Origin of the sequence: Buttiauxella brennerae ATCC 51605, assembly GCF_001654925.1 — a bacterium.
Lineage (GTDB): Bacteria > Pseudomonadota > Gammaproteobacteria > Enterobacterales > Enterobacteriaceae > Buttiauxella > Buttiauxella brennerae.
The window spans coordinates 57,672-115,342 of the sequence record NZ_LXER01000022.1 but is presented as its reverse complement, the minus strand read 5'-3'; the positions used below and the strand labels follow the sequence as shown (position 1 = coordinate 115,342).

General features: G+C 51.4%; 50 protein-coding genes (2 of these 50 cut by a window edge). 26 read left to right on the top strand and 24 right to left on the bottom strand.

Features of this window, described 5'->3' with window-relative positions; genetic code table 11:
- Positions 1–627: the 5' portion of an ethanolamine ammonia-lyase subunit EutC gene (gene eutC / locus M975_RS13695; RefSeq protein ID WP_064560276.1), read on the bottom strand. The gene continues 147 nt to the left of window position 1, outside the view; only the first 627 of its 774 coding nucleotides appear in the window; its start codon is at positions 625–627; its stop codon lies off the left edge, out of view.
- Complete coding sequence (locus M975_RS13690) at positions 624–2,012, bottom strand: ethanolamine ammonia-lyase subunit EutB (RefSeq protein WP_064560274.1); 1,389 nt, start codon at positions 2,010–2,012, stop codon at positions 624–626. Before M975_RS13690 ends, eutC begins: the two co-directional genes overlap by 4 nt.
- Before the next feature lie 130 nt (positions 2,013–2,142).
- Here M975_RS13690 and M975_RS13685 point away from each other — a divergent pair, with 130 nt between their 5' ends.
- The gene (locus tag M975_RS13685) at positions 2,143–2,364 is read left to right on the top strand and encodes a zinc ribbon domain-containing protein (protein WP_064560272.1); all 222 of its coding nucleotides are present in this window, start codon (positions 2,143–2,145) and stop codon (positions 2,362–2,364) included.
- Between the two features lie 3 nt (positions 2,365–2,367).
- Here M975_RS13685 and xseA read toward each other — a convergent pair whose 3' ends face one another.
- Positions 2,368–3,750 (bottom strand): exodeoxyribonuclease VII large subunit, encoded by a 1,383-nt coding sequence (xseA, locus tag M975_RS13680; protein ID WP_064560270.1) that lies wholly within the window; start codon positions 3,748–3,750, stop codon positions 2,368–2,370.
- Between the two features lie 169 nt (positions 3,751–3,919).
- Between xseA and guaB the strand changes: the two genes are divergently transcribed.
- Both guaB and guaA read left to right on the top strand, forming a co-directional pair.
- Positions 3,920–5,386 carry an IMP dehydrogenase gene (gene guaB, locus M975_RS13675; RefSeq protein WP_064560269.1) on the top strand — a complete coding sequence of 489 codons (1,467 nt, stop codon included), beginning with the start codon at positions 3,920–3,922 and terminating at the stop codon, positions 5,384–5,386.
- 176 nt (positions 5,387–5,562) lie between these two features.
- Positions 5,563–7,140, top strand: coding sequence for a glutamine-hydrolyzing GMP synthase (gene guaA, locus M975_RS13670; RefSeq protein ID WP_064513022.1), 1,578 nt, complete (start codon positions 5,563–5,565; stop codon positions 7,138–7,140).
- A gap of 83 nt (positions 7,141–7,223) precedes the next feature.
- Here guaA and M975_RS13665 read toward each other — a convergent pair whose 3' ends face one another.
- The 3 genes from M975_RS13665 to M975_RS13655 form a co-directional block, all read right to left on the bottom strand.
- A complete protein-coding gene (locus M975_RS13665; protein ID WP_064560267.1) occupies positions 7,224–8,114 on the bottom strand; it encodes a DHHA2 domain-containing protein in 891 nt (296 codons plus the stop codon).
- A gap of 81 nt (positions 8,115–8,195) precedes the next feature.
- Entirely contained in the window at positions 8,196–8,765 is a 570-nt protein-coding gene (locus M975_RS13660; protein ID WP_064560265.1) for a DsbA family protein, read from the bottom strand.
- Between the two features lie 104 nt (positions 8,766–8,869).
- On the bottom strand, positions 8,870–9,979 hold the full coding sequence (locus M975_RS13655) for an alkene reductase (RefSeq protein WP_064560263.1): 1,110 nt from the start codon (positions 9,977–9,979) through the stop codon (positions 8,870–8,872).
- A 101-nt stretch (positions 9,980–10,080) separates the two neighbouring features.
- Between M975_RS13655 and M975_RS13650 the strand changes: the two genes are divergently transcribed.
- Positions 10,081–10,992, top strand: a complete 912-nt coding sequence (locus tag M975_RS13650; protein ID WP_064560260.1) for a LysR family transcriptional regulator — start codon at positions 10,081–10,083, stop codon at positions 10,990–10,992.
- Positions 10,993–11,068: 76 nt separating this feature from the next.
- On the opposite strand, the gene M975_RS22440 is transcribed toward M975_RS13650, so the two are convergent.
- Complete coding sequence (locus M975_RS22440; protein WP_074388373.1) at positions 11,069–11,257, bottom strand: YfgG family protein; 189 nt, start codon at positions 11,255–11,257, stop codon at positions 11,069–11,071.
- Positions 11,258–11,605: 348 nt separating this feature from the next.
- Between M975_RS22440 and M975_RS13645 the strand changes: the two genes are divergently transcribed.
- The gene (locus M975_RS13645; protein ID WP_064560258.1) at positions 11,606–13,846 is read left to right on the top strand and encodes a sensor domain-containing phosphodiesterase; all 2,241 of its coding nucleotides are present in this window, start codon (positions 11,606–11,608) and stop codon (positions 13,844–13,846) included.
- Positions 13,847–13,887: 41 nt separating this feature from the next.
- On the opposite strand, the gene ppx is transcribed toward M975_RS13645, so the two are convergent.
- The 4 genes from ppx to purM form a co-directional block, all read right to left on the bottom strand.
- Positions 13,888–15,429, bottom strand: coding sequence for an exopolyphosphatase (ppx, locus tag M975_RS13640; RefSeq protein WP_064560256.1), 1,542 nt, complete (start codon positions 15,427–15,429; stop codon positions 13,888–13,890).
- 40 nt (positions 15,430–15,469) lie between these two features.
- Entirely contained in the window at positions 15,470–17,530 is a 2,061-nt protein-coding gene (gene ppk1 / locus M975_RS13635; RefSeq protein ID WP_064560254.1) for a polyphosphate kinase 1, read from the bottom strand.
- Positions 17,531–17,700: 170 nt separating this feature from the next.
- Positions 17,701–18,342 carry a phosphoribosylglycinamide formyltransferase gene (gene purN / locus M975_RS13630; RefSeq protein WP_064560252.1) on the bottom strand — a complete coding sequence of 214 codons (642 nt, stop codon included), beginning with the start codon at positions 18,340–18,342 and terminating at the stop codon, positions 17,701–17,703.
- A complete protein-coding gene (gene purM / locus M975_RS13625; RefSeq protein ID WP_064560250.1) occupies positions 18,342–19,379 on the bottom strand; it encodes a phosphoribosylformylglycinamidine cyclo-ligase in 1,038 nt (345 codons plus the stop codon). The genes purN and purM overlap by 1 nt, the downstream gene beginning before the upstream one ends.
- A 214-nt stretch (positions 19,380–19,593) precedes the next feature.
- On the opposite strand from purM, the gene upp reads away from it, so the two are divergent.
- The 3 genes from upp to M975_RS13610 all read left to right on the top strand — a co-directional run bounded on the left by upp (position 19,594) and on the right by M975_RS13610 (position 22,507).
- The gene (gene upp / locus M975_RS13620; protein WP_034459132.1) at positions 19,594–20,220 is read left to right on the top strand and encodes a uracil phosphoribosyltransferase; all 627 of its coding nucleotides are present in this window, start codon (positions 19,594–19,596) and stop codon (positions 20,218–20,220) included.
- 199 nt (positions 20,221–20,419) lie between these two features.
- Positions 20,420–21,706: a uracil permease gene (gene uraA / locus M975_RS13615; protein ID WP_064560248.1), complete on the top strand. Its 1,287-nt coding sequence runs from the start codon at positions 20,420–20,422 to the stop codon at positions 21,704–21,706.
- 99 nt (positions 21,707–21,805) lie between these two features.
- Complete coding sequence (locus M975_RS13610; RefSeq protein WP_245164438.1) at positions 21,806–22,507, top strand: DnaA inactivator Hda; 702 nt, start codon at positions 21,806–21,808, stop codon at positions 22,505–22,507.
- A gap of 104 nt (positions 22,508–22,611) precedes the next feature.
- Here M975_RS13610 and arsC read toward each other — a convergent pair whose 3' ends face one another.
- Both arsC and bepA read right to left on the bottom strand, forming a co-directional pair.
- Positions 22,612–22,968 (bottom strand): arsenate reductase (glutaredoxin), encoded by a 357-nt coding sequence (gene arsC / locus M975_RS13605; RefSeq protein ID WP_064560244.1) that lies wholly within the window; start codon positions 22,966–22,968, stop codon positions 22,612–22,614.
- An 11-nt stretch (positions 22,969–22,979) separates the two neighbouring features.
- Positions 22,980–24,443, bottom strand: coding sequence for a beta-barrel assembly-enhancing protease (bepA, locus tag M975_RS13600; protein WP_064560242.1), 1,464 nt, complete (start codon positions 24,441–24,443; stop codon positions 22,980–22,982).
- Between the two features lie 211 nt (positions 24,444–24,654).
- Between bepA and M975_RS13595 the strand changes: the two genes are divergently transcribed.
- Positions 24,655–25,725, top strand: coding sequence for an AI-2E family transporter (locus M975_RS13595; protein ID WP_064560240.1), 1,071 nt, complete (start codon positions 24,655–24,657; stop codon positions 25,723–25,725).
- Positions 25,726–25,778: 53 nt separating this feature from the next.
- Here M975_RS13595 and bcp read toward each other — a convergent pair whose 3' ends face one another.
- Together bcp and M975_RS13585 are read right to left on the bottom strand one after the other, a co-directional pair.
- Positions 25,779–26,249 carry a thioredoxin-dependent thiol peroxidase gene (gene bcp, locus M975_RS13590; RefSeq protein WP_064512983.1) on the bottom strand — a complete coding sequence of 157 codons (471 nt, stop codon included), beginning with the start codon at positions 26,247–26,249 and terminating at the stop codon, positions 25,779–25,781.
- A 14-nt stretch (positions 26,250–26,263) separates the two neighbouring features.
- Entirely contained in the window at positions 26,264–26,821 is a 558-nt protein-coding gene (locus M975_RS13585) for a glycine cleavage system transcriptional repressor (RefSeq protein ID WP_209438133.1), read from the bottom strand.
- A gap of 145 nt (positions 26,822–26,966) precedes the next feature.
- On the opposite strand from M975_RS13585, the gene dapA reads away from it, so the two are divergent.
- From dapA to M975_RS13550, 7 genes are all read left to right on the top strand, one after another.
- Complete coding sequence (gene dapA / locus M975_RS13580; protein ID WP_064560238.1) at positions 26,967–27,845, top strand: 4-hydroxy-tetrahydrodipicolinate synthase; 879 nt, start codon at positions 26,967–26,969, stop codon at positions 27,843–27,845.
- 16 nt (positions 27,846–27,861) lie between these two features.
- Positions 27,862–28,896 carry an outer membrane protein assembly factor BamC gene (gene bamC, locus M975_RS13575; RefSeq protein ID WP_064560236.1) on the top strand — a complete coding sequence of 345 codons (1,035 nt, stop codon included), beginning with the start codon at positions 27,862–27,864 and terminating at the stop codon, positions 28,894–28,896.
- 107 nt (positions 28,897–29,003) lie between these two features.
- Positions 29,004–29,717: a phosphoribosylaminoimidazolesuccinocarboxamide synthase gene (gene purC / locus M975_RS13570; RefSeq protein ID WP_064560234.1), complete on the top strand. Its 714-nt coding sequence runs from the start codon at positions 29,004–29,006 to the stop codon at positions 29,715–29,717.
- Between the two features lie 133 nt (positions 29,718–29,850).
- Positions 29,851–30,726: a KPN_02809 family neutral zinc metallopeptidase gene (ypfJ, locus tag M975_RS13565; protein WP_064560232.1), complete on the top strand. Its 876-nt coding sequence runs from the start codon at positions 29,851–29,853 to the stop codon at positions 30,724–30,726.
- A gap of 15 nt (positions 30,727–30,741) precedes the next feature.
- Positions 30,742–32,766 carry a tRNA(Met) cytidine acetyltransferase TmcA gene (locus M975_RS13560; protein WP_064560230.1) on the top strand — a complete coding sequence of 675 codons (2,025 nt, stop codon included), beginning with the start codon at positions 30,742–30,744 and terminating at the stop codon, positions 32,764–32,766.
- Positions 32,767–32,840: 74 nt separating this feature from the next.
- Complete coding sequence (gene ypfH / locus M975_RS13555; protein ID WP_064560228.1) at positions 32,841–33,539, top strand: esterase; 699 nt, start codon at positions 32,841–32,843, stop codon at positions 33,537–33,539.
- 106 nt (positions 33,540–33,645) lie between these two features.
- Positions 33,646–34,164: a phosphoribosyltransferase gene (locus M975_RS13550; protein WP_209438132.1), complete on the top strand. Its 519-nt coding sequence runs from the start codon at positions 33,646–33,648 to the stop codon at positions 34,162–34,164.
- A gap of 96 nt (positions 34,165–34,260) precedes the next feature.
- Here M975_RS13550 and M975_RS13545 read toward each other — a convergent pair whose 3' ends face one another.
- From M975_RS13545 to M975_RS13535, 3 genes are all read right to left on the bottom strand, one after another.
- Positions 34,261–34,452, bottom strand: coding sequence for a YpfN family protein (locus M975_RS13545; RefSeq protein WP_034459091.1), 192 nt, complete (start codon positions 34,450–34,452; stop codon positions 34,261–34,263).
- Between the two features lie 161 nt (positions 34,453–34,613).
- Positions 34,614–35,741, bottom strand: a complete 1,128-nt coding sequence (dapE, locus tag M975_RS13540) for a succinyl-diaminopimelate desuccinylase (protein ID WP_064560226.1) — start codon at positions 35,739–35,741, stop codon at positions 34,614–34,616.
- 4 nt (positions 35,742–35,745) lie between these two features.
- Complete coding sequence (locus tag M975_RS13535; protein ID WP_064560224.1) at positions 35,746–36,102, bottom strand: ArsC family reductase; 357 nt, start codon at positions 36,100–36,102, stop codon at positions 35,746–35,748.
- A gap of 409 nt (positions 36,103–36,511) precedes the next feature.
- Here M975_RS13535 and ypfM point away from each other — a divergent pair, with 409 nt between their 5' ends.
- Positions 36,512–36,571, top strand: a complete 60-nt coding sequence (ypfM, locus tag M975_RS22980) for a protein YpfM (protein ID WP_087867655.1) — start codon at positions 36,512–36,514, stop codon at positions 36,569–36,571.
- Positions 36,572–36,675: 104 nt separating this feature from the next.
- On the opposite strand, the gene acrD is transcribed toward ypfM, so the two are convergent.
- From acrD to narQ, 3 genes are all read right to left on the bottom strand, one after another.
- A complete protein-coding gene (gene acrD, locus M975_RS13530; RefSeq protein WP_064560222.1) occupies positions 36,676–39,792 on the bottom strand; it encodes a multidrug efflux RND transporter permease AcrD in 3,117 nt (1,038 codons plus the stop codon).
- Positions 39,793–39,941: 149 nt separating this feature from the next.
- Positions 39,942–40,586, bottom strand: a complete 645-nt coding sequence (gene narP, locus M975_RS13525; RefSeq protein WP_064560221.1) for a nitrate/nitrite response regulator protein NarP — start codon at positions 40,584–40,586, stop codon at positions 39,942–39,944.
- Positions 40,587–40,612: 26 nt separating this feature from the next.
- Positions 40,613–42,328 carry a nitrate/nitrite two-component system sensor histidine kinase NarQ gene (narQ, locus tag M975_RS13520; protein ID WP_064560219.1) on the bottom strand — a complete coding sequence of 572 codons (1,716 nt, stop codon included), beginning with the start codon at positions 42,326–42,328 and terminating at the stop codon, positions 40,613–40,615.
- A 324-nt stretch (positions 42,329–42,652) separates the two neighbouring features.
- Between narQ and aegA the strand changes: the two genes are divergently transcribed.
- The 8 genes from aegA to M975_RS13480 all read left to right on the top strand — a co-directional run bounded on the left by aegA (position 42,653) and on the right by M975_RS13480 (position 51,276).
- Positions 42,653–44,650 carry a formate-dependent uric acid utilization protein AegA gene (gene aegA, locus M975_RS13515; RefSeq protein WP_064560217.1) on the top strand — a complete coding sequence of 666 codons (1,998 nt, stop codon included), beginning with the start codon at positions 42,653–42,655 and terminating at the stop codon, positions 44,648–44,650.
- 229 nt (positions 44,651–44,879) lie between these two features.
- Complete coding sequence (gene napF, locus M975_RS13510) at positions 44,880–45,371, top strand: ferredoxin-type protein NapF (protein WP_064560215.1); 492 nt, start codon at positions 44,880–44,882, stop codon at positions 45,369–45,371.
- The gene (napD, locus tag M975_RS13505; protein WP_064560213.1) at positions 45,361–45,624 is read left to right on the top strand and encodes a chaperone NapD; all 264 of its coding nucleotides are present in this window, start codon (positions 45,361–45,363) and stop codon (positions 45,622–45,624) included. The genes napF and napD overlap by 11 nt, the downstream gene beginning before the upstream one ends.
- The gene (napA, locus tag M975_RS13500; RefSeq protein WP_064560211.1) at positions 45,621–48,107 is read left to right on the top strand and encodes a nitrate reductase catalytic subunit NapA; all 2,487 of its coding nucleotides are present in this window, start codon (positions 45,621–45,623) and stop codon (positions 48,105–48,107) included. Before napD ends, napA begins: the two co-directional genes overlap by 4 nt.
- A 13-nt stretch (positions 48,108–48,120) precedes the next feature.
- The gene (gene napB, locus M975_RS13495) at positions 48,121–48,570 is read left to right on the top strand and encodes a nitrate reductase cytochrome c-type subunit (RefSeq protein ID WP_064560208.1); all 450 of its coding nucleotides are present in this window, start codon (positions 48,121–48,123) and stop codon (positions 48,568–48,570) included.
- A gap of 8 nt (positions 48,571–48,578) precedes the next feature.
- Positions 48,579–49,181: a cytochrome c-type protein NapC gene (napC, locus tag M975_RS13490; RefSeq protein ID WP_064560206.1), complete on the top strand. Its 603-nt coding sequence runs from the start codon at positions 48,579–48,581 to the stop codon at positions 49,179–49,181.
- A gap of 203 nt (positions 49,182–49,384) precedes the next feature.
- Positions 49,385–49,960 carry a GDP-mannose pyrophosphatase NudK gene (gene nudK, locus M975_RS13485; protein WP_064560204.1) on the top strand — a complete coding sequence of 192 codons (576 nt, stop codon included), beginning with the start codon at positions 49,385–49,387 and terminating at the stop codon, positions 49,958–49,960.
- Positions 49,961–50,232: 272 nt separating this feature from the next.
- Positions 50,233–51,276, top strand: coding sequence for a DUF1176 domain-containing protein (locus M975_RS13480; RefSeq protein ID WP_064560202.1), 1,044 nt, complete (start codon positions 50,233–50,235; stop codon positions 51,274–51,276).
- Positions 51,277–51,419: 143 nt separating this feature from the next.
- Here M975_RS13480 and tkt read toward each other — a convergent pair whose 3' ends face one another.
- Together tkt and tal are read right to left on the bottom strand one after the other, a co-directional pair.
- Positions 51,420–53,417, bottom strand: coding sequence for a transketolase (gene tkt, locus M975_RS13475; RefSeq protein ID WP_064560199.1), 1,998 nt, complete (start codon positions 53,415–53,417; stop codon positions 51,420–51,422).
- 21 nt (positions 53,418–53,438) lie between these two features.
- Complete coding sequence (tal, locus tag M975_RS13470) at positions 53,439–54,389, bottom strand: transaldolase (protein ID WP_064560197.1); 951 nt, start codon at positions 54,387–54,389, stop codon at positions 53,439–53,441.
- A gap of 260 nt (positions 54,390–54,649) precedes the next feature.
- Here tal and maeB point away from each other — a divergent pair, with 260 nt between their 5' ends.
- Entirely contained in the window at positions 54,650–56,929 is a 2,280-nt protein-coding gene (gene maeB / locus M975_RS13465; RefSeq protein ID WP_064560195.1) for an NADP-dependent oxaloacetate-decarboxylating malate dehydrogenase, read from the top strand.
- Position 56,930: 1 nt separating this feature from the next.
- Here maeB and hemF read toward each other — a convergent pair whose 3' ends face one another.
- A protein-coding gene (hemF, locus tag M975_RS13460) for an oxygen-dependent coproporphyrinogen oxidase (protein WP_064560193.1) crosses the window boundary here: on the bottom strand, positions 56,931–57,671 show its 3' portion. Its footprint extends 165 nt past the window's final position; the window shows 741 of its 906 coding nt (coding positions 166–906); its start codon lies off the right edge, out of view — the gene reads right to left on this strand; the stop codon is at positions 56,931–56,933.

The following is a 57,671-nucleotide window of genomic DNA, read 5'->3' as shown; positions in this document are numbered from 1 at the left end:
TTCCGGGCGAATATTAGAGATACAGTTACGTTCTGACTCCAGCCGTTTGCGCTCCGGCTTCCATGTCAGATACACCCCCAGGCTATCAGGGGATGAAAGACCTGGCCGTTCGCCAATCAGCATTGCCACGGCTTTGCAGTTGAGTATTTCGCCTATATCGTCACCCAGTGCGACACGTGACTGGTGGGCGAGCACAACAGGTGCCAGCGTCAGTCCCAGCATTTTGATATAGGGCAGCAACTCACGAATTAACGCCACCGCCTGGCGATGTACGGCGTGGGACGAGAGCCCATCGCCAATCACCAGCAGTAGCTCGTAACTGCCAATATTGCTGGTTTGTAGACTGTTACGGCTGTCATCATCAAGCATGCGACCTAAATCTGGCCGGTTCAGATAAATGTGCCTGTCTTGCGCCGCACTTCTGACCGTAAAAGTGGGTAAGCCCAATTCTGCGAGTGCCTGACTGATTTCTTCACTATGAAATGGTTGATGGACGGCATCTCTGGCTTGCGCGTGGGCAAGACCGAAATTAAGCACTTCCCGGGTTAGCAGGCTGGCGCCACTGCGCCCAAGGGCGATACGTGCATCGGTGAATTCCCGTAATAATGTCCAGGCATCCGTGTTCATAAGGTCACTCCCTGAGGCAGAACGCTCAATAGCGGATGGCTTGCCCCCGTTAATCGAAGCTGCCCATGGCTATCAATGATCTGCATGCGGGTCAGCCATTGTGCAAATTCTGGCGCGTGTTTTAACCCCAGCAAGCGGCGGGCGTATAAGGCATCGTGGAAAGAGGTGCTTTGGTAATTGAGCATGATGTCATCAGCGCCCGGCACACCGATTAAAAACGTCAGCCCGGCGTTGCACAGCAGCGTAAGCAGGGTATCCATATCATCCTGGTCCGCTTCGGCGTGATTGGTGTAGCAAACATCACAACCCAGCGGCAGCCCCATCAACTTGCCACAGAAATGATCTTCCAGCCCGGCACGGATAATCTGTTTGCCGTCATAAAGATATTCCGGGCCAATAAACCCGACAACGGTATTCACCAGCAGTGGATTGAAATGGCGGGCGACGGAATATGCGCGTGCCTCACAGGTTTGTTGGTCGACGCCATGATGGGCATTAGAGGACAGGCAACTTCCCTGGCCGGTTTCAAAATACATCACGTTATTGCCCAGCGTGCCGCGCTTTAAACTCAGTGCAGCTTCATGCGCTTCCTGTAACAGCGACAGATTAATACCAAAGCCGGTGTTGGCGGCTTCGGTTCCGGCCACGGACTGAAAGACCAAATCTACAGGCACACCACGTTCGATAAGCTGCAAGGTGTTGGTGACGTGGGTCAGCACGCAAGATTGAGTCGGAATGGCAAAGCGGCTAATGATGTCATCCATCATATAATTCAGGCGTTCAAGCACGGGGAGGCTGTCGCTCGCGGGGTTAATACCCACAACGGCATCGCCTGCGCCATACAGCAAACCGTCGAGCATGCTGGCGGCAATACCTTTTAAATCATCTGTTGGATGGTTCGGTTGCAAGCGCACGCTGAGATGGCCCGGTAAGCCGATAGTGTTACGAAACTGAGTGGTAACCTGGCACTTGCTGGCCGCCAGAATTAAATCCTGATTGCGCATCAATTTACTGACTGCCGCCGCCATTTCTGGCGTGATGCCTTTTGCTACGGCCCGCAGTGTCTGGCTGTCTGTGGTGTCATCAAGCAACCAGTCACGGAAATCGCCAACCGTTAAGTGGCTAATTGCCTGAAATGCGCTTTTATCGTGCGTATCGATAATCAGGCGGGTGACTTCATCATCTTCATAAGGGATGAGCGGATTGTCGAGGATTTCACATAAGGGAACCTCTGCGAGCGCCATTTTAGCGGCAACCCGTTCTTCTGCGCAGTCTGCTGCTATCCCTGCAAGGTTATCCCCGGAACGTGCCGGGGATGCTTTTGCCATTAACTCCTTGAGGCTGGCAAATGAGTAGCTGCGATACGCCAGAGCGGTGTGATACATCTTTCCTCCTCAGCCTGGTGCCCGAATCTATGCATGTTGAGGCAGCATCGGGAGCATTATTGATGATTAATGGCGAGTTTATCTCTATCATCAAAAGACAAATATAGTCGAAGAGTTGTCAGGAAAGATTATGGAAATGAAATGTCCGGTGTGTGAAAAACCGCTATTGCAAACAGACTCAGGTGCGCACTGCGAAAGCTGCCAGCAGGATTTTCACCTTGAAGCCCGCTGCCCGGATTGCCACAAGCCGCTGGAAGTTTTAAAAGCGTGTGGGGCCGTCGACTATTTCTGCCAGAACGGCCACGGATTGATTTCAAAGAAACGTGTTGAGTTCTTGCCTGTTGCTAACTAAGTTTTAACTTTTCGCCGCAACTTTACGCTTGCGAACAGGTTTCACCGGTGTAATGCCGGTGACCTGGCTTTCCACCCACCCATCTTCCAGGCGCGTTGTTAGCGTATCTCCGGACTGCACCTGTTTGGTTTTCTTCAGCACTTTGCCATCTGTCGCCGTTGTCACGCTGTAACCACGTGCAAGCGTTGCCAGAGGGCTGACCGCTTCAAGCTGGGCGATAGCGGTGCCAAAGCGCTGACGGGTATTATTCAGGCGTGCGGTAACGACTTGCGATAAACGGTATTCAAGCTGTTGCAAGCGAGTTTGAGCGCGATGGATTCGTGGCTGAGGCTGCTGCTGATTCAAACGCTGCATCAAACGTTGCTGCTGCTGATTGCTGCGGCGCAGTTTTGCATCCATCGCGACATTTAAGCGTTGCTGCAAACGCTCAAGCGTTGTTTGCTGACGCGCTAAACGCAGCTGCGGGTGTTGCTGTTGCAGGCGGTGGTGCAAGCGGGTGAAACGCTGCATGCGCTGGGCGAGATAGTAATCCATCGCCATTTCCATACGCTGTTGGTGAGACTGAATCTGGCGCAAGAGTTCTGTCTGATTACGACTGATAATTTCCGCCGCAGCGGAAGGGGTCGGTGCGCGAACATCTGCCACAAAATCGGCGATCGTGACGTCAGTTTCATGCCCTACGGCGCTAACGACCGGAATCGCACTGGCGAAAATCGCCCGTGCAACGCGCTCATCGTTAAAGCCCCACAAGTCTTCCAGAGAACCGCCGCCGCGCCCGACAATCAGCACATCACACTCTTTGCGAAGGTTGGCAAGCTCGATGGCGCGAACAATTTGCAATGGCGCATCGGCACCTTGCACTGCGGTCGGGTAGATAATGACCGGCAAAGAAGGGTCACGGCGTTTGAGCACATGCAAAATGTCATGCAGCGCAGCACCGGTTTTTGACGTGATGACACCAACTTGTCGCGCAGGTGTTGGCAATGGCTGCTTGTGGATTGGGTCGAACAAACCCTCAACGGTGAGGCGTTGTTTTAATTCTTCATACTGCTGCTGCAAAAGCCCTTCGCCAGCAGGCTGCATACTTTCCACGATTATCTGGTAATCACCACGCGGCTCGTAGAGCGTGATGGTTGCACGCACCAAAACCTGTTGCCCATGTTGCGGACGGAAGGTGACACGACGATTGCTGTTACGGAACATTGCCCCGCGAATTTGAGCCGTATCGTCTTTGAGCGTGAAGTACCAGTGACCGGAAGCAGGTTGGGTAAAATTGGAAATTTCACCGCTGATCCACACTTGCCCCATCTCTTGTTCCAGCAGCATGCGGACCGTCTGATTCAGACGGCTGACGGTAAAAATTGATGGAGTATTTATCGTTGGCATGTGACCTGGATCAAATTCTAAATCAGCAAGTTATTCGGTCGATAGTACCTTCCGTATCGTACTTGGCAAGGAGTTTTCTGAAAAAAGTGTGGATGCAATCGATTCCGCTCTGTATAATGCCGCGGCAATATTTTATCTGTTCTCATTCACCCCAGGTTGAGATATTGCCATGCTACGAATCGCTAAAGAAGCACTGACGTTTGATGACGTTCTCCTCGTTCCAGCTCACTCTACAGTTCTGCCTAACACGGCCGATCTCAGCACCCAATTGACCAAAACTATTCGTTTGAATATCCCTATGCTGTCCGCAGCCATGGATACCGTAACGGAAGCCCGTCTGGCCATTGCATTGGCTCAGGAAGGTGGACTTGGTTTCATTCATAAAAATATGTCGATTGAACGCCAGGCTTCTGAAGTCAAACGCGTGAAAAAACACGAAAGTGGTGTTGTTACTGACCCACAGACCGTGCTGCCGACAACCACTCTGCATGAAATTAAAGAACTCACCGAGCGTAACGGCTTTGCGGGTTACCCTGTTGTCACCGAAGGCAACGAACTGGTTGGTATTATTACTGGCCGTGATATTCGTTTCGTTACCGACCTGAATCAGCCAGTTAGCGTGTACATGACGCCGAAAGAGCGTCTGGTTACCGTGAAAGAAGGCGAAGCGCGTGATGTCGTGTTATCCAAAATGCACGAAAAACGTGTTGAGAAAGCGCTGGTTGTAGACAGCAATTTCCATCTGCTCGGCATGATCACCGTAAAAGACTTCCAGAAAGCAGAACGCAAACCTAACGCCTGTAAGGACGACCAGGGCCGTCTGCGTGTTGGGGCAGCCGTTGGCGCAGGTGCTGGCAACGAAGAGCGTATCGACGCTCTGGTAGCTGCTGGTGTCGATGTTTTACTGATTGACTCCTCTCATGGCCATTCCGAAGGCGTTCTGCAACGTATTCGTGATACTCGTGCTAAATATCCTGACCTGCAAATCATTGGCGGCAACGTTGCTACTGCTGCTGGCGCACGTGCTCTGGCTGAGGCCGGTGTGAGCGCGGTTAAAGTGGGTATCGGTCCTGGTTCAATCTGTACTACTCGTATCGTTACCGGCGTGGGCGTTCCACAAATCACGGCCGTAGCTGATGCCGTTGAAGCACTCGAAGGAATGGGCATCCCTGTTATCGCTGACGGCGGTATCCGTTTCTCTGGTGATATTGCTAAAGCCATCGCGGCTGGCGCATCTGCGGTAATGGTTGGCGGTATGCTGGCAGGGACTGAAGAATCTCCAGGTGAAATCGAACTTTACCAGGGCCGCTCTTTCAAATCCTACCGCGGTATGGGTTCTCTGGGCGCGATGTCCAAAGGTTCTTCTGACCGTTACTTCCAGACTGACAACGCAGCCGACAAACTGGTACCGGAAGGTATCGAAGGTCGTGTGGCGTACAAAGGTCACCTGAAAGCGATAGTTCACCAGCAGATGGGCGGCCTGCGTTCCTGCATGGGTCTGACCGGCTGTGCTACCATCGATGACCTGCGTACTAAAGCGGAATTTGTACGCATCAGTGGTGCGGGTATTCAGGAAAGTCACGTGCACGATGTGACGATTACTAAAGAGTCGCCGAACTACCGTATGGGCTCCTGATTACTCATCATACTTCAAGTCGCAGATGCGTTGGCTGCACTAGCTCACCCCAGTCGCATAGTTATCTATGCTCCTGGGGATTCACGAGCTTGCCGCCTTGCTGCACCTCGAATTATTTAGAGTAATCCATTAGATATTTTACTTTTTCTGTTTCACTTGCCTCGGAATTAGCCTCAATGACGGAAAATATCCATAAACATCGCATACTTATCCTTGATTTCGGTTCTCAGTACACTCAACTAGTTGCGCGCCGTGTGCGTGAACTGGGTGTTTACTGTGAGCTGTGGGCATGGGATGTCACGGAAGCACAGATTCGTGAATTCAATCCAAGCGGTATCATCCTTTCTGGTGGCCCGGAAAGTACCACTGAGCTGAACAGCCCACGTGCGCCTGAATATGTCTTTACCGCAGGTGTGCCAGTATTTGGCGTGTGCTACGGCATGCAGACCATGGCGATGCAGCTTGGCGGCCATGTTGAAGGTTCCAACGAACGTGAGTTCGGCTATGCGCAGGTTGAAGTGAAAACTGACAGCGCACTGGTTCGCGGCATTGAAGACTCCCTGAGTGCAGACGGCAAACCGCTGCTGGATGTCTGGATGAGCCATGGCGATAAAGTCACCGCTATCCCGTCTGACTTCGTGACTGTTGCCAGCACCGAAACTTGCCCATTCGCGATTATGGCGAACGAAGAAAAACGTTTTTATGGCGTGCAGTTCCACCCGGAAGTGACCCATACCCGCCAGGGCCAGCGTCTACTGGAGCGTTTTGTTCTGGATATCTGCGGTTGCGAAGCGCTGTGGACTCCGGCAAAAATTATCGAAGACGCGATCGTTCGCCTGCGTGAACAAGTGGGCAACGACAAGGTGATTCTTGGCCTGTCCGGTGGCGTGGATTCATCCGTTACCGCCATGCTGCTTCACCGCGCGATTGGCGACCGTCTGACTTGTGTATTTGTGGATAACGGCCTGCTGCGTTTGAACGAAGCAGAGCAAGTGATGGATATGTTTGGCGATCACTTCGGCCTGAATATTATTCACGTTAAAGGCGAAGAGCGTTTCCTGTCTGCGTTGAAAGGCGAGAACGATCCAGAAGCGAAACGTAAAATCATCGGCCGCGTGTTTGTTGAAGTGTTCGATGAAGAAGCACTGAAACTGGAAGACGTGAAGTGGTTGGCGCAGGGCACCATTTACCCGGACGTTATCGAATCAGCGGCTTCTGCCACCGGTAAAGCACACGTCATCAAATCTCACCACAACGTGGGCGGCTTGCCGAAAGAGATGAAGATGGGTCTGGTTGAGCCGTTGCGTGAACTGTTCAAAGACGAAGTGCGTAAAATCGGCCTGGAGTTGGGTCTGCCGTACGACATGCTGTACCGTCACCCGTTCCCGGGTCCAGGTCTTGGCGTGCGCGTGCTGGGTGAAGTGAAGAAAGAGTATTGCGACCTGCTGCGCCGCGCTGATGCGATCTTCATTGAAGAGCTGCATAAAGCCGATCTCTACAACAAAGTCAGTCAGGCATTTACCGTGTTCCTGCCGGTGCGTTCTGTTGGTGTCATGGGCGACGGCCGTAAATACGATTGGGTTGTATCACTGCGTGCAGTCGAAACCATCGACTTTATGACCGCGCATTGGGCACATCTGCCATACGATTTCCTTGGCCGTGTCTCCAACCGCATTATCAACGAAGTTAACGGCATTTCCCGCGTGGTTTATGATATTTCTGGCAAACCGCCAGCAACTATCGAGTGGGAATAATCAGTCGTTAGGTAACACTAATACCTGTCGTTTCTTCATCGAATCGAAGCCCATTTTTTAATGGGCTTTTTTTATGGTGCAATTTAACCGAGCCGCGCATGCAACCAGGGCAGCAGCTGTTTTTTGCGACTTAACATTCCGGCGATGGTAACGGGTGCATTATCGGCAAGTGCCGGGCCCGCAAAATAGAGCCTTGAACACTCCGCGCTAATATCGGTCAGCATCAATACAACCAACCCCGCCCCTGATGTGGTGACCCGCTGTTCCATGGTTGATTTAAGCTCATCAATCAGCGGCTCCGCCTGCTCAAGAGAATATAATTCGAGTTGTGCGGCGAGGACTTTATTCCCCGAAATATCAAACATTTTACTGTCTTTATTGAGCAGCTCATCCGCGCTCAAGCCGATGATATCTGTCTTGGCCGTCAGCAAATCACGAATGAAATCTTCACGCTCCACTTTTGTGAGAGCGCAGAGCTCATCAACGGCCTGGTGGTCTTCTTCAGTAGTGGTCGGTGAGCGAAGGGCGACGGTATCACTTAACACGGCCCCCAATAGCAAAATGGCTTCACCAGGGGAGATCTCACGGCGATGAGCGGGAGCCATCAACTGCCATAACAATGTTGCACTGCTGCCGACAGGTTTAATCCAGACTTCAGGAGGGAGTTGAGTGATCAGGCCGCCAAGACGGTGGTGGTCGATAATTCCGACGACGTTGCTTTCATTGAGCGTGGCCGGCCCTTGCGCAGGTTCGGTGAAATCAACCAGCCAGACATCTTTGCCGGCAAGAGAATCATTAAGCAGTGGCGGGGGCGTCAGATCAGCATGGCGGAAAATATAGGCAGTTTCCCTATTTAACTCACCGAGGCGAAACGCCTGAGCATGTTGCCCTTTAATCGTTAGCCAACGTGCAGCCACGTAGGCCGTGCAGACTGTATCGCTGTCCGGATTTAAATGGCCAAAGACATGTATCATTTAATCTCTCCTGGTCGCAATTCTATGTGCTTCGCAGCTTGTCTGTAGAGTATAGGATGCCATCCGCTCTCATTTCACACCCTACGGGTATGCAGCATTAATTCGTTGCGCCCAGACACTAATATCATCACCGCTGCCGAGATCGGCCTGCACCAGCCCATTCACCATGAAGGTTGGTGAAACATGAATCCCATTCTGACGGGCATATTTACTGTGCCATTTAATGTCATTCTGTAATGCCGGGTGGGCAAATGCCTGCGCCAACGCCACACCGCTGTAACGTTCGATACGGTCAATGATTTGCTGCGGTGTCGCATCCATATTCGGGCCGCTGCAATGATCGGTAAACTCGAATTCTTCACGGTGATCGGCAACAGCTTGCATCACTTTATGCGCCGCTTCACGGCCTTGCGGAAGAGTGGATGCGGCAAGAATACAGCGCACAATGACACCGGAAAACATATGCCATGGTTGCGATTGCAGGCGAATTTTAACCGTGACGTTATCTTCCCCCACGTTTTCCAGCAGTGCGCTGAGCTTATTGAAAGCACGGACGGAATACGGGCAGGTCGGCTCAAGAAAAACTTCAAATGTGCGTGGACCGTGGCCCCACACCAGTGGTTGAGCATGAGGTTTATCATTTTGACTCATAGTGATCCCTTGAAAGAGCAAGCAGAGAATTGACCTGACGATCTCTGTCAGAAGCGATCGTCAGGTATCGATGATGGAAATAATTTAACAGAAAATATGAGGATTTATACCGCGTCAGGCGACCAGACCGGGTAGTCGGTATAGCCGGCTTCTGAACCGCCGAATAAGGTGGCCGGATTGCCGATAGGCGCAAGTGGCAAGTTTTCAGCCAGGCGGCGCGGGAAATCAGGGTTGGCAACAAACGGGCGGCCAAAGGCAACCAGATCCACGATACCTGCCGCGAGGAATTTTTCTGCTTTTTCCTCGGTGTAATTCCCGGCCACGATTATGGCACCACTGAATGTTGCCCGAAGCGTTTCACGGAACTCGTACGGTACTTGCGGTGCGTCATCCCAGTCGGCCTCCGCCAGGTGGATGAAGGCAATGCCTTTTTGCTCACACCAGGCTGCCAGCGCCAGAATCGCTTCGATGGCCTGCGGGTCGTCCATTCCACGCTGAGTAATAAACGGAGCCAGGCGAATACCGGTTTTGTCGGCACCAATAGCATCGCTAATGGCTTCCAGCACTTCTTGTGCAAAACGCACGCGGTTTGCCAGGCTGCCACCGTATTCATCGGTGCGTTTGTTGGACGTCCGGCGCAGGAACTGATCGATTAAATATCCGTTGCCACCGTGAACCTCTACGCCGTCGAAACCCGCATCAATGGCATTGAGCGCCGCCTGGCGATAGTCGGCAATCACCTGGCCAATATCGTCGTGGGTTAATTCACGCGGAACAGGGCTGTCTACCATTCGGCCTACACCGTCTTCGCCCACGACCCAAACTTGCGCATCGGGTGCCAGTGCAGAAGGTGCGACGGGTTTGCCATCAGCATGAAAACTTTCATGGGACATGCGGCCGACGTGCCACAGTTGTGAAAAGATTTTCCCGCCAACCTGATGAACAGCATCTGTCACCAGGCGCCAGCCGGAGATTTGTTCTGGGGAGTGAATACCTGGCGTCCAGGAGTAGCCTTGACCCTGTGGTGAAATTTGAGTCGCTTCGGTAACGATAAGCCCGGCCGTAGCGCGCTGCTGGTAATACTTCGCCATCATCGCGGTGGGGATATTCCCCGGCTGTGCGGAGCGGGAGCGCGTCATCGGCGCCATAACAATACGGTTGCGGGTTTCAACTGACCCCACACGGGTGGTCTCAAACAGGTGGCGTGATTTCATTTCTTTGACTCCAGCATAATTACGATACCTTGACTTTACGTTCTGCTTGTCGTTTTGATAATGGCATTGAAAACTGATTGTCTATTCAGGAAATTAGAATAATGGGTAAGCTCGAAGATATGACGCTGCTGGTGGCAGTAGTTGAAGCGGGGGGCCTTGCTGCGGCGGGCAGGCGGATGAATTTGTCGCCAGCCACCATGACCGCGCGGTTGAAAGCTCTGGAAGAGCGCTACCAGACTCGCTTTTTTAACCGTTCCACACGGGCTATTGCGCTGACGCGCAACGGCGAAGAGTTTTACTACGCCGCTCTTCGTGTGCTTGAGGAAGTAGAACTGGCAGAATCAAAACTGATGCAGAAAGAGGGGATTCTGAGCGGTACGCTGCGGATTGCTGCGCCATCTGATTTCGGGCGCCAGTATTTATCACCCGCGCTACTCGATTTTTCCCGCCAGCACCCGGAAGTCAAAAGCTCGCTTTATCTCAGTGAAGATGTCGTCGATCTGATCTCCTTGCGGCTCGATATGAGCATTCGCTTTGGTAACCTGCCGGACAGCAATCTGGTGACGAAAGTGATCAGGCAAAATTATCGAGTGCTGGTGGCCTCTGCGGCTTATCTTGCAATCCATGGCGAACCGCAGTCAGCGGAGGATTTGTCACATCACCGTTGCCTGGTGATGGAACGGCGTGGAACGCTGATGAATGAATGGCGTTTTGAGTTTGAAGGTGAAGAACAGCGAGTACGCGTTACGCCTGCAATGGTGTGCGACGACGGTGCGCTTTTGCGCCAGTGGGTGCTGGCCGGCGCTGGAATCGCCAGCAAATCCTGGTGGGATGTTAAACGCGATGTTGAGCAAGGCCGCCTGAAAGTGTTGTTGGCAGACAGCTTCATTGGCTTTAGTCGGCACGACAAAAAACAGGTTGGATTGCAGTTTGTGTACCCGCAGCGCCGTTTTCAGCCAGTACAAGTTTCCATGTTCAGCGAGTTTTTCATCAACTGGCTGGATAATGAGTAAGCAGGGGCAAGAATTACAGGCGTAACAAATCCCACTGCAACGAGTAAGTGTATTATTTTTTAATTAAAATAAGGCGTTACCGGTTGGTATTGTCCAGCGACTGGCTACTTTGTTGTGCTTCTACTTTGTCCTGATGATGGTACCAGGCGCCGATGGCAGAGTAGACAAAACGGCCAAAAAGGAAGAGGAAACTGATGAGTAGAATAATGCGGGTCATACGATTGTTAAACTTATGTCGTCTTCGCATACTCGTAACCTGTGTCACGCAAATGATCCTTGATGTTTGCCCGTCAACCGCGGGCGACGACCATATTTATACACAGCGATGTCTTAAGGTCAATTCCCGGTCATCAGTGAATTGTTCGCCAAACCATTTGTGCTTGTTATATAAACATTTCTTAATATTAGTTGATTAGTATACATCCAGTTACTATTTTGGATAAATTCCGAATAGAGATAAATCTCCATCAAGAAATTGATTTATGTCAAATTAGTAAGCCAATCCCTAACTAGAATCTTCACTCTATTCCATAGCGATATGGTTGTATCGGCCGGGTCGGATACCTGTTCGAAATTCACCCGAGTTGGATGACTGGGTTTTGGGCGATAACGAATGTACCTGGCAAGCTGGTATAAAAACTATAAAAATAAATGGTGGGCACTTCCTCTGGTGCTGCCGAGTCTATTACTTCCTATTGCTTACTGGTGTAATGCCAGTACCGTTATGGATGGTGGGCGAGTGTTCCTCGTCTACATGCCTCTTGGTTTAATGACTGCATTTATGCTGATTTTCGGCGGGGCAGCTCTACCGGGAATTATTCTTGCGTTATTAATTCGTTATATCCCCATTAAAGGGGAGGCAACTGCATTATTGGCGGTTGTTCACTTTATTGTCCCCATCATGATCAGCTGGGGTGGTTACCATATTTTTGTGCCACGACGTGGTTCAGTGATGTTTGGCGCCATAAAGCTCACCGCACAACGCATGTTGTGGTTAGTGCTGGTCAATGCTGTGATATTCCTGGTTATTTATCAGATAGGGATATTCTTTGGTTGGTATAAGGATGTCGATAATGCCAGTATGGAAAGTCCTATCCATGCCCGGACTCTCATCAACTTTCAGGCTGTACTCATCGGCTGTTTAACGGGTATGCCATTCTTCTATACCGTTATTCGCATGGTTCGTAATCCAAACTTTATTTTTGCTTTCTGGTCGCGGATGAAAAAGCAGATGCAATCTGGCGTATCCAAAAGTGAGATTGCGTTATGGGCCGTGATTGTTGCCGTTCTGGTTAGCTTGCTGTTAGTACCGATTAATGATTCCAGCACTATTTTTACCACCGATTACACGTTAACGCTCATTCTGCCGTTGATGCTGTGGGGCGCGATGCGCTTTGGCTTTCTATTTATCACCACCGCCTGGACGTTGATACTCACTATCTTATGTAGCGGGTTCCAGAATTATTTGCCGCCTTACATGGGGTTCCAGCTTCATCTGGCCATCGCCTCATCTTGCTACGCTGTATTTTCTATCACTATTTATCTGATGGCTGTGGTCACTACTCGCCAGCGCTTATTACATAACAAAGCACGGCGTGTGGCGTTTATCGACCCGATAGTGCAAATGCCGAATTTGCGCGCCCTTAACCGCGATTTATCCAGCGCCCCGTGTTCGGCGTTAGCATTTTTACGTGTGCCTGAACTGGAGCTTTTGGGGCGCAACTATGGCGTGCAGCTGCGTATTCAATACAAACAACAGCTCAATGCTTTCCTGCAACCTATATTGTCCACAGGCGAGCAGGTCTATAACTTGTCCGGCCACGAACTGGCGGTGCGTCTGAATTATGATTCTTATCATGAGCGTATCGAAGCTCTGGATCACCGTGTAAAACAGTTCCGCTTTATGTGGGACGGCATGTCGATGCAGCCACAAGTTGGCATCAGTTACTGCTATATCCGCCAGCCGGTGACGCATATTTATTTCCTGTTAGGCGAACTCAGCACCATGGCTGACTTGTCGCTCTCGACATCAATGCCAGAAAGTTTGCAGCAGCATGAGTCAAACCATGTGCAGAATGCGGTGAGAAACAAAGTGGCGATGATGAACCGCCTACAAGTTGCCATTGATTCAGGCAATTTCGTGCTTATGGCCCAGCGTATCGAAGGGATTCGTGGCGATTCATATTATGAAATTTTGCTGCGCATGAAAGGCGATAACGAAGGGGATAATTTGTTTTTGCCGGATGATTTTTTACCGGTGGCACACGAATTTGGTTTGTCTTCAAAAATCGACAAATGGGTATTAGAAGCCACGTTAAAATTCATGGATAAACACCGGGATCAGCTTCCCGGTAGCCGTTTTTCCATCAACTTTACGCCTGCATCCGTGGGGCGTTTTCAGTTTGCTGGTGAAGTGAGGAACTTACTCAAACACTACAGAATTGAACCCTGGCAGCTTATTTTTGAAGTGACTGAGAGCAATTCATTAACCAATATTGAGCAAGCCAATGCGACGTTAACCGCGTTACAGAATATGGGGTGCCGGATTGCGATTGATGATTTTGGAACGGGCTATGCGAGCTATGCACGCCTGAAAGATATCAACGCGGACATCCTGAAAATTGATGGCAGTTTTATCCGCAATATTCTGACCAGTAGCCTCGATTATCAGATTGTTGAATCTATCTGCCAGCTTGCACGAATGAAAAAAATGCAGCTGGTTGCCGAGTATGTCGAAAATGATGCGGTCAAAGCGGCGGTGCAGAGCCTTGGTATTGATTACATTCAAGGTTATTTGATAGGGCGCCCGCTACTGCTCGAAAAGCTGTTAGTGCACAGAAGCAACGAAACATAGCACCAGCAAACGCCCTTCGGGGCGTTTGCTGGTGTTAATCGTCAGGCGGCAACGCCAGGGCTGGTTTCTTCTTCGATTTTAAGACTCCAGCCGGGCGTATTATCCCAATATTGTTGCTCACGCTCTAAATCCAACAACACCAATGTATTTTGGCTAAACCAGTCGTAGGGGAAGCGTAGCGTCCATTGATGCTCATCCGTTTCCAGTACCAGCGTTGGCGGCGTGGTTGTCGCCTGGCGTTGGTTATTGAGCAACACCGCTAAACGCAGAATCTGAATTAACGGCAAAAACTGCTTTTTCTTAAACAGGGTGAAACGCGGCAGATCGTCAATCTTTATCCCTTTGCGGTGATAACGCACCAGCGAAGCAATCAGCGTTTGTTGTTCCTGGTTAAAGCCTGGCAGGTTGCTGTGCTGCAGAATATAAGCCGAGTGGCGGTGTAAACCACTGTGGTTAATATTCAGCCCCACTTCATGGAGCATCGCAGACCATTTCAGCAGCGCAGCCATTTGCGGGTTAGCCAGCTTCGGGTTTTGTTCTTCCCACTGCTGATAAATTTGTTCTGTAGTGCTGAGCACTCGTTTGGCCTGGTCGCTGTCGATATGATACTGGTTTGCCAGACTCTGTGCGGTACGGATACGAATATCCTGGTGGCGGAAACGGCCTTCCATTTCATACAGCACACCTTCGCGCAGCGCACCATCAGACAAGCGCAGCTCACGAATTGCCAGCGAGTCGAAAACACCGCAGAGAATCGCAAGGCCTGGTACAAACACGGCTTTACGTTCTTCCGATAATCCCGGCAGGCTCATAGTGCTGAAACTCTTATACTTCAGCACTTCATCACGCAACATTTCCAGGCGTTCAGGGGTGATAATCCCGTCCTTTTCACCCATGTTGACCAGCACTTCATGCGCCGCTTTGATGGTGCCAGAGGCCCCCATCGCAACATTCCAGCCCTGTAAGCGGTACTGCCAGGAGAGGTTTTCCAGCTTCTGCACAGCTGCGAGGCGAGCGCGCTTAAAGTTTTCCGGGTTGATATGCCCGTTAGGGAAAAAGTTCTGCGCAAAGCTCACACAACCCATGCGGCGGCTTTCGACCAGCATCGGCTCGAAATCTTCACCAATAACGAGTTCGGTGGAACCACCGCCAATATCAATAACCAGCTTGCGGCCTTTTTCCGGTTGGGTGTGTTCCACGCCCATGAAAATCAGACGCGCTTCTTCATTACCGGAAATGATCTCAATCGGGTAGGGGATAACTTGCTCGGCACGCTTGAGGAACTCTTCGGCGTTAACGGCCAGGCGCAAACTGTGTGTCCCGACGATACAGACGTTTTCCGCAGAAAACCCCTGAAGACGTTCAGCAAATAACGCAAGGCACGACAGCCCACGCTCTATCGCTTCTTCGCTTAATTCGTTCTCAGCATTCAGACCATCGGCTAAATGGACGCGTTGTTTCAGACGACCAATGATTTGCATTGCGCCATCTACCACACGTGCGATAACCATGTGGAAACTGTTCGAGCCAAGGTCTACCGCTGCGAACTCTTGCGGCCGTGGAGCATGTTTTTTTATCGGCATGTTTTTGTCATCAACATAGTTTTATAGTCGACATGGTGCATTATTCAGGTTGTTCAAGAGATTTAATGTAATCGTAAATCGCCAGTTGCGACCGTACCTTACGGCGGTTGCCGCGCGGCACATAACGATTACTCAGTTCTTTGTCGATGTAGCGCGCTTTTACCGTATCACTGAACAGTATTTCAATGATATCCAGCACCCGTTGTTTCAGGCGCGGGTCGAGAATAGCAACGGCCACCTCGATGCGGTAATCAATGTTGCGCGTCATCCAGTCGGCAGAGGAAAGATACACTTTTTTGTCGCCGCCATTTTCAAACACATATACGCGATCGTGCTCGAGATAGCGGTCAACAATACTGATTACGCGAATATTGTCGCTAATACCGTCCAGATTGGGGATAAGCGAGCACATGCCACGGATCAGCAGATTAACTTTTACACCTGAGCTAGAAGCCGCATATAGGCGGTCTACCAGCCCTTTATCGACCAGGTTATTCAGTTTCAGCGTGATGCCAGACGGCTCGCCATTTTGTGCATTAGCAATTTCTTTATCGACCAAATCGTAAAGCAGGCGGCGTGAGTTCTGTGGTGAAACCATCAGATGTTCGAATGTCACTGGGCGATAAGGGTTTTCGATAAAGTTAAATACGCGGCGTACTTCGTTGGTGATGCGCGCATCGCAGGTCAGTAACGAATAGTCGGTATAAAGCCGTGCGGTTTTCTCGTTAAAGTTACCGGTACCGATGTGGGCATAGCGCACCACCTCTTCACCCTCTTTACGAGAAATAAGGAATAATTTGGCGTGAATCTTCAGGCCAGGAGCTGAGAAGATAACGTGCACGCCTGCTTCGGTCAGGCGTTTCGCCCAGTGAATATTCGCTTCTTCGTCAAACCGCGCCTGTAACTCAACCACGACGGTGACTTTCTTGCCATTGTGCGCGGCGTGAATCATTGATTCGATAATACGAGAGTCTTTCGCCACGCGATAAATATTGATTTTAATCGCCAGCACGCTTGGGTCGAATGACGCCTGACGCAGCAATTCCAGCACGTGCTCAAAGGTGTGATACGGATAATAGAGCAGCACGTCGCGGTTGCGGATTGCATCAAAGCCGTTACGGAATTTATCGAACCAGATATGGCGCAAACGCGGCATCGGCTTGTTCACTAAATTGGCTTTGCCAACGTTAGGGAAGTTGATGAAATCTTTGAAGTTATGGTAGCGACCACCCGGTATGATGGAATCGTAATTGGTGATGGTCAGCTTGTTACGCAGCATTTCAACCATCGCATCCGGCATATCACGCTGATACACAAAACGCACCGGCTCAGCTGTCAAACGCTGTTTCAGGCTTGATGACATCAGTTCCAGCAAGCTCGATTCCATTTCCGTTACCAGATCGTATTCTGCGTCGCGGGTCATTTTCATTGAGTAGGCGTTCAACGAATCGTAATCGAAGAAGCCTTTGAAAATATCGTCCAGGCAATAACGCAGAATGTTATCTAGCAGGATCATCGGTTTGCGGCGGCGTGGTGCTTCCGGCGGCAAATTAACAAAGCGCGGCACTTTATCTGATGGAATTTCTAGCAGCGCGTAGCGAATGTCATCGCCACGAATGATCTCTACTGCGAGGTAGGTGTAGTCATCTTTAAGAAACTGCACCAGATCGGTGTCGTGGTTAATCAGGATCGGTGTGATGTGCTGGCGCAAATAGTGTTTAAAGTAATGTCGCAGCCAGTTTTGCTGATTCGGGGAAAGCTGGCGTTCATTGATCAAGAAGATCTGATTACGCGCCATTTCCAGCAGCAGATCGTTATACAACCCATCAAACTCTTGATCGGCCTTTAGAACACGCGCCTGAATTTTGTTGAGTAAATGGCGCGAGTTAGGAGCCGTACCTTGTTCTTCGCTGATCAGAATGCGCCGTTTTAGCTCGGCGAAACGAACTTTGTAAAATTCATCAAGGTTATTCGAATAGATGCCGAGAAAACGCATTCTCTCAATCAGCGGGTTAATTTTATCCGCTGCTTCCTGGAGCACACGTTCGTTAAAAGATAACCAGCTCAGTTCTTTTTCGATATACAGCTTATCCTGACCCATTAGCCCTCACACTCCGTTTTCGTGGACGTAAAAATGCCGTCACGTCTGTCATTATGGCGAGCTTTGGTAGGGAATGTCCAACGATGCCCGTTAAGCACGACAAATCGCAACTAATTTAAGAAAGAGTTGTAGGGGGCAGGTATTAAAAAAGGGACCGTAGCCCCTTAATATTATTCTTCTGCTGCATGACCTTGTGGCGGTAATTTACCGCCATCAAGCCAGGCGCAATTTTCGCGCATTTCCAGCCGCCCTTCGATAAACCAGGAAACGACTAACGGATAGATAGCGTGCTCCTGATTCTGCACTCGGGCAGTAATGTCGTCTTCGTCGTCACCGGTAAAAACCGGGACTTCGGCCTGCAGAATCACCGGCCCACCGTCGAGCTCTTCGGTGACAAAATGCACGGATGTGCCGTGCACTTCATCGCCGTTTTCCAATACCTGGCTATGCGTATTGAGGCCAGGATATTTTGGCAATAGAGAAGGGTGGATGTTAATCAGGCGGCCAGCGTAATGGCCGACAAATTCCGGACTGAGAATGCGCATGTAACCGGCCAGCACCACCAGATCAGGGGCGTAGGCGTCGATCTCAAGCATTAACTCACGATCGAACGCAGCACGATCGGCAAACTGGCTTGCCGTTAACGCGTGAGCAGGAATTTGCGCTTCACGCGCACGTTCCAGGCCAAAGGCATCGGTTTTATTGCTAAATACAGCCGCCACAGTGCCATTAATCTTTTTCTGCTTACAGGCATCAATAATTGCCTGAAGATTGCTTCCGTTGCCGGAAATTAGCACTACGATCCGCTTCATTACTCAATAACCACGCGCTCAGAGGAATCAGAAGCTTTAATACTACCGATTTTCCAGGCGTTTTCACCTTTTGCATTCAAGAACTCAAGCGCTTTATCGACTTCAGCCGCAGGCAGGGCGATCAGCATGCCGACACCACAGTTGAAGGTGCGGTACATTTCATGACGGCTGATATTCCCGGCTTGTTGCAGCCAGCCGAATACCGCAGGCCACTGCCATGAAGACTCGTCAATGATTGCTTGCGTGTTGTCTGGCAGAACGCGTGGGATATTTTCCCAGAAACCGCCACCGGTCAGGTGCGCAATCGCGTGAACATCGACTTGCTCAATCAATTCCAGAATCGGCTTCACATAAATGCGTGTCGGCTCCAGTAAATGATCGGCCAGCGGCTTGCCTTCAAGCTCAGTGGTCAGCGGGTCTGTCGCGCTCACTTCCAGTACTTTACGCACCAGAGAGTAACCGTTGGAGTGCGGTCCACTTGATGCCAGGGCAATCAGCACATCACCGTCGGTGACTTTAGAGCCGTCGATGATTTCAGACTTCTCGACCACACCCACACAGAAACCGGCAACGTCGTAATCTTCGCCGTGGTACATACCTGGCATTTCAGCGGTTTCGCCGCCGACTAGTGCGCAGCCAGATTGCAGGCAACCTTCAGCGATACCGGTGATAACGCTTGCTGCGGTGTCGACTTCAAGTTTGCCAGTGGCGTAATAATCAAGGAAAAACAGTGGCTCAGCACCCTGAACAATCAGGTCGTTGACACACATGGCTACAAGGTCAATACCGATTGTGTCGTGACGTTTTAAATCCATGGCCAGACGTAACTTAGTACCCACACCGTCAGTGCCAGAAACCAGCACAGGCTCACGATACTTCTGAGGCAACGCGCACAGCGCACCGAAACCGCCCAGTCCACCCATGACTTCCGGGCGGCGGGTTTTTTTCACTACGCCTTTGATTTTATCGACCAGAGCGTTACCAGCATCAATATCAACACCGGCATCTTTATAGCTGAGAGAAGTTTTGTCGGTCACTGCTTAGTCCCCGCGGATGGGTTAGAAATAAAAAACGCCGCAATTCTAACAGTGGAGGCAAACGTTTGCGAGCCTCTTATTTAGCGGGATGCAATTATTGTTGATATATACTCATTTCACCCTGGTTGATCTCGAAGCGGTGGCGCGGTGTTAAAAAAGCGGTATAATCCGGCGATTTTTTTTGTGCTGGCCAACTATCTCTGGGAGAAAGAGTATGAAGATCGTGGAAGTCAAACACCCACTCGTCAAACACAAGCTAGGCCTGATGCGTGAGAACGACATCAGCACCAAACGCTTTCGTGAACTCGCCTCAGAAGTTGGCAGCTTGCTGACTTACGAAGCCACGGCAGATCTCGAAACTGAAAAAGTGACTATCGAAGGCTGGAACGGCCCGGTAGAAATTGATCAGATTAAAGGTAAGAAGATTACCGTTGTGCCAATTCTGCGTGCCGGTCTGGGCATGATGGAAGGCGTGTTGGAAAACGTTCCAAGCGCGCGTATCAGCGTTGTCGGTATCTACCGTAATGAAGAAACTCTGGAACCCGTACCTTACTTCCAGAAACTGGTTTCTAACATTGAAGAACGTATGGCGCTGGTGGTTGACCCTATGCTGGCAACCGGCGGTTCTATGATTGCGACCATCGACCTGCTGAAAAATGCCGGTTGCACCAGCATCAAAGTGTTGGTTCTGGTCGCAGCACCTGAAGGTATCGCCGCGCTGGAAAAAGCGCACCCGGACGTAGAGCTGTTTACCGCTTCTATCGATCAGGGCCTGAACGAGCACGGATACATTATTCCGGGCCTCGGCGATGCTGGCGATAAGATATTTGGTACCAAGTAATGCCCTTCATCTTTCGAATTGCAGATGCGTTGGCTGCCTTTGCTCACCCTGGTCACGTAGCAAATCTACGCTCCCAGGGATTTGCGCAGTTGCCGCCTTCCTGCAATCCGAAATCTATTGGGCATTAAAAATAGCCGACTTCGAAAGTCGGCTTTTTTTTGACTAAAACACAACAACACCATACTCAGAGGTAAACAACATGACACGCCGCGCCATTGGAGTGAGCGAAAGACCACCCCTGCTGCAAACGATACCGTTAAGTTTGCAACATCTGTTCGCGATGTTTGGTGCCACCGTTCTGGTGCCAATCCTGTTCCACATCAACCCGGCGACGGTGCTGCTGTTTAACGGGATTGGGACACTGCTGTATCTCTTTATCTGTAAAGGTAAAATCCCGGCTTATCTCGGTTCGAGCTTCGCGTTTATTTCACCTGTGCTGCTGCTTCTGCCGCTGGGTTATGAAGTGGCGCTGGGCGGGTTTATTATGTGCGGTGTGTTGTTCTGCATCGTGGCGCTGATTGTCAAAAAGGCCGGTACCGGCTGGCTGGACGTGATGTTCCCTCCGGCGGCGATGGGCGCGATTGTTGCGGTTATCGGCCTTGAACTGGCGGGCGTGGCTGCGAATATGGCCGGTCTTCTGCCTGCTGAAGGCACTTCACCGGATTCCACCACCATTATTATTTCCCTGGTGACGCTTGGGGTAACCATCTTTGGTTCCGTTCTGTTCCGCGGGTTCCTGGCGATTATCCCGATTCTTATCGGCGTGCTGGCGGGTTATGCACTCTCCTTTGCGATGGGTGTGGTGAATGTGACACCGATTGTTGAAGCGCACTGGTTCGCACTGCCAACCTTCTACACCCCGCGTTTTGAATGGTTTGCCATCTTCACGATTTTGCCTGCGGCGCTGGTCGTCATTGCAGAACACGTGGGCCACCTGGTGGTAACGGCAAACATCGTTAAGAAAGATTTGATTCGCGACCCGGGCCTGCATCGTTCGATGTTCGCCAACGGCATTTCGACGATTTTCTCCGGTTTCTTCGGTTCAACGCCAAATACCACTTACGGCGAGAATATCGGCGTAATGGCAATAACCCGTGTTTACTCTACCTGGGTTATTGGTGGAGCGGCGATTCTGGCGATTCTGCTTTCCTGTGTTGGCAAACTGGCGGCGGCTATCCAGATTATCCCGGTACCGGTTATCGGTGGCGTTTCCTTGCTGCTGTACGGCGTGATTGGCGCATCCGGTATTCGCGTATTGATCGAATCAAAAGTCGATTACAACAAAACGCAAAACCTGATCCTGACCTCCGTTATCTTGATCATCGGCGTGAGTGGCGCAAAAGTGCACATTGGCGCGGCTGAACTTAAAGGTATGGCGCTGGCGACTATTGTTGGTGTGGCTCTGAGCCTTATCTTCAAACTTATCAGTGTGCTGCGCCCGGAAGAAGTAGTGCTGGATGCTGAAGAAAACGACGTAAAACCGTAGTTTTGACTCGAACCGGGCGGCGCGTTCGTCCGGTTCTACTACCCTCCAATTATGTGTTAAACTCTCTGCGTTTTTCTGCCTGTTATGGTTGAGGTAATTCTGAATACGCCGGCACAGCTATCACTGCCACTCTATTTGCCTGATGACGAAACTTTTGCGAGTTTCTGGCCGGGTGATAACCCTTCTTTACTCGCGGCTCTCCAGTCCGTGCTCCGTCAGGATCACAGCGGATACATCTACTTTTGGTCACGAGAGGGAGGAGGGCGCAGCCATTTGCTGCATGCTGCCTGTGCGGAACTGTCGCAACGTGGCGAAGCTGTAGGTTATGTGCCGCTTGATAAACGCACCTGGTTTGTCCCGGAAGTGCTCGACGGTATGGAACAGCTGACGCTGGTCTGTATCGATAATATTGAGTGTGTTGCGGGAGATGAACTGTGGGAAATGGCGATTTTTAATCTCTATAACCGCATTCTTGAATCAGGAAAAACGCGCTTATTGATTACCGGCGACCGCCCACCGCGCCAGCTCAATCTGAAGTTACCCGATCTCGCATCACGCCTTGATTGGGGCCAAATCTATAAGCTGCAACCGCTTTCGGATGACGACAAACTCCAGGCGCTGCAATTGCGATCCCGACTGCGTGGTTTTGAATTGCCCGAGGACGTGGGGCGTTTCCTGTTAAAACGTTTAGACAGGGAAATGCGTACGTTGTTTATGACACTTGATCAGCTTGATCATGCGTCTATCACGGCACAACGAAAGTTGACGATCCCGTTTGTGAAAGAGATTTTGGGGCTGTAAAACCACCCTCATCCCAACCTTCTCCTAAGAGGGAGAAGGGGAAATGCTTTATTCCCTCTCCTGGGGGAGAGGGTTAGGGTGAGGGCCAAACGCACCAAACTAAACTATAAAATTTCCAGCACTGACTCCGGCGGGCGGCCAATACGCGCTTGCCCGTTCGCCAACACAATCGGGCGTTCAATCAGTTTTGGGTTGTCGATCATCGCCTGAATCAATTGCTCTTCGCTTAATGCATCGTCAGCCAGATTCAACTCTTTGTACAAATCCTCTTTCCGGCGCATCAGCTCGCGAGCACTCGCAAAACCTAACTGGCTCAATAACGATTTGAGCGTTGCGGCGTCTGGCGGGGTTTCCAGATACAACACCACTTCAGGTTCAACACCATTCGCTTTCAGCAGGCTTAACGTTTCACGGCTCTTGGAGCAGCGTGGGTTGTGGTAAATCGAAACGGCTGTGGACATCGTAACTCCTGTTACATCTTCGAATACTGTAGGAAGCGTTTTTGCAATTCGCGGAACTGATCGATTCTCGCGTCATAACGCGCCTGCTGCAAGCTGCCTAATTTCACTTGTGAACTGGCGCTACTGAGCAGCGAGATAGCCTGATCGAGTCGCCCGACAAGTGCCATGACTTCGGCACGCGCGGCCAGTTCCTGATCGCGATGGCCTAAATCTGCTTGAGTCTGTGCCAGCAAATCCCAGGCATTACTGTCATCCGGGTGTGCAAACGTATAGCGGTTCAGGATCTCAGCCGCCTGGTTTGGCTGGCCCGACTGAACGTAAGCGTTGGCAAGGTTAAGTTGCAGCACCGGGTTTTGTTTCAGATCCGGTGCGCTCTTCAGGCGGTTGATAGCCTGCGCAGGTTTCTTCAGGCCCAGATCGATATCGGTGGCTAAGTCGAGATACCACGCGTTGCCTGGCTGAGCGGCCAGCAGAGGTTGCAACAGTTTATTCGCCTCATCCCATTTATCAGCGCCCATTGCCTGTAGCGCACGGCCATAAATGGCAGCGTGCTGCTCGCGGATATTCCCTTTCGACCAGCCATCCAGCAGATCACTGGTTAACTGATTTCGACCAGAATTGTACATGCCAAGCGTACGTGCTTTTGCCATGTAAAAATCTTCGGAAGATTGCACAACCACCGGGCGCATTTGGTTCGCTCGGTTACGGGAATCGGACAGACGGCTTTCTGGTAACGGGTGAGTCAGCAAAATTTCTGGTGGACGAGATGAATAGCGTGATTGATCGAGCAATTTCTCAAGGAAAGTTGGCATCGCCTGCGGGTCAAAACCCGAGCGCTGCAACACTTGAATGCCGATGCGATCTGCTTCCTGCTCGTTTTGCTGAGTGAAGCTGATCATCCCTTGTTGCGTCCCGGCGAGCGTTCCACTTAACGCTGCCATACCCGCTTGTGGGCTGGCCATCGCCAGTAAAATTGAGCCTAACGCACCTACCCATGTCAGCGGCGCGTTCTTTTTCTGATCTTCCATCGCTCGCGCCAGGTGGCGCTGCGTGACGTGTGAAATTTCGTGCGCCATAACTGATGCCAGCTGACTTTCGTTATCGGCGTAACGGAATAACGCGGAATGGAGCACCACATTGCCGCCAAAGAAGGCAAAGGCGTTGATTTCGTCGTTGTTGATCAGAAAGAAATGAAAGGGTGTCTTAACGGAGTCGGCATGGCTAACCAGGCGCATCCCCAGTTTGTTGATATATTGAACCAGTAAAGGGTCGTTGATTAATGGGGCGCTGCCGCGCAGTTGGCGAACATAATAATCGCCCATCTGCATTTCCTGGCCGATTGACAGCGTGCTTCCTGCGGAGGTTCCCATATCTGGCAGTTGATCGGTAACATCCGCAAAGGCTGAAGTTGCCGGACCCGCAAGCAAAGCTACCATCAGTGTTGCAACCAGCGATTTTTTCAACTGCTTGAACATACGTCCTGTCCTGTTTAATCAAAGTTAATCTTCGACATGTATTACGCGATTTTGTTCGCATGCAAAAATGAACTGTAGCCCACCGCATGACTGAGACCTATCTTATCTGCGACAAATTTAAACTGCCATGGAACGGAGATAAAAAGCGAAGTCTTTACTGTGACATTTAGATACAATCTCTCCTCGCACAATGCTGTCAGGGAAGGGATGTATGCTTGAAATGTTGTTGCAGTGGTATCGACGACGGTTTAGCGACCCGGAAGCTATCGCGCTATTGGTTATTCTGGTTGCCGGGTTTGGTATTCTGTTCTTCTTCCATGGACTGTTAGCGCCGCTGTTAGTGGCGATTGTGCTGGCTTATCTGCTTGAGTGGCCGACAGCGCGGCTCCAGCGTGTAGGGTGCTCCCGAACCTGGGCGACCACGATTGTTCTGGTGCTATTCGTCGGCATTTTGCTGTTGATGGTGCTGGTGGTTGCTCCCGTCGCCTGGCAGCAAGGTATCTATCTGATACGCGACATGCCGGGAATGCTCAATAAACTTTCTGATTTTGCCGCCACGCTGCCGAAGCGTTATCCGGCGTTGGTTGATGCAGGCATTATTGATGCCATGGCCGAGAATATGCGTGGGCGCATGATGGGCATGGGTGATCAGGTCGTGAAGTATTCTCTCGCATCATTAGTGGGCCTGTTAACGCTGGCGATTTACCTGGTGTTAGTGCCGCTGATGGTGTTCTTCCTGGTCAAAGATAAAGAGCAGATGCTGAATGCTGTGCGCCGTGTGTTACCACGAAATCGTGGGCTTGCGGGGCAAGTATGGTTGGAAATGAACCAGCAAATTACTAACTATATCCGTGGCAAAGTATTGGAAATGCTGGTCGTGGGCGTGGTGACGTACATCGGCTTTGTGGTTTTCGGGCTGAATTATTCGCTGTTGTTGGCGGTGCTGGTGGGGTTCTCGGTATTGATCCCTTACATCGGCGCATTCGTGGTGACCATTCCGGTTGTCTGCGTGGCGTTGTTCCAGTTTGGTCTGGGCACAGAATTCTGGACGCTGTTTGCCGTGTACTTAATCATTCAGGCACTGGATGGCAACTTACTGGTACCGGTTTTATTCTCCGAAGCGGTCAACCTGCATCCGTTAGTCATTATCTTATCGGTAGTGATTTTTGGCGGTCTGTGGGGGTTCTGGGGGGTATTCTTCGCCATTCCACTCGCCACGCTGATTAAAGCAGTGGTGCATGCCTGGCCGGACACATTACTGACAGACGAACCATCAAGTTAGAGACAGTAAAAAGCCGACGTAAAGTCGGCTTTTTTAATATTTACGTGCAGCAATTAAGCGTTTTCTTTCAGCCAGTTCACCACGATATCGTGATGGTTGCTGGTTTTGAAATCATCAAACACTTTTTCAACTTTCCCTTCACCATCCAGCAGGAAGCTAATACGGTGGATGCCATCGTAGGTTTTGCCCATAAAAGATTTCTCGCCCCACACCCCAAATTGCTCGCAGACCTGATGGTCTTCATCAGAAAGCAGGGTGAAGTTCAGTAACTCTTTTTCAGCAAAACGTGAAAGTTTCTCTGGTTTGTCGGTGCTAATACCCAGCACTTCCACACCGCTTTTTTTCAACGCATCCATGTTGTCGCGCAAGCCACATGCTTGCACGGTGCAGCCTGGCGTCATCGCTTTAGGATAGAAATAAACCAGAACGCGCTGTCCCTGGAAGTCGGTTAAATTTATTTGCTCGCCGTCTTGATCAGGCAAGCTAAATTTCGGTGCGCTATCACCGGCTTTCAGTGGGCTCATTACAACTCTCCGTCTTAATCATCTTGCTGTGGATAATTCACAACGTTAATACTGCCCTGTGCTTTGAGTTCTGTACAGAGGGCCTTGAACGCATCTTCAATTACACTCGCATCCTGTGAGCCAGGACTATGAGCTGTCATCTGAATATAGAGCTGGGGTGGTTTACCATCCTGCGCCGGTTGCGTGCGCGAACTGAGCTCGGCGATATTCATTCGATGCACATCAAACAAATTTGTGAAGCGCTCGATTAAATGCGGCGAGTCCGTCACTTCGACCTGAACCCAGACAGTCGCTGGCATTGCCGGTCGTTCTTGCGCAGCTGTGCGCTTCATCACAATAAGCAAATCCAGTTCGGCGCCCTTCAGTGGGAGCGTCGATTCAATCAGGGTAATGGCATTCCAACTGCCCGACAGCAGCATAATAAACGTGAACTCTTCACCGAGCATAGCCAGGCGACTGTCTTCAATATTACAGCCGCAACTGCTCACATGGCGGGTGATGGTATTAACAATACCAGGGCGATCCGCCCCCAGGGCCGTAATGACCAAATAATGGTGTGGTGAGGGAGTCAAACGTATTCTTCCTGTGAATCGGTGAGATATCATAAGGAAAGCATAAAAAAAACTTGCGTACAACCGTGTAGCGTCACCTGGTGACTTGCTTTTGATCATGCACCAAACGTACCATTGAGACACTTGTTAGCACAGAGGATGGCCAATGTTCACTGGAAGTATTGTCGCGCTTGTGACGCCGATGGATGAGAAAGGTAATGTCTGCCGGTCAAGCCTGAAAAAACTGATTGATTACCATGTCGCCAGCGGAACGTCGGCGATTGTCTCGGTTGGGACCACCGGAGAGTCTGCTACGTTGAGTCACGACGAGCACGGTGATGTGGTACTGATGACCCTGGAACTGGCTGACGGCCGTATTCCGGTTATCGCAGGGACTGGCGCGAATGCCACCTCTGAAGCTATCTCGCTGACAAAGCGTTTCGAAAACAGCGGAATTGTGGGCTGCCTGACGGTTACGCCATATTACAACCGTCCAACCCAGGAAGGGCTGTATCAGCACTTCAAAGCTATCGCTGGAAGCACCGACCTGCCGCAGATGCTGTATAATGTGCCATCTCGTACTGGTTGCGACATGCTGCCTGAAACAGTCGGTCGCCTGGCGAAGATAAAAAATATTATTGGTATCAAAGAAGCAACCGGGAACTTAACACGAGTAAACCAGATCAAAGAGCTGGTTGAAGATGACTTCATCCTGGTTAGCGGCGATGACGCCAGTGCGCTGGACTTCATGCAATTGGGTGGCCACGGTGTGATTTCTGTGACGGCAAACGTAGCCGCGCGTGAAATGGCAGAAGTGTGTAAACTGGCTGCCAATGGGCACTATGCGCAAGCGCGCGTTATCAACGAACGTTTGATGCCGCTGCATAATAAATTATTTGTAGAACCCAACCCTATCCCGGTCAAATGGGCTTGTAGGGAGTTGGGACTTGTGGCAACCGATACCTTACGCCTGCCAATGACACCGCTGACTGAAGCCAGTCGCCCGGTGATTATTAGTGCGCTTAAGCATGCTGGTTTGCTGTAAAGTTTAGGGAGATTTGATGGCTTACTCAGTACAGAAGTCGATGGTGGCGAAAGTTGCAGTGGTTTCGTTAGCTATGCTGTTAGCAGCATGCAGCACTGACCAGCGTTATAAGCGCCAGGTCAGCGGTGACGAATCCTACCTGGATGCAGCACCCCTCGCGGAAATCCACTCCCCGGCTGGGATGATCCTGCCGGTGCAGAATGGTGAATATAATATTCCGGTCACCAACGGCAGCGGCGCAGTAGGCAAACAGCTGGATATTCGTCCGCCAGCTCAACCTCTGGCATTGGTCAGTGGTGCTCGTACTCAGTTTACTGGCGACACCGCAACACTGATGGTTGAAAATGCGCGTAGCGCAACGCTGTGGCCACAAGTTGTCAGCGTCCTTCAGGCGAAAAACTACGGCATTGATAAACGTGATGACACGAGCCAAACCCTGACCACTGACTGGGTACAATGGAGCCGTGCTGATGAAGATCAGCAATATCGTGGGCGCTATCAAATCAGCGTGAAACCTCAGGGCTATCAACAAGCCGTGGTGGTTAAACTTCTGAACCTGGAACAGGCTGGCAAGCCGGTTTCTGACGCAGCGTCGATGCAGCGTTACAGCTCAGAAATGCTCAACAGCATCAGCGCCGGCCTGGATAAAACACAGACCGACCAGCAGAACGCGAAAGACAGCCGTGTATCAACGCAACTTGATGTTCAGAGTGCTGCTGATGACACAGGCCTGCCAATGCTGGTGGTGCGCGGTCCGTACAACGTAGTGTGGGGTCGTTTACCGGCAACACTTGAGAAAGTGGGAATGAAAGTCACTGACTCTACGCGTTCAACGGGCAGCATGGCTGTAACTTACAAACCATTGTCTGATAGCGGCTGGCAAGATTTAGGGGCGAAAGACCCAGGTCTGTCCAGTGGCGACTATAAACTGCAAGTAGGCGACCTCGATAACCGCAGCAGTCTGCAGTTCATCGATCCGAAAGGTCACACGCTGACGCAGTCTCAGAACGATGCTCTGGTAGCCGCATTCCAGGCAGCTTTCAGCAAGTAACATTTAAAGGCCAGAGCTCTCTGGCCTTTTTTCTGATAGGCTACGCAAACGTGTGCGTAGCCACGGATAGCGGAATTTTTAGTTAAATCACACCTGGAGTAAGAAAGATGCAAAAGCAAGCTGAGTTGTATCGTGGCAAAGCGAAGACCGTATACAGCACGGAGAATCCGGACCTGTTGGTGCTCGAGTTCCGCAATGATACGTCAGCAGGAGATGGTGCACGCATCGAACAGTTCGACCGTAAAGGCATGGTGAACAACAAGTTCAACCATTTCATTATGGCTAAACTGGAAGAAGAGGGCATTCCTACGCAAATGGAAGCATTGCTCTCCGACAACGAAGTGCTGGTGAAGAAGCTCGATATGGTGCCGGTTGAGTGTGTTATCCGCAACCGTGCAGCGGGTTCTCTGGTCAAGCGTCTGGGCATTGACGAAGGTATTGAACTCAATCCACCGCTGTTTGACCTGTTCTTGAAAAACGATGAGATGCATGACCCGATGGTCAACGAATCTTATTGTGAAACCTTCGGCTGGGTGAACAAAGAGAATCTGGCGCGTATGCGTGAGCTGAGCTACAAAGCCAACGACGTGCTGAGCAAACTGTTTGACGATGCGGGTCTGATCCTTGTCGATTTCAAACTCGAGTTTGGTCTATTCAACGGTGAGGTCGTACTGGGTGATGAGTTTTCCCCTGACGGTAGCCGCCTGTGGGACAAAGAAACCCTCGATAAAATGGACAAAGACCGTTTCCGCCAGAGCCTGGGTGGCCTGATTGAAGCTTATGAAGAAGTGGCTCGCCGTATTGGTGTAAAAATCGATTAAGTTTCCTGCGTAATTATTTTAAAAGCCGAATGTGTTCTCACATTCGGCTTTTTCACATCTTGTTTCTTATGGTAATTGTCGAGTTATCCGCCTACGATCTATTGATTACAAGTTGTGAACAATGGAGTCACCTATGCGTTGGCAAGGTCGTCGTGAAAGCGACAATGTTGATGACAGAAGAAATAACGCTTCCGGACCGAGCTTTGGCGGCGGAGGCGGCGGGTTCCGCTTACCTGGCGGTAAAGGCGGTATCATCATATTAATTGTTGTCGTGGTGGCGAGTTACTACGGCGTCGATCTCACCTCAATGTTAGGTGGGCAGCCTGTCCCGCAACAGCAATCCTCACAGCGATCTATCAGCCCTAATGATGATGAAGCGGCTAAGTTCACCTCGGTCATTCTGGCAACCACGGAAGATACCTGGGGCGAGATTTTCCAGAAGATGGGCCGGACTTATCAGCAACCTAAACTGGTGATGTACCGTGGCGCAACCCGCACCGGCTGTGGTACAGGCCAGTCCGTTATGGGGCCGTTTTACTGCCCGGCAGACAGCACGGTATATATCGATCTCTCGTTCTACGATGAAATGAAAAGTAAACTGGGTGCAGATGGCGATTTCGCGCAGGGCTATGTCATTGCCCATGAGGTTGGCCACCACGTCCAAAAATTATTAGGGATTGAACCGAAAGTTCGTCAACTCCAGCAGGGCGCAAGCCAGGCGGAAGGCAATCGTCTTTCTGTAAAAATGGAATTGCAGGCAGACTGTTTCGCGGGTGTCTGGGGCAACAGCATGCAGAAACAAGAAGTGCTGGATGCCGGTGATTTACAGGAAGCGTTGAATGCCGCGGAAGCGATTGGTGATGACCGCCTGCAACAACAAGGGCAAGGGCGCGTCGTTCCTGACAGCTTCACTCATGGTACTTCGGAACAACGTTATACGTGGTTCAAGCGTGGTTTCGACAGCGGTGACCCGGCGCAGTGCAACACTTTTGGTAATGCCGTTAAATAACGAGATGTGACAAGGATGCAAGGCATGGAACAGCTCAGGCAAGCAACCGCCAGCATGAATGATGCTGGCATTCGTCGCATGATTATTCTTGCAGGTGAAAGTGCATGGAGCAGCCAGCAAGTGCACTCTCTGGCCAGGCAATTACCCGGTGATTGGTTGTGGGTGGGTGCCGCTCCTGAATTGCCGCTGCACTGTGCAACCACAGCCATGCGCACCTTGCTGGGCCGTGAGTTTCTACACGCTGTTTTTGATGCCAGGAATGGGCTCGATGCCGAAGCTCTCGCGGCTCTTGCGGGCACGCTCAAAGCGGGAAGCTGGTTAGTGCTGCTGGCCCCCGACTGGCACGCCTGGCCTATGCAGCCTGATTGCGACTCAAACCGCTGGAGTGAACAAGCCGAAGCCATTCCCACACCCCATTTTATTGCTCATCTACAGCACTGCATCAATGCCGATAACGAGTGTGTGCTCTGGCAGCAACATCAGCCGCTACACATTCCTGATTTCTCTTTGCGCCCACAATGGCATGCTGCTAGTGGTGCGCCTTTCGATGAACAAGCCGCGATTCTGGACGAACTGCTAAATATGCCTGCGGGCGTTGCGGTGGTTACTGCTCCCCGCGGGCGTGGTAAATCAGCGCTGGCGGGCATGCTACTGCGCAAAATTCCGGGGGCTGGGTTGGTCACCGCGCCGGGAAAAGCGGCGACGGATGTGCTCGCTGAGCATGCGGGCGATGGCTTTAACTTTGTCGCACCTGACGCACTGCTTGCCAACCCCGATGCATTTCAGGCCGACTGGCTCATCATTGATGAAGCCGCAGCACTTCCGGCTCCCCAGCTACGCCAGCTAATTTCCCATTTTCCTCGGGCTTTACTGACCACAACGGTGCAGGGTTACGAAGGGACAGGGCGTGGGTTTGTACTTAAATTCTGCGCAAGTCTCGACGCACTGACGCGTTACACCCTTTCAACTCCGATTCGTTGGGCTAGCAACGACCCGCTGGAAAAGCTGATCGACGCTGTTTTGTTGTTTGATGAAATCGACATAACGGCAGCGCCACACGGTGCTGTCTCTTTGCAGGTCATTGAACGCAACAGCGCGTTACAGCCGTCGCAGCAACTGCAACAGATGTACCGTCTGCTGTCCGGTGCCCATTACCGCACCACACCGCTGGACTGGCGTCGCATGCTGGATGCGCCAGGTCAGCATTTTATTGCCGCGACCTGCAGCGAGGAAATTATTGGCGCGACCTGGCTTGTGGAAGAGGGCGGGCTGACTGACAACCTGAGCCGCGCGGTGTGGGCAGGTTTTCGGCGGCCACGCGGGAATTTAGTCGCCCAGTCGCTGGCGGCACATGGTGGTAGCCCGAGGGCGGCAACGCTTAAAGGGTTGCGGGTCAGCCGTATCGCGGTGCATCCGCTGCGCCAGCGTCAGCAAATCGGCCAGCAGATGATTGCTGGTGCGAAAAATTACGCACAAAATGCGGCGGACTATCTTTCAGTCAGCTTTGGTTTTACTGATGAGCTATGGCGTTTCTGGGAAAGCTGCGGGTTCGTTCTGGCGCGTGTAGGCAGCCATCGCGAAGCCAGCAGCGGTTGCTATACCGCTATGGCGTTACTGCCACTGACTGAGCAAGGAGAGGCGCTGACTCGCCATGAACAGCAGCGTTTAGCGCGGGACATTCGCTGGTTGCAACCGTGGATTGACCAGCCGCTGCCGGTTATTCCTCGTGAAGAGGCGGCGCTAAACCGTGATGACTGGCTGGAGTTAGCGGGTTTTGCTTTCGGGCACCGCCCGCTGGAATCCTGTTTAGGTTCCCTGAACCGCCTGTTGCTCGCCAGTGATTTGCCGCTCAATGCGCTACGCGGGCGCGTGCAGCAATGCCTGAGTGTAGACTCTCTTTGCCAGCAATGGCGCATATCCGGGCGCAAAGCCTTGCTGAGCGTGATGCGCCAGGAAGTGCAAAAGGCGCTGGAAAAACTTGATGAGCAAGAGTGTGTTGCATTGAAAAATACGCTTTTGCAATTGCAATTTTTCCACTAAGTCGTTCAGTTAAATGGCATGGTCATCACTATTCGTCGGCGTATAGTCAACTCCAGAAACTTAAGGAGAACACCATGAAACACGAACATTTTATCGTCCAAAGCCCTGCCACGCCGGCAAAGCAACTGATGTTGTTATTTCATGGTGTTGGCGATAACCCTGTTGCAATGGGTGAAATCGGTAGCTGGTTTGCACCGCATTTCCCGGAGGCGCTGGTGGTTAGCATTGGTGGCCCAGCACCCAGCGGCCATCATCAAGGTCGGGAATGGTTTTCTGTTGCGGGAATAACGGAAGAGAACCGTCAGCAGCGGGTAGATGCCATTATGCCCACGTTTGTTGAAGTGGTGCGTGACTGGCAGAAACACAGCGGTGTGCCTGCAAATGCCACCGCACTGATCGGTTTCTCACAAGGGGCCATCATGGCGCTTGAGAGCGTGAAATCACAGCCGGGGCTGGTTTCTCGTGTGGTGGCTTTTAATGGTCGTTACGCACAACTTCCGCAACGCGCTTCAACCGCGACCACCATTCATTTGATTCATGGCGATGTTGATAACGTGATTGATGTGAAGCATGCCTTTGATGCTCACGAACAGTTAACTCAGTTGGGCGGTGATGTGACGCTCGATGTGATTGACGATTTAGGCCACGCGATTGACGACCGCAGTATTCAGCTTGCGCTCGATCACCTGCGTTATACCGTGCCGAAGCACTATTTTGATGAGGCTCTCAGCGGTGGTAAGCCGAACGATGATGATATTGTTGAGTTCCTTTGAAAACCCCGTCTGAGTGAAGCCCCCAGCCTGTAGGCTAATCTGGACAGTAAGGGTTTTAACGAATGCTGAATGTGTTGATTACTCTAATAACTAAAGGGAAATTTCTATGAAACATGAACATATTGGTGAAATCATAGTGAGTGAATCGGCTATTGCTGAGGGTGTGACGAAGGTTGCAGCACAACTCAACCAGCATTTTGATGACGCGGTCATTATTACGGTTGTACCGGGCGGGATCCTCTTCACTGCTGACCTGACCCGGCAGTTAGAGTTTGATATTAATATGGATTATATTGCCTGCCCGCATACGCCAGGCGACAGAAATAATAATTCAGCGATAGTTTTCCATCAGAATATCGATATCAGCGGTCGGGATGTCATCATCATTGATGATGCTATTGAGTCAGGCGGAACGATGAAGCGCCTTGTTCAATTTATCCTGGAAAACCACACGCCTAAATCGGTTAGCGTTGCTGTTCTTTTTGTCAAACCGGGTCGGGTAGATATCCCCGTCAGACAATATTATGCGTATGAGATGGAAAATGATGACTTACTGATTGGATATGGCATGCCATGGGAAAATAAGTACAGAAATCTGCCTTACGTAGCCAAATTAAAACGTTAAGTTTTGACTGCTTGCCTTTAGACACTGGCCTGAATGCCAGAAACACGAAGGGGGGCGGTGGTTTGAAAAGCGGGGATTTCCCCGCTCATTTGTCAGTTAAGGCTTTTTCTTCGGAAAATCGTCTTCGTCATCCCACTTGTCGTTGAAGTCACGATGCGGGGGTAACTCGGGTTTATTCGCCATATATTTTTTCGGATCAATACGTTTCAGATCCTTAATAACATTCAGGAAAATACCGAGCAGCAATACCAGTACGATGATCCACCAGTAGTGTGATAGCCATTCCATGCGTATAACCTCTTTCGCCTTCTTACTTGACGTTGTAGAGGCGTTAGCTGCACTCACTTACCCGAATCACTGACTCAACTAAGCTCATCGGGATAAGCACCCTGGCTGCCTTGCTACAACGCCAATTAATTTGGCTATGAATTAATGTTAATTGCAGCCTGTCAGGCGACAAGCTGTTCCATAATGCGTTGATACATACGGGCCAGCAGTTGTAGGTCAGCGGCGTTAACACACTCATTAATCTTATGAATAGTCGCGTTCACCGGCCCAAGTTCCACCACCTGCGCACCCATACGCGCGATAAAGCGCCCATCTGACGTGCCGCCAGTGGTCAACAGCTGCGGTCTAATTTCATTATAGTGCTCAACTGCATTCACTACCGCATCGACCAGCTTTCCGCGTGACGTCAGGAACGGTTGGCCGGAAAGCCACCAGTCGAGGGTGTAACGCAGTTGGTACTTATCGAGCAGGGCAATCACGCGTTGTTTAATATCTTCGTCAGTCAGCTCCGTGCTGAAGCGGAAGTTGAACTGCACGTAGAGATCGCCTGGGATAACGTTGTTACTGCCGGTCCCGGCCTGAACGTTGGCAATCTGCATGCTGGTTGCCGGGAAGAACTCATTGCCCTTGTCCCATTCGATAGTGACCAGTTCGTTCAGCATTGGCGCTGCGCGATGAACCGGGTTATCAGCCAGATGCGGGTAAGCAACATGACCCTGCACACCGTGAACTGTGAGGTTACAGGTCAGTGAGCCACGGCGGCCGTTTTTGACCACATCGCCCACCACTTCGGTACTGGACGGTTCGCCAACCAGACAGTAATCGAGCCTTTCACGGCGAGCCATTAATGTTTCGACGACTTTTACAGTGCCATTTTTGGCACTGGCTTCTTCATCAGAAGTGATAAGAAATGCAAGGCGGCCTTTATGATGCGGGTTCTGCGCGACAAAACGTTCAGCGGCAACAACCATCGCGGCCAGCGACCCTTTCATGTCTGCGGCGCCACGGCCAAACAGCATGCCATCGCGGATAGTGGGTTCGAACGGCGGGTTAATCCAGCGGTCTGCATCACCTGAAGGCACGACGTCGGTATGGCCAGCAAACGCCAGCGTTTCGCCTTTTCCTCGCCATGCCCAGAAGTTTTGTGTATCGCCAAAATCCATGTGCTCAATAGTAAAACCAATGGCACGTAGTCGCTCAATCATCAGCGCCTGGCAGCCTGCGTCATCAGGGCTCAGAGAAGGGCGGCGGATAAGCTGTTGCGTCAGCTCAATAACCGGGCAAGACATAGCTCTACACCTCGTTGATAAACTTCTTATAATTCGATTCATTGAAACCCAGCAGCATAGGCTGACCGGGCGCGTAGAGCAATGGGCGTTTGATGATTGCAGGCATTTCGAGCATCAGCGCGGCGGCGGTTCGGGCGTCGGTAATCGTTGCGCGATGAGCTTCATCGAGCTTTCTCCAGGTCGTCCCACGCGTATTCAATAATGCTTCCCAGCCTAACTCGGCAATAAAACTATTCAATAAACTGGCATCCAGGCCGTCAGCGCGATAGTCATGAAATTGATACTCCACACCTTGAGTTTCCAGCCAGCGGCGGGCTTTCTTGATGGTGTCGCAGTTTTTAATACCGTAGAGAATTATCACGTCGCCAATCCTTATCTTTAAAAATGATTTTTTATGCAGGTAATTAGAATAAATAAAATGATAAAAAAGTCGCAAGGAAAAATATAGCTCAATTGCTAATCTAAAAGTGAGGTAATAAAATTTGTTTTTCCGGGGTGAGTCATTTTTCATCATTTTAATGAGAGCGTTTTCTTTTTTCAGTCAACTGCAGCAGACCAGTGTTTATGCGCTGTTCCGGGTAGAATCCGAAAGTTGACGAAACACTTTGTTTCAGATCCTGCATCACATTATTAAATATCTGCTGAGCTAATAATTAAGCTAATACGCAATCGACTACCCATTTTTTCTGGTCAGTAAAGCAACAGAGTCACGTCGCTTCACTCCTGACAGGGGATTACGTATAATTAAAGCAATAATAAGTGAGGCGGTTATGATTGAACACGAACTAGGGAACTGGAAAGATTTCATTGAAGATATGCTTCGTAAATGATCTGACCGGGTATTAAAAATAATCAGGGCATGAAGCTCTTAATCTCAATACTCTTTGATTTAAGCCATACAAGAAGCGACCCTTTCAGGTCGCTTTTTTGTTGGTTAGCTTTCCGAATGTTCGTTGAGCGGGAATCTTCTGCGCACCAGTACAAAGAATAAGGGTACGAAGAATATCGCCAGCACCGTCGCTGAAATCATCCCACCCATGACCCCGGTCCCAACCGCATGCTGGCTACCGGAGCCCGCACCGCTGCTGGTGGCCATTGGCAACACGCCGAAGATAAACGCCAGTGATGTCATCAGTATTGGGCGTAAACGTTGGCGACAGGCGTCGAGCGTTGCGGCAACCAGTTCGCGGCCTTGCGCATTCATATCGTTGGCGAACTCAACAATCAGAATGGCGTTTTTAGCGGCCAGGCCAATGACTGTTAACAGCCCCACCTGGAAGTACACGTCGTTTTCAAGCCCTCGCATCCAGGTTGCCAGTAGCGCACCAATCACACCGAGCGGAACAACCAACATGACGGAGAATGGCACCGACCAGCTTTCATAAAGCGCCGCCAGGCACAAGAACACCACTAATAACGAGATGGCGTACAGCGCCGGAGCCTGTGCCCCTGATAGCCTTTCCTGATAAGACATGCCCGTCCATTGCAAGCCAAAACCAGCCGGTAATTTCTGCACCAGCTGCTCCATAATATCCATTGCCGTCCCGGTGCTGACGCCAGGTGCGGCTTCCCCAACGATTTCTAGCGATGAATAGCCGTTATAGCGTTCCAGGCGCGGCGAACCCGATTCCCAGTGAGAGGACGCAAAGGCTGAGAATGGCACCATTCCGCCGTCTTTGTTGCGCACATACCACTGGTTAATATCGTCCGGCAGCATGCGGTATTTGGCATCAGCTTGTACATACACCTTTTTCACGCGGCCACGATCCATAAAGTCGTTCACGTAGCTGGAACCCCAGGCGGTTTGTAGCGTGTTGTTGATATCCGCAATGGAAACGCCTAACGCCTGTGCTTTACGTTGATCAATATCGATCTGCATTTGCGGGCTGTCATCCAGACCGTTGTGGCGCACGCGGGTGAGTGAGTTATCATTTCCCGCCATATCAAGCAGCTGGTTACGGGCTTGCATCAGTGCCTGGTGCCCGGCACCGGCGTGATCCTGGAGCTCCATATCAAAGCCCGCAGCGTTACCCAGGCCGTTAATCGCCGGTGGGCTGCTGGCAATAACCTGAGCTTCTTTGATTTTACGAAACGCTTTGGTCGCCCGTTCAATAATGGCAAAGGAACTTCCGGTATCAGAATCCCTGTCATCCCAGTTCTTCAGGCGGATAAACATACGCGCTACGTTCTGCCCGTTGCCCCCAGGTCCTGCACCAATAGTGGAGAACACTGAAAGGACATTGGCCTTCTCTTGAGTCAGGTAATACTGTTCGATTTTTTCAACGACTTTCGTCGTCTGCTGCTGTGTGGAACCGCTGGGTAAAACCACCGAGGTGGTGAAAACGCCAGTGTCTTCAAGCGGCAGGAAGGAGGTTGGCAGGCGCATAAACATGAACACCATGCCGGCCAGCAGCAGGACATAAATCAGCATCCAGCGCACGCTGCGGGCAAGTATTCTCCCGACGCCATGTTCATAGCGCTCGGCGTTGCGGTTAAACATGCGGTTAAACCAGCCAAAGAAGCCTTTCTGACCGTGTTGTTCACCTTTATGCAGCGGTTTAAGAAGTGTTGCACATAGGGCTGGTGTCAGTATCAGCGCCACTAAAACAGACAGCACCATGGCGGAAACGATGGTTATTGAGAACTGGCGATAAATCGCCCCGGTGGTGCCGCCGAAGAAGGCCATTGGCACGAACACGGCGGAAAGCACCATCGCAATCCCGACCAGTGCGCCTTGAATCTGGCCCATAGATTTGCGCGTCGCTTCTTTAGGTGATAACCCTTCCTCGCTCATGATGCGTTCGACGTTTTCCACCACCACGATGGCATCATCTACCAGTAAACCGATCGCCAGAACCATCGCGAACATGGTCAGGGTGTTAATACTGTAGCCAAAGGCGTAGAGCACCGAAAACGTGCCCATCAGTACTACCGGCACGGCGATAGTCGGAATCAGCGTCGCCCTGAAATTCTGCAAGAACAGATACATCACGAGGAATACCAGCAAGATGGCTTCCAGTAATGTTTTCACGACGTCTTTAATCGAGGCTTTGACGAATGGCGTGGTTTCGTAGGCGATTTTTGCTTTCAGTCCATGGGGGAAATATTGCGAAAGCTCATCAATTTTCGCCCGCGCCAGCGCATCAGTTTCCATTTCGTTGGCACCCGATGCCAGTTTAATCCCAAGCCCTGACGCTGCCTGCCCGTTATAGCGGCTCAGGAAGTCGTACTTTTCTGCGCCTAGTTCTACGTCTGCAACATCTCCGAGCGAGACAACTGAACCATCCTGATTCACACGCAGAGTAATATCTTTAAACTGTTGCGGTGTTTGCAGCAGCGACTGAGCATTGATGGTGGCATTGAGTGCTTGCATATCAACAGATGGCGTTCCACCGAGTTGCCCCACGGCAATCTGGGCGTTTTGCGAACTGATGGCATCCACCACATCCTGCGTGGTCATCTGGAAACTGGTGAGTTTGGTCGGGTTGAGCCAGATGCGCATCGAATATTGCGAGCCGTAAGCATCAACGCTGCCCACCCCATCAATACGGCTGAGCGGGTCCTGAATATTACTGGCAACGTAATCGGCAATATCTTGCTTATCCATACTGCCGTCTTCAGAAACAAACGCCACCATCAAAATATTGGTATCGCCCGTTTTATTGACCGTAACGCCTTGCGTTTGTACAGCCTGTGGCAGTTTGCGCAATGCAGACTGCAACTGGTTTTGCACCTGCTGCACCGCTTCATCAGGGTCGGTACCGGCTTTAAAGCTCAGAGTAATGGTCGCCTGGCCGGCGCTGCTGCTCTGGGAGGACATATACATCATGTTGTCCAGCCCGGTCATATTCTGCTCGATAACCTGAGTGACCGTGTTTTCCAACGTTTGTGCAGACGCACCAGGGTAGTTCGCAGTGATTCGCACATTTGGCGGCGCGAGGTCGGGATATTGCTCTACGGGCAACGAAAAAATAGCCAGTGCACCGGTAAGGCACAAAATAATGGCCAGCACCCAGGCAAAAATGGGGCGATTAATAAAGAAATTCGCCATTCAGTCAGGACCTCGTCAGTACTTCAGATTGTGATTATTGATACCAGTTGTCACTGTAGCCTTAACAGCAAGCCCAAACGTGGAGGAAATAAGGAGATAATGTAAATTATTTTCGTGCTATGTAGATGTTTTACCTGTTGAAACAGGGCTCAGAAGCCCCGGTTTTCAAGGAAAAGTACTGTAGCCGCGACGCGTGAACGCACCTGAAGTTTACGCAGCAAATTGCGTATATGCACTTTCACTGTCTCTTCTGAGATATGCAGGCCAGAGGCAATCTGCTTGTTTGACAAACCCTTAGCGACTTCCTGCAAGACATCCAGTTCACGCTCGGTTAATACGGCAAAAGGGTCGTCAGTGCGTTTGTCGGTGCTGCGGGTGCGTAAGTATTCAGCCACTTGCTCACTGTAAGCTTCGCCTTCAGTTGCGCCACGGTGAATATCTTCCAGCAAGACATCCGGGTCGCTGTCTTTAAGCAAATAGCCATCAGCACCAGCATCTATCAGGGTAAAAATATCACTGCGTGAATCAGAAACGGTCAGCACGACGATACGGGCACTGACGCCATCACGGCGCAGGGCATTTAGCGTATCTAACCCGCTCAAACCTTTCATATTCAAATCGAGCAAAATCAGGTCAGGAGCCAGGCGATTGGCAAGACTAATCGCTTCTGCGCCGCTGCTGGCTTCACCCACCACACTAAAGCTGTCATCCATTTCCAGCAACTGGCGGATGCCACGACGCATTAACGGATGATCATCGACGATTAATACCTGGCAGACATTTTTCTCACTCATCACAACTCCCAATCAAATTATTATCGTTATAGGTTCATCGGCGTTTCATGTGTCGCCTGTTCTGACTGCGGCGAACGGAAGTTCATCGTAATCAACGTCCCCCCCTCTGCGGGGCGGGAAATAGTCAGCTCGCCACCTAAACGGGCGGCGCGTTCATGCATAATATTCAATCCGTAATGCCCTTCAGGTTCCGTCAGGCTGGCAATTCCACTGCCATCATCAAGAATATTCACAGTATGGACCCCGGAAAGGGATGTACAACAGCTTACGGATATTTTACGTGCCTGAGCATGTTTAATCGCGTTTAACACACCTTCACGGATAATCTGCAATAGATGCACTTGTTGCGAGGCGTCCAGCGCCTGGGTTGGGATATGGCAATCGAGCGTTATCTCAGCCTCAGTCTGGTTGCGCAGCGGGGCAATCATCTCCTGCAATGCCGAAGGTAAATCGGCTTGTTGAAGCGTCAGGCGGAAGGTCGTTAACAGTTCACGTAGCTGGCGATAGGCATCGTTCAACGCCTGGGAAAAATCGCCAATAATACGTTGTGCAGGCAAGTTTTCTGCCGGTACTGCGCGTTTGAGTAACGTGAGCTGGATACGTAAATATGAGAGCACCTGTGCCAGCGAGTCGTGTAATTCCCGGGCAATCGTCGCGCGTTCTTCCATCAGCAGGAGCTGTTGGTAGTGCTTTTGTGCCTGGTTGAAATAAAGGCCACGGCCGAGCATATTCGCCAGACTTTGCATCAACGCAAGCGGTGGAACACCCGTTGGAGCCTGCCAGCGAAGCAGCCCTAACTCTTTATCCTCAAGCACAATCGGCAATGTTTGCCATGTTGCACTATCTTGTTGAATACCTTCTTGTATCGTCCAGTTCTCCCCTGTCTTCATCTCCAGATAATTGACCGGTGTTTTCTGGCGCACCTGCTGTAAGACGCGGGTAAAACAGTGTTGATCGATAGTGCTGACGGTTAACGCTTGTGAGCAGGCGTACAGCACTTCCAGCGTCTGGTTTGCCTCCTGCAAATCGAGCGTTTTTTCCTGCACACTCTCTTCAAGCGAACGATAGAGCTTATGTAATTCGCCCGACATACGCGTGAAAGTCTGCGCCAGCAACCCCAGTTCATTCGGTAATTGGGTATTTAATGGCGGGTAATCGAACTCACCGCGTTCAATCGTGCGACTGGCCTCCATAAGTTTGTTCAGCGGCGCCACCACCTGATGGCGAAAACGGCGCAGGGTAAAAAAGACCAGCGTAAAAATGGCAATAAAACCCACGACCGAGGCCATCACGACCTGCATCATTTTGCGTTCGGCGTAGTGCTGAAGGGCGAGAACAAACAAATCTATTTGTGCCACATAGCTGGAAATATTGGCCTGGTACCAGGCTAAATCACCGCTGCGGATATGTTTTTCCATCTCCAGCCAGGCGTTATTAATGATTTCAAAGCGGTTGCTAACTTCCGACGGGACCCAGAACTTTTCAATTTTAAGCAGTGCAGGCGAGCGTAGCGACTGGCTGTATTGTTCAAGGTGCATATCTAAATGCGCGCGGTCGCCCTGTAAATCATAGCCAAGGCGATAGCTTTGCATACGCAATGAACCGGCGACATTTACCGCTTCCGCGTCACGCAGACTGCTGGCCAGGGTTAACATCGCAATACCCGTAGAAAGCAGCGACAGCAGAACGATGTAGAAGAAGGCGCGGGCAAGGCTAGTGGAGACCGAGCGTTTAACTATCAACTTTAATACCTTTAGATACGATAGAGAGCGAAACGTACCAGAAACGGGCCGTGCCACAAATTCTGGTTGCTTATATTTGGGCGTATCTTCCAAAACGGCCCTCAAGAATTAACCTGGTGACATCAGAAGCATAACGGCTGCACAACAAGGTGGTGCAAAACGATGTTTCATTAAACACGAAAAGAAATTGATCCTTACCAGGTTATTAGCAGATTTCAATGCAAACTGGGCAAATGACCATTGCCAGCGCAGACATCCCCAGGTAATAACATACCCCCATAAAAAATAAGCCTCCTGTTTTTGATAACAGGCAAAGGGGTAATAGTGAATCGTTTTGTTCTTGCCAATGCACAGCTTTGTATAGGGTGTCATGCTTGTGAAATCGCCTGCGTGATGGCCCACAATGACGAACAACATGTCCTGACCACACAACAATTTCAGCCACGCATTACGGTGATTAAACATGAAGGTCGTCGCAATGCGGTGACGTGCCGTCATTGCGAAGATGCGCCGTGCGCCAGCAGTTGCCCCAATGAAGCCATTTCCCGCCTTAATGATAGTGTGCAGGTGAATCAGCAAAAATGCATTGGCTGTAAATCCTGCGTGGTAGCGTGCCCGTTTGGTGCGATGCAGGTTCTCACGACGCCAATGAATGACGGGCGCTCCGTTAAAGCCAATGCCCATAAATGTGATTTATGCCATGAGCGTAAAAACGGCCCGGCGTGCGTGGAAAATTGCCCCAGTAAGGCACTCAAGTTAATCAACAGTGAGACACTGGCCGCACTCGCAAAAGCCCGGCGTTTACGTTCGGCGGCGCAGGAATCACAGCCGTGGCACAGCACTGCTCAGCAAATGGCGCAACAGCAGTCACTGAGTGGCGACTTAAGCAAAGTGACCAAAATGCGTGCCACGCCGGCACGGCAGGACCCGGACAAAATTGACCTGGCCTTGCGCAAAACCGGCTTCGACGAAATCTATCTCACTTTTGATAAAAACCAGGCTGAAAGCCAGGCCGATCGCTGCATGAAATGTGGCGAACACAGTATTTGTGAGTGGAGTTGCCCGCTGCACAACCATATTCCGCACTGGATTGAACTGGTCAAAGAAGGGCGCATTCTGGAAGCAGTGGAGCTTTCGCACCAGACAAACTGCCTGCCGGAAGTGACCGGGCGCGTCTGTCCGCAGGATCGTTTATGTGAAAGTGCCTGTACGCTGAAAGACGAATACGGCGCTGTCACCATCGGCAATATCGAACGCTATATTTCCGATAACGCTTTTGCCAGCGGCTGGACGCCAGATCTTTCTTACGTTAAACCGACGGACCGCCGTGTCGCCGTGATTGGTGCCGGGCCTGCCGGGCTTGCCTGTGCCGATATTCTGGTGCGTAACGGTATTCATGCCACGGTGTTTGATCGCCATCCTGAAATCGGTGGACTGCTCACGTTTGGTATTCCGGCGTTCAAACTGGATAAATCGTTGTTAAGCCGACGCCGTGAAATCTTCAGCGCGATGGGTATTGAATTCAAATTAAATACCGAGATTGGCCGTGATATATCCCTGCAACAGGTGCTGGCCGATTTCGATGCAGTGTTTGTTGGCGTGGGGACGTATCGCTCCATGAAAGCGGGGCTGCCAAACGAAGATGCACCTGGCGTTTACGACGCGCTGCCGTTCCTGATTGCTAACACTAAACAGGTGATGGGTTTACCCGAGCTTGAAGATGAGCCGTATATCAACATGGCTGGCAAGCAGGTGGTGATACTCGGTGGCGGTGATACGGCGATGGATTGTGTTCGCACCTCTTTGCGCCATGGTGCGGAGCAAGTCACCTGCGCCTATCGCCGTGATGAAGCCAATATGCCAGGCTCGAAAAAAGAGGTCAAAAATGCGCGAGAAGAAGGGGCGCAGTTTGAGTTTAACGTTCAGCCACTCAATATTGAGCTTGATGACAGTGGGCGCGTGTTGGGGATCCGCATGTTGCGTACCCAAATGGGCGCACCTGACGAACAGGGCCGCCGCCGTCCGGAACCGATTGAAGGTTCTGAATTTATCATGCCAGCCGATGCGGTGATTATGGCGTTTGGCTTCCACCCACACGGCATGCCGTGGCTGGAAGAACACAACGTAAAGCTCGACAGTTGGGGGCGTATCATCGCAAGCGTTGAAGATAAATTACGTTACCAGACCAGCAACCCGAAAATCTTTGCTGGTGGTGACGCCGTACGAGGTGCTGACCTGGTAGTCACCGCGATGGCAGAAGGCCGCCACGCTGCGGCGGGGATCATGGAATATCTGAAAGTTCCGCCCCAACGTCTTAATTAGTCGTTAATTTCACCCCGTCTTATCGGCGGGGTGAGTGTTTGTTTTACAAACCGAATTTCTTTTTGATCCCACACCGGTATTTACCCCTAAAGGGTGATGCCTCTACTCCCCCTTTGTCACATAACGTATCACTCTATAAAAACCCGTAGAAAACTACGGAAATAACACAGATGTGTTTGCCGCTTTCTGCTCTGTGAAGGCTGGCATTTGTGATGCAAGGATGTGCCTTATGGCTGATTTTTCCCGACGTGGATTATTGACCGGGAGCTTTCGACGCTCCGCAACCGCTTTCCGCCCACCCTGGAGCGGAGATGAAAACCATTTCCTTGTGGATTGCACTCGCTGCGATGCCTGCCTGTCGGCCTGCGAAACCCGAGTATTAAAACGCGGCCAGGGCGGCTATCCCGAAATTAACTTCGACCATGGTGAATGCACCTTTTGTTACGCCTGCGCGCAAGCCTGCCCGGAACAACTCTTCCTGGCGCGTGATGTGTCCCCGTGGGAACACACGCTGTCGATTGGCGATAACTGTCTGGCCAAAAACAGCATCGAATGCCGTAGCTGCCAGGACTCCTGCGATACGCAGGCCCTTACATTTAAACCGTCTTTACTGGGTATCGCCCAACCTTCACTGAGTTATGCCGATTGCACCGCCTGTGGCGCGTGCATCGCAGGCTGCCCGGTATCCGCCATCACGATGAGGCACGTCAATGCACGCTAACTGGCACGTTGCAGGCCTAGTGGTCCAGGCTCACCCCCACAATATTCTCGCGGTAAGCCAGGCATTAAACACGCTACCCGGTAGCGAAGTCGCGGCAAGTGATGCCGAGCACGGGAAATTGGTTGTAGTTATGGAAGCAGAACGTAGTGACGTGCTGCTGAATCAAATTGAGTCAGCACGCAATATTGCGGGTGTGCTGGCGGTGTCGCTGGTTTATCACCAGCAGGATGAGCAAGGTGAGGAAACACCATGAAACTCAGTCGTCGTAGCTTTATGAAAGCGAACGCTATTGCAGCCGCGGCGGCCGCCGCTGGCCTTAGCGTTCCGAACGTTGCCCGTGCGGTAGTCGGGAAACAAGATGCCATTAAATGGGATAAAGCCCCGTGCCGTTTTTGCGGCACCGGTTGTGGCGTATTAGTCGGCACTCAGGACGGCCGTGTGGTAGCAAGTCAGGGCGACCCTGATGCACCGGTAAACCGTGGCCTGAACTGCATCAAAGGCTACTTCCTGCCAAAAATCATGTACGGAAAAGACCGACTCACGCAGCCGCTGTTGCGCATGAAAGACGGCCAGTTCGATAAAGAAGGCGAGTTCACTCCCATCACCTGGGATCAGGCCTTCGACATCATGGAACAAAAATTCAAGACCAGCCTGAAAGAGAAAGGGCCGGAAGCCGTTGGCATGTTCGGTTCCGGGCAATGGACGGTATGGGAAGGTTACGCCGCTTCTAAATTATTCAAAGCCGGGTTCCGCTCCAACAACCTCGACCCGAACGCACGTCACTGCATGGCTTCAGCTGTGGTCGGTTTTATGCGCACCTTCGGCATGGACGAACCAATGGGCTGCTATGACGATATCGAGCAGGCCGACGCGTTTGTGCTGTGGGGCTCGAACATGGCCGAGATGCACCCGGTTTTATGGTCGCGCATCACTAACCGCCGCCTGTCGAATGAAAAGGTTGAGGTTGCCGTTCTTTCTACCTTCCAGCATCGTAGTTTCGAGCTGGCAGATAACGGCATGGTGTTTACACCGCAAACCGACCTGGCGATTCTGAACTACATCGCCAATTACATTATTCAGAACAACGCGATAAACGAATCCTTCTTTAAGCAGCATGTGAATCTGCGTAAAGGCATGACGGATATTGGCTACGGTTTGCGACCGACACATCCTCTGGAAAAAGCAGCGAAAAACCCAGGTTCAGATGCCTCTGAGCCAATGAGTTTTGACGATTACAAAGCCTTTGTCGCCGAGTACACGCTGGAAAAAACCGCTGAAATGAGCGGTGTGCCGCAAGACCAGCTTGAAGCGCTGGCGAAGCTGTATGCTGATCCGAATAAGAAAGTGATCTCTTACTGGACGATGGGCTTTAACCAGCATTCGCGTGGCGTCTGGGCGAATAACCTCGTTTACAACATCCATTTGCTCACTGGCAAAATCTCCCAGCCGGGCTGCGGGCCATTCTCCTTAACCGGCCAGCCATCGGCGTGCGGTACGGCGCGTGAAGTCGGCACCTTCTCACACCGCCTGCCAGCAGACATGGTGGTGACGAACGAGAAGCACCGCCAAATCACCGAAAACATGTGGCAGCTACCAACAGGCACTATCCCGGCAAAAGTGGGTTTACATGCCGTGGCCCAGGACCGTGCACTGAAAGATGGCAAGCTCAACGTCTATTGGGTGATGTGTAACAACAACATGCAGGCCGGACCGAACATTACCGAAGAGCGTATGCCGGGCTGGCGCGACCCGCGCAACTTCGTGATTGTTTCCGATCCTTATCCAACGATCAGCGCATTAAGCGCGGATCTGATCCTGCCAACCGCAATGTGGGTGGAAAAAGAGGGCGCTTACGGTAATGCCGAACGCCGCACCCAGTTCTGGCGCCAGCAGGTCAAGGCACCGGGCGAGGCAAAATCCGATCTCTGGCAGCTCGTCCAGTTTGCGAAACGTTTCAAAGTTGAAGAAGTGTGGCCTGCTGAACTTGTCGATCAGAAACCTGAATACCGTGGCAAAACGCTGTTCGACGTGTTGTTTGCTAACTCCAACGTCAGCAAATTCCCGGTCACTGAACTGGCTGAAGGGCAGTTGAATGACGAATCCCACGAGTTAGGTTTCTACCTGCAAAAAGGGTTGTTCGAGGAGTACGCCGCATTTGGCCGTGGCCACGGGCACGATCTCGCGCCATTTGATGATTACCACAAAGCACGCGGCCTGCGCTGGCCGGTGGTGGATGGCAAAGAGACGCTCTGGCGCTACAGCGAAGGGCATGACCCATATGTGAAAGCGGGTGAGGGCTTCAAGTTCTATGGCAAGCCAGATGGCAAAGCGGTGATTTTCGCGCTGCCATTTGAGCCTGCGGCTGAATCTCCGGACAAGGAATATGACCTGTGGTTGTCCACCGGACGCGTGCTGGAACACTGGCATACCGGCAGCATGACGCGCCGCGTGCCGGAACTGCATCGCGCCTTCCCGGAAGCCGTTTTGTTTATCCACCCGCTTGATGCTAAGGCACGTGATTTGCGCCGTGGCGACAAAGTGAAAGTGGTGTCACGCCGGGGTGAAGTGGTGTCGATTGTCGAAACGCGTGGCCGTAACAAGCCGCCGCAGGGGCTGGTGTACATGCCATTCTTCGATGCCGCGCAACTGGTGAATAACCTGACGCTCGACGCGACCGATCCGCTTTCGAAAGAGACGGATTATAAGAAATGCGCTGTAAAACTGGCGAAGGTGTAAGGGGGATTAAATCATGAAAAAAACCATCCTGACTAAGACGTTATTTCAATGGGTTGCGGCATTTACGTTGTTGGTAAGTGGTGTGTTGTGGGCGGCAAACGGCGTTGACCTGACGCAATCACCTGAAGTTTCTGGTACGCCAGAAGGGTCAATCCATATGCCAAAACAGCAGGGGCGTATGGCGCTCAACTACGTGAACCAGCCGCCAATGATTCCCCATAGCGTTGATGGCTACCAGGTGAGTAAAAACACCAACCGTTGCCTGCAATGCCACGGCGTTGAACATTACCGTACTACAGGTGCGCCGCGCGTCAGCCCGACACACTTTATGGATAGCGACGGAAACGTGCTTTCTAATGTGGCACCGCGCCGTTACTTCTGCCTGCAATGCCATGTCCCTCAAACCGATGCGGCACCGATTGTCGAAAACACATTCACGCCGTCTAAAGGTTTTGGGAACTAGAGGTCATTATGGATAAATCAACCCGTAAACCCGGCATCATCAAGCGCATTTGGCAGTGGTGGCGTCGCCCGAGCCGCCTGGCGCTGGGCACGTTATTGCTGATTGGTTTCGCTGGTGGGATTATTTTCTGGGGCGGCTTTAACACCGGCATGGAGATGACCAACCGCGAAGAGTTTTGTATCGGTTGCCATGAAATGCGTGCCAACGTCTACGAAGAATATATGCAGACGGTGCACTACAACAACCGCAGCGGCGTGCGGGCGACCTGCCCGGACTGCCACGTCCCGCATGAGTGGGGGCCTAAAATTATCCGTAAAATTCAGGCCAGCAAAGAGTTGTATGCCAAAGCATTTGGCTTAATCGACACGCCACAAAAGTTTGATGACCATCGCCTGGCGATGGCGCAAAACGAGTGGCGAAGGATGAAAAACAACAATTCGCAAGAGTGCCGAAATTGCCACAACTTTGACTATATGGATTTCACCGCCCAGAAAACCGTGGCGGCAAAAATGCATGATAAAGCAGTCAAAGACGGGCAGACCTGCGTGGATTGCCACAAAGGGATTGCGCATAAGTTGCCCGACATGAGCGAAGTAAAAAACGGTTTTTGATTACCCGTCATACTTCGAGTTGCAGGTGTGTTGGCTGCACCCGTGCGCCCCAGTCACATAGTTATCTATGCTCCTGGGGACTTACGGCCTTGCCGCCTGCCTGCACCTCGAATTATTTAGGGTAATCTCGTTTCATAACCAGAAGACAAAAAGTATTTAGCGGAATATTATAATCGGCTCCCCTAACTCACTGTGGAGACGGTATGTCGATTAAAATCGAAGTCATCAAAGATAAAATCCTCTCAGATAATTATTTCATCCTGCGTAATATCACCTACGATCTATACCGTAACGAAGCCGAAGCTATTCGCCACAAACGTGAAGTCTATGACCGGGGAAACGGGGCAACCATGCTGCTGTACAACCGCGATAAAAAAACGGTCGTTTTGACACGTCAGTTCCGCGTGGCAACGTGGGTCAACGGCAACCCTGATGGCATGTTGATTGAAGCCTGTGCGGGTCTGCTGGATGCCGATGAACCGGAAGTGTGTGCCCGCAAAGAAGCTATCGAAGAAACCGGGTACGAAGTAGGGGAAGTCGAAAAAGTCTTTGAGCTTTATATGTCGCCAGGCGGCGTGACCGAGCTGATTCACTTCTACATGGCGGAATACAGCGACGCTCAGCGCGACAACGCCGGTGGCGGTATTGATGATGAAGATATCGACGTGCTGGAAATCCCCTTCCGACAAGCGCTGGAAATGGTAGCAAGTGGTGAAATTCGTGACGGAAAAACGGTAATCCTGTTACAACAGCTGCAATTACGCGGAATCATGAATTAAAAACATTGTTATTCAATGAATTACGGATAGGCGATTTTAAGTAAATCTATCCGATAAATCTGATTGAGTACAAACGTTAACCAGACGAAGATATCGCCACATTTTGTATACCCGTCATACTTCAAGTTGCCTCTTTGTTGGCTGCGCTCACTCACCCAGGTCACTTACTTATGTAAGCTCCCTGGGACTTGTTCCCTTGCCGCCGTGATGCAACTCGAATTATTTTGGGTATACGTGAAATTTTCTTCGTCTTCTCAGGATACGTGTCGCCAATGTCTCTGCGGATCAAATCGCTGTTTCTATTTTTAATCTTTATAGCGAGCTCCGTTTTCGCGGCACCTGCACAAAAATCTTTCTCCGACTGGCAAGTGACCTGCAATAACCAAAATTTTTGCGCCGCACGTAACACCGGGCTGCATAAAGGCCTGGTGATGACGCTGACCCGCAGTGCCGGTGCGCATACCGATGCAACCCTGAGAATCGATCTTGGCAACATGACCACCACGGAAGTTAAATCACCGCCGATCGCACAACAGATCTTGGTCGATGGTGAACCGCTGACGCTGGATTTAGCCAAATGGCAAGTGACGCCACACCATCTTAAAACCGGTGATGCCGATGCGATTAACAGCTTCCTTGATAAAGTTGTTAATGCCGGAGTGATTACGCTCGCGCAAGGGCCGGGGACCATCTCTCTGACCGGGCTTAAGGCGTCACTGTTGTTTATTGACAGCCAACAGCAGCGAGTCGGTAGCGAAACGGCATGGATCAAGAAAGGTGACGATCCACCGCTTAGCGTGCCACCCGCGCCAGCCCTGAAAGAAGTGGCATTGACAAACCCAACGCCGACGCCACTGACGCAAACCGAGCTAAATGACCTGCTGGATTATGGCTCCTGGCGCATGAACAACAGCCAGTGTTCATTAGATCCCGCTCGTCGTGAAGTTCGAGTTTTCGCCCTTAGCGATGATAAAGCGCTGCTGATGACAGGTTGTGAAGCAGGGGCCTATAACATTGTCGATCTCGCCTGGGTAGTCTCGCGCCAGAAACCTTTCGTGGCGCGGCAAATTCGCTTGAAGCTGCCCTTCACTCCAGGAAGCGGAAACACAGAACTTGAATTGATGAACGCGGGTTATGACGAAACGAACAAAGAGCTGACGACGCTTGCGAAAGGGCGTGGTATCGGGGATTGCGGTGTGGCGACACGCTGGCGTTTTGATGGCCAACGTTTTCGCCTGGTGCGTTACGCCGAAGAGCCGACGTGCGATGAGTGGAATAGCAATGCGTCGTGGCCGACGCTCTGGGTGACCAAGTAATCCCCGTCATACTTCAAGCTGCAGATGCGTTGGCTGCTTTCGTTCACCCCAGTCACTTACTTGTGTAAGCTCCTGGGGATTCACTCTTTTGCCGCCTTTCTGTAACTCGAATTATTTAGGGGATTCACAATATTTATTTTCGACTAAACACCCATAACCTTCTTCGCTTTTGCCACCACATTCTCGGTAGTAAAGCCAAAGAACGGGAACAGCTTATCGGCAGGTGCTGATTCCCCGTAAGTCGTCATGCCGACAATCGCCCCTTTCAGGCCGACATACTTGTACCAGTAATCCGCAATACCCGCTTCAACTGCCACTCGCGCAGCAATATCTGAAGGCAGCACCGATTCCCGATACGTTTCGTCCTGGGCATCAAAAATATCGGTTGAAGGCAGTGAAACTACGCGTACTTTATGCCCTTCGGCAGCTAGCTTATCTGCTGCAAGTACCGTGATTTCCATCTCCGAACCTGTGGCAATCAGAATCACATCCGGCGTACCGCCGCTGTCCTTCAGAATATAACCGCCGCGACTGATGGCGCTGACCTGCTCGGTCGTACGATCCATTTGTGCCAGGTTCTGGCGCGAAAGAATCAGCGCTGTTGGGCCGTTATGCCGCTCGATGGCTGTTTTCCATGCCACAGCCGCTTCAACCTGATCGCACGGGCGCCAGGTGCTGAAGTTCGGTGTCAGACGCAGGCTGGCAAGTTGTTCTACCGCCTGGTGCGTTGGGCCGTCTTCACCAAGGCCGATGGAGTCGTGGGTATAGACCATGATTTGTCGCGCTTTCATCAATGCCGCCATGCGCGCAGCGTTGCGGGCATATTCCACAAACATCAGGAAGGTCGCGGTATAGGGCACAAATCCGCCGTGATGGGCGATGCCATTGGCGATGGCCGTCATACCGAATTCGCGCACGCCGTAGTGAATGTAATTCCCGGCGAGATCCTCTTTGATGGATTTAGACTCTTTCCAGATGGTCAGGTTGCTGGGCGCTAAGTCAGCCGAGCCGCCGAGCAATTCAGGCAGACTTGGGCCATAGGCATTTAACGTGTTTTGCGAGGCCTTACGGGTGGCAATTTTCTCTGGGTTGGCCTGCAATTTTTCAATGTACTGCTGAGTGAGATCCTGCCAATCCTCCGGCATTTCACCGTGCATACGGCGGTTAAACTCAGCGGCAAGTTCTGGGTGAGCTTTGGCATAAGCGGCAAACTTATCGTTCCATGCCGTTTCTGCTTTCTCGCCTTTTTCTCTGGCATCCCAGGCCTGATAAATGTCTCTTGGGATCTCAAACGCCGGGTAGTTCCAGCCCAGTTGTTTACGCGCGAGGGCGACTTCCTGCTCGCCGAGTGCCGCGCCATGCGCCTCTTCTTTGCCCGCTTTATTTGGCGAGCCAAAACCAATGATGGTGCGACAGATAATCAGCGAAGGCTTATCTTTTACGCTTTGCGCTTCCTCAATCGCCTTCTTCACGGCTTGCGGGTCGTGGCCATCAATTTCATGCACCACATGCCAGTGATAAGCCTCAAAACGTTTGGCGGTGTCGTCGGTAAACCAGCCTTTGGTTTCGCCATCAATCGAAATGCCGTTGTGGTCATAGAAACCGATGAGTTTGCCAAGGCCGAGTGTTCCTGCCAGCGAACAAACTTCGTGGGAAATGCCTTCCATCAGGCAGCCATCCCCCATAAATACGTAGGTAAAGTGATCGACAATTTCATGGTCGGGGCGGTTAAATTGCGCCCCGAGTGTGCGTTCAGCAATGGCCATGCCGACCGCATTTGCCAGCCCCTGGCCAAGCGGCCCGGTGGTGGTTTCAACACCGGGGGTATAGCCAATTTCCGGGTGACCGGGCGTTTTGGAGTGAAGTTGACGGAAGTTTTTTAGCTCTTCCATCGGCAAGTCATACCCGCTCAGGTGCAACAGGCTGTAGAGCAGCATCGAGGCGTGACCATTAGAAAGAATAAATCGGTCGCGGTCAGCCCATGTGGGGTTAGTTGGGTTATGGTGCAGGAATTCATTCCATAACACTTCGGCAATATCTGCCATCCCCATCGGTGCGCCAGGGTGGCCCGAATTCGCTTTTTGTACCGCGTCCATACTCAGGGCACGAATGGCGTTAGCAAGCTCTTTACGAGATGACATGTTTCACTCCGTGGTTGTCGTTCACAATTTGGCGGCGAGTAAATCTTCCAGTTTTCGTTGATCAATGGCGAACAGGCGGATGCCCTCTGCCAATTTTTCTACAGCCATTGGGTCCTGATTATGTTCCCAACGGAAATCTGCCTCGCTGATAGGTTCCGGGCGGCGGAATCCCTGAGACAGCGGCACCAGTTTGCGCACTACCGGCTCTTCGCTTTCCTGCAACTGCTGCAGCAAGTTAGGGGCGATAGTCAGGCGGTCACAGCCTACCAGCGCAAGAATTTGTTCGGTGCGACGGAAGCTCGCGCCCATCACAATGGTGCTGTAGTTATGTTGCTTAAAGTAATCATAGATATTGCGCACCGATTTGACGCCGGGATCTTCTTCAACCACATACGGGTCCATCGGTTTACGTGCCTGATACCAGTCGTAGATGCGGCCCACAAACGGGGAGATGAGGAATACGCCTGCTTCGGCACAAGCTCGCGCCTGAGCAAAAGAGAACAGCAGCGTCAGGTTACAATCGATACCCTCTTTTTGCAGTTCTTCAGCGGCGCGGATCCCTTCCCATGTTGCGGCAAGTTTGATGAGCACGCGCGATTTATCAATGCCAAGCTCTTCATAGAGCCCAATCAAATGGCGGGCCTTAGCGATGCTTTTTTCTTTATCAAACGAGAGGCGGGCATCCACTTCTGTCGAGACGCGCCCTGGGATGCTTTTCAGAATTTCCGCACCGAAATTAACCGCCAGTTTGTCGCAGGCTTGCGCCACCTGGGCTTCTTGCGTTCCACCGCGCTGCTTACCGTAAGCAATGGCCTCATCAATCAGTGCTTCATAGTGCTCCAGGCCCGCAGCCTTCAGCAGTAGCGAGGGATTAGTGGTCGCGTCAATCGGCTGGTAATGACGGATAGATTCGATGTCACCGCTATCGGCAACAACGGTGGTGAATTTTTTGATGCTGTCTAGTTGATTCATGGCTATCTCCTTGATGTACAAAGCGTTACTTGAGTGCTCCATATCACTCGCGACGAAATTTCATCGTGGGCATAACTAAAAAGCATAGCAGACAGGCATGGTGTTGCTGAGAATCCCAGGTAACATAGTCACTATAATTACCTAACAAAATTGACGTTGTATGTTGATAGTATGGCAACGTTCAAAGTTTAGTTAGCGCGCAAGCGTGATACTACGTGACCTTACCGAGCCCATTCGAAAGAGTAAAAAGGAACGAAGAAATGGATGAACAACTAAGACAAAGTGCCCTCGATTTTCATGAATTCCCTGTTCCCGGAAAAATTCAGGTTTCGCCAACCAAACCGCTGGCTACTCAGCGTGACTTAGCACTGGCTTACTCTCCGGGCGTTGCGGCACCTTGTCTCGAAATCGAAAAAGACCCACTGGCGGCTTACAAATACACCGCGCGTGGCAACCTGGTCGGCGTTATTTCCAACGGCACTGCGGTGTTAGGGCTGGGAAATATCGGCGCACTGGCGGGCAAGCCGGTGATGGAAGGTAAGGGCGTTCTGTTTAAGAAATTCGCCGGTATCGACGTGTTCGATATCGAGGTGGATGAAATGGATCCCGATAAACTGATTGATGTGATTGCCTCTCTCGAACCTACTTTTGGCGGCATCAACCTGGAAGACATCAAAGCGCCAGAGTGTTTCTACATCGAGAAAAAGCTGCGTGAGCGCATGAACATTCCTGTGTTCCATGACGATCAGCACGGTACGGCCATCATTTGTACTGCGGCGGTGTTAAACGGCCTGCGCGTTGTTGAGAAGAATATCTCGGATGTGCGTTTGGTTGTTTCGGGTGCGGGTGCATCTGCTATCGCCTGTATGAACCTGCTGGTACAACTGGGGATCCAGAAACACAACATCGTGGTCTGTGACTCGAAAGGCGTTATCTACAAAGGCCGTGAAGAAAACATGGCGGAAACCAAAGCGGCTTACGCGGTGGACGATAACGGCAAACGTACGCTTGATGAAGTGATTGAAGGCGCTGATATCTTCCTCGGTTGTTCTGGCCCGAAAGCGATGAGCCAGGAGATGGTCAAGAAGATGGCGCGTGCGCCGCTGATTCTGGCGCTGGCGAACCCTGAGCCGGAAATCCTGCCACCACTGGCAAAAGAAGTGCGCCCGGATGCGATTATTTGTACCGGCCGCTCAGATTTCCCAAACCAGGTGAACAACGTGCTGTGTTTCCCGTTCATCTTCCGTGGCGCGCTCGATGTTGGTGCAACCGCGATTAACGAAGAGATGAAACTGGCCGCCGTTCACGCGATTGCAGAACTGGCTCACGCTGAGCAAAGCGATGTAGTGGCTTCTGCTTATGGCGAAGAAGAGCTGACGTTTGGCCCTGATTACCTGATTCCAAAGCCGTTCGACCCGCGTTTAATTGTGCAAATCGCACCAGCCGTTGCGAAAGCGGCGATGGATACCGGTGTGGCAACGCGCCCGATTAAAGATTTCGACGCTTACCGCGAAAAACTGACCGAGTTCGTCTACAAAACGAATCTGTTTATGAAGCCGATTTTCTCGCAGGCACGTAAAGATCCGAAGCGTGTGGTGCTGGCTGAAGGTGAAGAGGCGCGTGTGTTGCATGCGACTCAGGAACTGATTACGTTGGGCCTTGCGAAACCGATTCTGATTGGTCGCCCGGCGGTTATCGAAATGCGCCTGAAGAAACTTGGTCTGCAAATGCAGGCCGGGCGCGATTTTGAAATCGTGAACAACGAATCCGATCCGCGCTTCAAAGAGTACTGGAACGAGTACTACAACATCATGAAACGCCGCGGCATCACACAGGAGCAAGCGCAGCGTGCGGTGATCAGCAATACCACGGTTATCGGCGCAATTATGGTGCACCGTGGTGAAGCCGATGCCATGATTTGCGGCACGATTGGCGAGTATCACGAACACTTCAGCGTGCTGGAAAAACTGTTCGGCTACCGTGACGGCGTGAAAGCGGCGGGTGCGATGAATGCGCTGCTGCTACCAAGCGGCAACACCTTTATTGCTGACACCTATGTGAATGACGATCCGTCACCGGAAGAGCTGACTGAAATCACTTTGCTGGCAGCGGAAACAGTACGTCGCTTTGGTATCGAACCAAAAGTCGCACTGCTGTCGCATTCCAACTACGGTTCATCCGACTCGAAAGCGGCGTGCAAGATGCGTAAAACGCTGGAGATGGTGCGCGAGCGTGCGCCAGAACTGGAAATTGACGGTGAAATGCATGGTGATGCGGCGCTGGTGGAAAGCATCCGTAACGAGCGTATGCCAGACAGCCCACTGAAAGGTTCGGCGAATATCCTGATCATGCCGAACGTGGAAGCGGCACGTATTAGCTACAACTTGTTGCGTGTTTCCAGCTCCGAAGGGGTGACAGTCGGACCAGTATTGATGGGCGTGGCAAAACCGGTGCATGTGTTAACACCGATTGCGTCTGTTCGTCGTATTGTGAATATGGTGGCGCTGGCAGTGGTTGAGGCGCAGACCGTTCCGCTGTGATTTAAACCCAATCCTTAACCGGCAAGAAATCTCGATACAAGGCAGCCTCAGGGCTGCCTTCTTTTGGCTCGAAGTTATACTCCCAGCGAACCAGTGGCGGCATCGACATTAAAATCGACTCGGTACGCCCGCCGGTCTGCAAGCCAAACAGCGTCCCGCGATCCCACACCAGGTTAAATTCCACATAACGGCCCCGGCGATAAAGCTGGAAGTCGCGCTCGCGCTCGCCCCAGGTAATGGCTTTACGGCGCTCTACAATCGGCAGGTACGCATCCAGATAACCGTTGCCCACTGCTTGCATAAAGCTAAAGCAATGGTCGAAATCCGGCGAATTGAGGTCGTCAAAGAACAAGCCACCAATACCGCGTTGCTCGTTGCGATGCTTAATAAAGAAATAATCGTCACACCACTTTTTGTAACGCGGAAATACGTCATCGCCAAACGGCTGGCACAAGTCATGTGCGGTTTTGTGCCAGTGAATGGCGTCTTCTTCAAAACCGTAAAATGGCGTTAAGTCAAAACCGCCGCCAAACCACCAAACAGGATCACAGCCCGGTTTTTCAGCAATGAAAAAACGCACGTTGGCATGGCTGGTGGGAATGTACGGATTGAGTGGATGCACGACTAACGACACGCCCATTGCTTCAAAGCTGCGCCCGGCAAGTTCCGGGCGATGAGCCGTTGCTGATGCAGGCATCGCATCGCCATGAACGTGGGAGAAGTTAACCCCCGCTTGCTCAAA

Bases quoted from the DNA above. Each gene is read 5' to 3' on its own strand.
- M975_RS13690 (WP_064560274.1), bottom strand. From the start codon at position 2,012: ATGTATCACACCGCTCTGGCGTATCGCAGCTACTCATTTGCCAGCCTC.
- M975_RS13685 (WP_064560272.1), top strand. From the start codon at position 2,143: ATGGAAATGAAATGTCCGGTGTGTGAAAAACCGCTATTGCAAACAGAC.
- xseA (WP_064560270.1), bottom strand. From the start codon at position 3,750: ATGCCAACGATAAATACTCCATCAATTTTTACCGTCAGCCGTCTGAAT.
- guaB (WP_064560269.1), top strand. From the start codon at position 3,920: ATGCTACGAATCGCTAAAGAAGCACTGACGTTTGATGACGTTCTCCTC.
- guaA (WP_064513022.1), top strand. From the start codon at position 5,563: ATGACGGAAAATATCCATAAACATCGCATACTTATCCTTGATTTCGGT.
- M975_RS13665 (WP_064560267.1), bottom strand. From the start codon at position 8,114: ATGATACATGTCTTTGGCCATTTAAATCCGGACAGCGATACAGTCTGC.
- M975_RS13660 (WP_064560265.1), bottom strand. From the start codon at position 8,765: ATGAGTCAAAATGATAAACCTCATGCTCAACCACTGGTGTGGGGCCAC.
- M975_RS13655 (WP_064560263.1), bottom strand. From the start codon at position 9,979: ATGAAATCACGCCACCTGTTTGAGACCACCCGTGTGGGGTCAGTTGAA.
- M975_RS13650 (WP_064560260.1), top strand. From the start codon at position 10,081: ATGGGTAAGCTCGAAGATATGACGCTGCTGGTGGCAGTAGTTGAAGCG.
- M975_RS13645 (WP_064560258.1), top strand. From the start codon at position 11,606: ATGTACCTGGCAAGCTGGTATAAAAACTATAAAAATAAATGGTGGGCA.
- ppx (WP_064560256.1), bottom strand. From the start codon at position 15,429: ATGCCGATAAAAAAACATGCTCCACGGCCGCAAGAGTTCGCAGCGGTA.
- ppk1 (WP_064560254.1), bottom strand. From the start codon at position 17,530: ATGGGTCAGGATAAGCTGTATATCGAAAAAGAACTGAGCTGGTTATCT.
- purN (WP_064560252.1), bottom strand. From the start codon at position 18,342: ATGAAGCGGATCGTAGTGCTAATTTCCGGCAACGGAAGCAATCTTCAG.
- upp (WP_034459132.1), top strand. From the start codon at position 19,594: ATGAAGATCGTGGAAGTCAAACACCCACTCGTCAAACACAAGCTAGGC.
- uraA (WP_064560248.1), top strand. From the start codon at position 20,420: ATGACACGCCGCGCCATTGGAGTGAGCGAAAGACCACCCCTGCTGCAA.
- arsC (WP_064560244.1), bottom strand. From the start codon at position 22,968: ATGTCCACAGCCGTTTCGATTTACCACAACCCACGCTGCTCCAAGAGC.
- bepA (WP_064560242.1), bottom strand. From the start codon at position 24,443: ATGTTCAAGCAGTTGAAAAAATCGCTGGTTGCAACACTGATGGTAGCT.
- M975_RS13595 (WP_064560240.1), top strand. From the start codon at position 24,655: ATGCTTGAAATGTTGTTGCAGTGGTATCGACGACGGTTTAGCGACCCG.
- bcp (WP_064512983.1), bottom strand. From the start codon at position 26,249: ATGAGCCCACTGAAAGCCGGTGATAGCGCACCGAAATTTAGCTTGCCT.
- dapA (WP_064560238.1), top strand. From the start codon at position 26,967: ATGTTCACTGGAAGTATTGTCGCGCTTGTGACGCCGATGGATGAGAAA.
- bamC (WP_064560236.1), top strand. From the start codon at position 27,862: ATGGCTTACTCAGTACAGAAGTCGATGGTGGCGAAAGTTGCAGTGGTT.
- purC (WP_064560234.1), top strand. From the start codon at position 29,004: ATGCAAAAGCAAGCTGAGTTGTATCGTGGCAAAGCGAAGACCGTATAC.
- ypfJ (WP_064560232.1), top strand. From the start codon at position 29,851: ATGCGTTGGCAAGGTCGTCGTGAAAGCGACAATGTTGATGACAGAAGA.
- M975_RS13560 (WP_064560230.1), top strand. From the start codon at position 30,742: ATGCAAGGCATGGAACAGCTCAGGCAAGCAACCGCCAGCATGAATGAT.
- ypfH (WP_064560228.1), top strand. From the start codon at position 32,841: ATGAAACACGAACATTTTATCGTCCAAAGCCCTGCCACGCCGGCAAAG.
- M975_RS13550 (WP_209438132.1), top strand. From the start codon at position 33,646: ATGAAACATGAACATATTGGTGAAATCATAGTGAGTGAATCGGCTATT.
- M975_RS13545 (WP_034459091.1), bottom strand. From the start codon at position 34,452: ATGGAATGGCTATCACACTACTGGTGGATCATCGTACTGGTATTGCTG.
- dapE (WP_064560226.1), bottom strand. From the start codon at position 35,741: ATGTCTTGCCCGGTTATTGAGCTGACGCAACAGCTTATCCGCCGCCCT.
- acrD (WP_064560222.1), bottom strand. From the start codon at position 39,792: ATGGCGAATTTCTTTATTAATCGCCCCATTTTTGCCTGGGTGCTGGCC.
- narP (WP_064560221.1), bottom strand. From the start codon at position 40,586: ATGAGTGAGAAAAATGTCTGCCAGGTATTAATCGTCGATGATCATCCG.
- napF (WP_064560215.1), top strand. From the start codon at position 44,880: ATGGCTGATTTTTCCCGACGTGGATTATTGACCGGGAGCTTTCGACGC.
- napD (WP_064560213.1), top strand. From the start codon at position 45,361: ATGCACGCTAACTGGCACGTTGCAGGCCTAGTGGTCCAGGCTCACCCC.
- napA (WP_064560211.1), top strand. From the start codon at position 45,621: ATGAAACTCAGTCGTCGTAGCTTTATGAAAGCGAACGCTATTGCAGCC.
- napB (WP_064560208.1), top strand. From the start codon at position 48,121: ATGAAAAAAACCATCCTGACTAAGACGTTATTTCAATGGGTTGCGGCA.
- napC (WP_064560206.1), top strand. From the start codon at position 48,579: ATGGATAAATCAACCCGTAAACCCGGCATCATCAAGCGCATTTGGCAG.
- nudK (WP_064560204.1), top strand. From the start codon at position 49,385: ATGTCGATTAAAATCGAAGTCATCAAAGATAAAATCCTCTCAGATAAT.
- M975_RS13480 (WP_064560202.1), top strand. From the start codon at position 50,233: ATGTCTCTGCGGATCAAATCGCTGTTTCTATTTTTAATCTTTATAGCG.
- tkt (WP_064560199.1), bottom strand. From the start codon at position 53,417: ATGTCATCTCGTAAAGAGCTTGCTAACGCCATTCGTGCCCTGAGTATG.
- tal (WP_064560197.1), bottom strand. From the start codon at position 54,389: ATGAATCAACTAGACAGCATCAAAAAATTCACCACCGTTGTTGCCGAT.
- maeB (WP_064560195.1), top strand. From the start codon at position 54,650: ATGGATGAACAACTAAGACAAAGTGCCCTCGATTTTCATGAATTCCCT.